The organism is Methanothermobacter sp. THM-1 (assembly GCF_009914355.1).
Classification (GTDB): Archaea; Methanobacteriota; Methanobacteria; order Methanobacteriales; family Methanothermobacteraceae; genus Methanothermobacter; species Methanothermobacter wolfei.
This window is the reverse complement of sequence record NZ_CP044013.1, coordinates 1,351,557-1,409,227: the sequence shown is the minus strand read 5'-3', so window position 1 is coordinate 1,409,227 and position 57,671 is coordinate 1,351,557. Positions and strand designations below refer to the sequence as shown.

The 57,671-nt window shown below is 45.9% G+C and carries 57 protein-coding genes and 1 pseudogene (2 of these 58 cut by a window edge); 37 read left to right on the top strand and 21 right to left on the bottom strand.

The window, feature by feature from the left end; all coding sequences use genetic code 11:
* The 3 genes in view from serS to FZP57_RS07290 are tightly spaced (at most 4 nt apart) and all read right to left on the bottom strand, a layout consistent with a single transcriptional unit that may run on beyond the window.
* A protein-coding gene (gene serS / locus FZP57_RS07300) for a serine--tRNA ligase (RefSeq protein WP_074359393.1) crosses the window boundary here: on the bottom strand, positions 1-69 show its 5' portion. The gene continues 1,500 nt to the left of window position 1, outside the view; 69 of the gene's 1,569 nt are visible here — the first part of the coding sequence; it begins with the start codon at positions 67-69; its stop codon lies beyond the left edge, outside the window.
* A gap of 4 nt (positions 70-73) precedes the next feature.
* Positions 74-292: a KEOPS complex subunit Pcc1 gene (locus FZP57_RS07295; protein ID WP_074359392.1), complete on the bottom strand. Its 219-nt coding sequence runs from the start codon at positions 290-292 to the stop codon at positions 74-76.
* A 1-nt stretch (position 293) separates the two neighbouring features.
* Positions 294-1,088 (bottom strand): AAA family ATPase, encoded by a 795-nt coding sequence (locus tag FZP57_RS07290; RefSeq protein ID WP_074359391.1) that lies wholly within the window; start codon positions 1,086-1,088, stop codon positions 294-296.
* Positions 1,089-1,285: 197 nt separating this feature from the next.
* Between FZP57_RS07290 and rplJ the strand changes: the two genes are divergently transcribed.
* The 4 genes from rplJ to FZP57_RS07270 are packed head-to-tail and all read left to right on the top strand — an operon-like array spanning position 1,286 to position 5,792.
* The gene (rplJ, locus tag FZP57_RS07285) at positions 1,286-1,768 is read left to right on the top strand and encodes a 50S ribosomal protein L16 (protein WP_074359390.1); all 483 of its coding nucleotides are present in this window, start codon (positions 1,286-1,288) and stop codon (positions 1,766-1,768) included.
* A gap of 52 nt (positions 1,769-1,820) precedes the next feature.
* Entirely contained in the window at positions 1,821-4,103 is a 2,283-nt protein-coding gene (gene ppsA / locus FZP57_RS07280; RefSeq protein ID WP_191216153.1) for a phosphoenolpyruvate synthase, read from the top strand.
* A gap of 21 nt (positions 4,104-4,124) precedes the next feature.
* Positions 4,125-5,270, top strand: coding sequence for a tyrosine decarboxylase MfnA (mfnA, locus tag FZP57_RS07275; protein ID WP_191216608.1), 1,146 nt, complete (start codon positions 4,125-4,127; stop codon positions 5,268-5,270).
* An 18-nt stretch (positions 5,271-5,288) separates the two neighbouring features.
* The gene (locus FZP57_RS07270) at positions 5,289-5,792 is read left to right on the top strand and encodes a fumarate hydratase C-terminal domain-containing protein (RefSeq protein WP_191216152.1); all 504 of its coding nucleotides are present in this window, start codon (positions 5,289-5,291) and stop codon (positions 5,790-5,792) included.
* Positions 5,793-5,946: 154 nt separating this feature from the next.
* Here FZP57_RS07270 and upp read toward each other — a convergent pair whose 3' ends face one another.
* From upp to cobZ, 4 genes are all read right to left on the bottom strand, one after another.
* Positions 5,947-6,591: a uracil phosphoribosyltransferase gene (gene upp / locus FZP57_RS07265; RefSeq protein ID WP_238337891.1), complete on the bottom strand. Its 645-nt coding sequence runs from the start codon at positions 6,589-6,591 to the stop codon at positions 5,947-5,949.
* Positions 6,569-7,123: a tRNA (cytidine(56)-2'-O)-methyltransferase gene (locus FZP57_RS07260; protein ID WP_191216606.1), complete on the bottom strand. Its 555-nt coding sequence runs from the start codon at positions 7,121-7,123 to the stop codon at positions 6,569-6,571. Before FZP57_RS07260 ends, upp begins: the two co-directional genes overlap by 23 nt.
* Positions 7,124-7,331: 208 nt before the next feature.
* Entirely contained in the window at positions 7,332-8,075 is a 744-nt protein-coding gene (cobS, locus tag FZP57_RS07255; protein WP_191216151.1) for an adenosylcobinamide-GDP ribazoletransferase, read from the bottom strand.
* Between the two features lie 15 nt (positions 8,076-8,090).
* On the bottom strand, positions 8,091-8,939 hold the full coding sequence (gene cobZ, locus FZP57_RS07250) for an alpha-ribazole phosphatase CobZ (protein ID WP_238337890.1): 849 nt from the start codon (positions 8,937-8,939) through the stop codon (positions 8,091-8,093).
* 180 nt (positions 8,940-9,119) lie between these two features.
* On the opposite strand from cobZ, the gene FZP57_RS07245 reads away from it, so the two are divergent.
* The 3 genes from FZP57_RS07245 to queC are packed head-to-tail and all read left to right on the top strand — an operon-like array spanning position 9,120 to position 11,391.
* Positions 9,120-9,452, top strand: a complete 333-nt coding sequence (locus tag FZP57_RS07245) for an MJ1244 family protein (RefSeq protein ID WP_074359385.1) — start codon at positions 9,120-9,122, stop codon at positions 9,450-9,452.
* A 56-nt stretch (positions 9,453-9,508) separates the two neighbouring features.
* A complete protein-coding gene (gene larC / locus FZP57_RS07240) occupies positions 9,509-10,720 on the top strand; it encodes a nickel pincer cofactor biosynthesis protein LarC (RefSeq protein ID WP_191216150.1) in 1,212 nt (403 codons plus the stop codon).
* Complete coding sequence (gene queC / locus FZP57_RS07235; RefSeq protein WP_238337889.1) at positions 10,717-11,391, top strand: 7-cyano-7-deazaguanine synthase QueC; 675 nt, start codon at positions 10,717-10,719, stop codon at positions 11,389-11,391. Before larC ends, queC begins: the two co-directional genes overlap by 4 nt.
* A gap of 415 nt (positions 11,392-11,806) precedes the next feature.
* On the opposite strand, the gene oadA is transcribed toward queC, so the two are convergent.
* Positions 11,807-13,513: a sodium-extruding oxaloacetate decarboxylase subunit alpha gene (gene oadA / locus FZP57_RS07230; protein ID WP_191216149.1), complete on the bottom strand. Its 1,707-nt coding sequence runs from the start codon at positions 13,511-13,513 to the stop codon at positions 11,807-11,809.
* A gap of 178 nt (positions 13,514-13,691) precedes the next feature.
* Between oadA and FZP57_RS07225 the strand changes: the two genes are divergently transcribed.
* Complete coding sequence (locus FZP57_RS07225; protein ID WP_074359381.1) at positions 13,692-13,877, top strand: ATP-binding protein; 186 nt, start codon at positions 13,692-13,694, stop codon at positions 13,875-13,877.
* Positions 13,878-13,988: 111 nt separating this feature from the next.
* Here the strand turns inward: FZP57_RS07225 and FZP57_RS07220 are convergent, their stop codons facing one another.
* From FZP57_RS07220 to FZP57_RS07200, 6 genes and pseudogenes are all read right to left on the bottom strand, one after another.
* Positions 13,989-15,083: an inositol-3-phosphate synthase gene (locus FZP57_RS07220; protein WP_191216148.1), complete on the bottom strand. Its 1,095-nt coding sequence runs from the start codon at positions 15,081-15,083 to the stop codon at positions 13,989-13,991.
* A 292-nt stretch (positions 15,084-15,375) separates the two neighbouring features.
* The gene (locus tag FZP57_RS07215) at positions 15,376-16,245 is read right to left on the bottom strand and encodes a hypothetical protein (protein WP_191216147.1); all 870 of its coding nucleotides are present in this window, start codon (positions 16,243-16,245) and stop codon (positions 15,376-15,378) included.
* A gap of 248 nt (positions 16,246-16,493) precedes the next feature.
* On the bottom strand, positions 16,494-17,054 hold the full coding sequence (locus FZP57_RS07210; RefSeq protein WP_238337888.1) for an MBL fold metallo-hydrolase: 561 nt from the start codon (positions 17,052-17,054) through the stop codon (positions 16,494-16,496).
* Positions 16,964-17,278 (bottom strand): hypothetical protein, encoded by a 315-nt coding sequence (locus FZP57_RS09540; RefSeq protein ID WP_238337887.1) that lies wholly within the window; start codon positions 17,276-17,278, stop codon positions 16,964-16,966. The genes FZP57_RS07210 and FZP57_RS09540 overlap by 91 nt, the downstream gene beginning before the upstream one ends.
* A 54-nt stretch (positions 17,279-17,332) precedes the next feature.
* Positions 17,333-17,979, bottom strand: a pseudogene (locus tag FZP57_RS09655) (thymidylate kinase).
* Positions 17,976-18,656, bottom strand: a complete 681-nt coding sequence (locus FZP57_RS07200) for a diacylglycerol/polyprenol kinase family protein (RefSeq protein ID WP_238337886.1) — start codon at positions 18,654-18,656, stop codon at positions 17,976-17,978. Before FZP57_RS07200 ends, FZP57_RS09655 begins: the two are co-directional and overlap by 4 nt.
* 70 nt (positions 18,657-18,726) lie before the next feature.
* Here FZP57_RS07200 and FZP57_RS07195 point away from each other — a divergent pair, with 70 nt between their 5' ends.
* Positions 18,727-19,575: a UbiA family prenyltransferase gene (locus FZP57_RS07195; protein ID WP_074359376.1), complete on the top strand. Its 849-nt coding sequence runs from the start codon at positions 18,727-18,729 to the stop codon at positions 19,573-19,575.
* 393 nt (positions 19,576-19,968) lie between these two features.
* Here FZP57_RS07195 and FZP57_RS07190 read toward each other — a convergent pair whose 3' ends face one another.
* The 4 genes from FZP57_RS07190 to FZP57_RS07180 form a co-directional block, all read right to left on the bottom strand.
* On the bottom strand, positions 19,969-20,442 hold the full coding sequence (locus FZP57_RS07190) for a pyridoxamine 5'-phosphate oxidase family protein (RefSeq protein WP_074359375.1): 474 nt from the start codon (positions 20,440-20,442) through the stop codon (positions 19,969-19,971).
* 64 nt (positions 20,443-20,506) lie between these two features.
* The gene (locus tag FZP57_RS09760) at positions 20,507-21,652 is read right to left on the bottom strand and encodes a rhodanese-like domain-containing protein (protein ID WP_370518318.1); all 1,146 of its coding nucleotides are present in this window, start codon (positions 21,650-21,652) and stop codon (positions 20,507-20,509) included.
* The gene (locus FZP57_RS09530) at positions 21,579-21,920 is read right to left on the bottom strand and encodes an MBL fold metallo-hydrolase (RefSeq protein ID WP_238337885.1); all 342 of its coding nucleotides are present in this window, start codon (positions 21,918-21,920) and stop codon (positions 21,579-21,581) included. Before FZP57_RS09530 ends, FZP57_RS09760 begins: the two co-directional genes overlap by 74 nt.
* A 96-nt stretch (positions 21,921-22,016) precedes the next feature.
* Positions 22,017-22,256, bottom strand: coding sequence for a hypothetical protein (locus tag FZP57_RS07180; protein ID WP_145924544.1), 240 nt, complete (start codon positions 22,254-22,256; stop codon positions 22,017-22,019).
* Positions 22,257-22,387: 131 nt separating this feature from the next.
* Between FZP57_RS07180 and FZP57_RS07175 the strand changes: the two genes are divergently transcribed.
* From FZP57_RS07175 to crn3, 25 genes are all read left to right on the top strand, one after another.
* Positions 22,388-23,326, top strand: coding sequence for an ATP-binding cassette domain-containing protein (locus FZP57_RS07175; protein WP_074359373.1), 939 nt, complete (start codon positions 22,388-22,390; stop codon positions 23,324-23,326).
* Between the two features lie 5 nt (positions 23,327-23,331).
* The gene (locus FZP57_RS07170) at positions 23,332-24,096 is read left to right on the top strand and encodes an ABC transporter permease (RefSeq protein ID WP_191216146.1); all 765 of its coding nucleotides are present in this window, start codon (positions 23,332-23,334) and stop codon (positions 24,094-24,096) included.
* Between the two features lie 601 nt (positions 24,097-24,697).
* Positions 24,698-26,542: a type I-B CRISPR-associated protein Cas8b/Csh1 gene (cas8b, locus tag FZP57_RS07165; RefSeq protein ID WP_191216145.1), complete on the top strand. Its 1,845-nt coding sequence runs from the start codon at positions 24,698-24,700 to the stop codon at positions 26,540-26,542.
* Positions 26,535-27,512 (top strand): type I-B CRISPR-associated protein Cas7/Csh2, encoded by a 978-nt coding sequence (cas7b, locus tag FZP57_RS07160; RefSeq protein ID WP_074359812.1) that lies wholly within the window; start codon positions 26,535-26,537, stop codon positions 27,510-27,512. The genes cas8b and cas7b overlap by 8 nt, the downstream gene beginning before the upstream one ends.
* A 10-nt stretch (positions 27,513-27,522) precedes the next feature.
* A complete protein-coding gene (gene cas5b, locus FZP57_RS07155; protein ID WP_074359811.1) occupies positions 27,523-28,236 on the top strand; it encodes a type I-B CRISPR-associated protein Cas5b in 714 nt (237 codons plus the stop codon).
* Positions 28,166-30,667: a CRISPR-associated endonuclease Cas3'' gene (locus FZP57_RS07150; protein ID WP_238338023.1), complete on the top strand. Its 2,502-nt coding sequence runs from the start codon at positions 28,166-28,168 to the stop codon at positions 30,665-30,667. The genes cas5b and FZP57_RS07150 overlap by 71 nt, the downstream gene beginning before the upstream one ends.
* Before the next feature lie 347 nt (positions 30,668-31,014).
* Positions 31,015-31,716, top strand: a complete 702-nt coding sequence (cas6, locus tag FZP57_RS07145; protein WP_074359370.1) for a CRISPR-associated endoribonuclease Cas6 — start codon at positions 31,015-31,017, stop codon at positions 31,714-31,716.
* Entirely contained in the window at positions 31,713-33,536 is a 1,824-nt protein-coding gene (locus tag FZP57_RS07140; protein WP_074359369.1) for a hypothetical protein, read from the top strand. Before cas6 ends, FZP57_RS07140 begins: the two co-directional genes overlap by 4 nt.
* Positions 33,536-33,853 (top strand): hypothetical protein, encoded by a 318-nt coding sequence (locus FZP57_RS07135; protein ID WP_074359368.1) that lies wholly within the window; start codon positions 33,536-33,538, stop codon positions 33,851-33,853. The genes FZP57_RS07140 and FZP57_RS07135 overlap by 1 nt, the downstream gene beginning before the upstream one ends.
* A gap of 1 nt (position 33,854) precedes the next feature.
* On the top strand, positions 33,855-35,018 hold the full coding sequence (gene cas7i / locus FZP57_RS07130; RefSeq protein WP_074359367.1) for a type I-B CRISPR-associated protein Cas7/Cst2/DevR: 1,164 nt from the start codon (positions 33,855-33,857) through the stop codon (positions 35,016-35,018).
* Positions 35,019-35,027: 9 nt separating this feature from the next.
* Positions 35,028-35,843: a CRISPR-associated protein Cas5 gene (gene cas5 / locus FZP57_RS07125; protein WP_074359366.1), complete on the top strand. Its 816-nt coding sequence runs from the start codon at positions 35,028-35,030 to the stop codon at positions 35,841-35,843.
* Entirely contained in the window at positions 35,843-38,332 is a 2,490-nt protein-coding gene (gene cas3, locus FZP57_RS07120) for a CRISPR-associated helicase Cas3' (RefSeq protein ID WP_191216143.1), read from the top strand. The genes cas5 and cas3 overlap by 1 nt, the downstream gene beginning before the upstream one ends.
* Before the next feature lie 10 nt (positions 38,333-38,342).
* Positions 38,343-38,861: a CRISPR-associated protein Cas4 gene (cas4, locus tag FZP57_RS07115; protein ID WP_074359810.1), complete on the top strand. Its 519-nt coding sequence runs from the start codon at positions 38,343-38,345 to the stop codon at positions 38,859-38,861.
* Between the two features lie 139 nt (positions 38,862-39,000).
* Positions 39,001-39,969 (top strand): type I-B CRISPR-associated endonuclease Cas1b, encoded by a 969-nt coding sequence (cas1b, locus tag FZP57_RS07110; RefSeq protein WP_074359809.1) that lies wholly within the window; start codon positions 39,001-39,003, stop codon positions 39,967-39,969.
* A gap of 1 nt (position 39,970) precedes the next feature.
* Positions 39,971-40,234: a CRISPR-associated endonuclease Cas2 gene (gene cas2 / locus FZP57_RS07105; RefSeq protein ID WP_074359364.1), complete on the top strand. Its 264-nt coding sequence runs from the start codon at positions 39,971-39,973 to the stop codon at positions 40,232-40,234.
* Between the two features lie 592 nt (positions 40,235-40,826).
* The gene (gene cas10 / locus FZP57_RS07100; RefSeq protein WP_191216142.1) at positions 40,827-43,250 is read left to right on the top strand and encodes a type III-A CRISPR-associated protein Cas10/Csm1; all 2,424 of its coding nucleotides are present in this window, start codon (positions 40,827-40,829) and stop codon (positions 43,248-43,250) included.
* Positions 43,243-43,647: a type III-A CRISPR-associated protein Csm2 gene (csm2, locus tag FZP57_RS07095; RefSeq protein WP_238337884.1), complete on the top strand. Its 405-nt coding sequence runs from the start codon at positions 43,243-43,245 to the stop codon at positions 43,645-43,647. The genes cas10 and csm2 overlap by 8 nt, the downstream gene beginning before the upstream one ends.
* 73 nt (positions 43,648-43,720) lie before the next feature.
* A complete protein-coding gene (gene csm3 / locus FZP57_RS07090) occupies positions 43,721-44,425 on the top strand; it encodes a type III-A CRISPR-associated RAMP protein Csm3 (protein WP_191216140.1) in 705 nt (234 codons plus the stop codon).
* A 5-nt stretch (positions 44,426-44,430) separates the two neighbouring features.
* A complete protein-coding gene (csm4, locus tag FZP57_RS07085) occupies positions 44,431-45,336 on the top strand; it encodes a type III-A CRISPR-associated RAMP protein Csm4 (RefSeq protein ID WP_191216139.1) in 906 nt (301 codons plus the stop codon).
* On the top strand, positions 45,337-46,476 hold the full coding sequence (gene csm5, locus FZP57_RS07080; protein ID WP_191216138.1) for a type III-A CRISPR-associated RAMP protein Csm5: 1,140 nt from the start codon (positions 45,337-45,339) through the stop codon (positions 46,474-46,476).
* Positions 46,466-47,671 (top strand): TIGR02710 family CRISPR-associated CARF protein, encoded by a 1,206-nt coding sequence (locus FZP57_RS07075; protein WP_074359357.1) that lies wholly within the window; start codon positions 46,466-46,468, stop codon positions 47,669-47,671. The genes csm5 and FZP57_RS07075 overlap by 11 nt, the downstream gene beginning before the upstream one ends.
* Before the next feature lie 41 nt (positions 47,672-47,712).
* Positions 47,713-47,871: a hypothetical protein gene (locus FZP57_RS07070; protein ID WP_191216137.1), complete on the top strand. Its 159-nt coding sequence runs from the start codon at positions 47,713-47,715 to the stop codon at positions 47,869-47,871.
* A gap of 1,023 nt (positions 47,872-48,894) precedes the next feature.
* Positions 48,895-50,019 (top strand): CRISPR-associated CARF protein Csx1, encoded by a 1,125-nt coding sequence (gene csx1, locus FZP57_RS07065; RefSeq protein WP_074359355.1) that lies wholly within the window; start codon positions 48,895-48,897, stop codon positions 50,017-50,019.
* The gene (locus FZP57_RS09770) at positions 49,911-50,186 is read left to right on the top strand and encodes a TM1812 family CRISPR-associated protein (RefSeq protein ID WP_394350638.1); all 276 of its coding nucleotides are present in this window, start codon (positions 49,911-49,913) and stop codon (positions 50,184-50,186) included. The genes csx1 and FZP57_RS09770 overlap by 109 nt, the downstream gene beginning before the upstream one ends.
* Before the next feature lie 20 nt (positions 50,187-50,206).
* Complete coding sequence (crn3, locus tag FZP57_RS07060; RefSeq protein ID WP_074359354.1) at positions 50,207-50,509, top strand: CRISPR-associated ring nuclease Crn3/Csx3; 303 nt, start codon at positions 50,207-50,209, stop codon at positions 50,507-50,509.
* Between the two features lie 74 nt (positions 50,510-50,583).
* On the opposite strand, the gene FZP57_RS07055 is transcribed toward crn3, so the two are convergent.
* Positions 50,584-50,919, bottom strand: coding sequence for a hypothetical protein (locus FZP57_RS07055; RefSeq protein ID WP_074359353.1), 336 nt, complete (start codon positions 50,917-50,919; stop codon positions 50,584-50,586).
* Positions 50,891-51,049 (bottom strand): hypothetical protein, encoded by a 159-nt coding sequence (locus FZP57_RS07050; protein WP_191216136.1) that lies wholly within the window; start codon positions 51,047-51,049, stop codon positions 50,891-50,893. The genes FZP57_RS07055 and FZP57_RS07050 overlap by 29 nt, the downstream gene beginning before the upstream one ends.
* A gap of 207 nt (positions 51,050-51,256) precedes the next feature.
* Between FZP57_RS07050 and FZP57_RS09525 the strand changes: the two genes are divergently transcribed.
* Positions 51,257-51,700, top strand: coding sequence for a carboxypeptidase-like regulatory domain-containing protein (locus FZP57_RS09525; protein ID WP_238337883.1), 444 nt, complete (start codon positions 51,257-51,259; stop codon positions 51,698-51,700).
* Positions 51,697-55,686 carry a DUF11 domain-containing protein gene (locus FZP57_RS07045; RefSeq protein WP_238337882.1) on the top strand — a complete coding sequence of 1,330 codons (3,990 nt, stop codon included), beginning with the start codon at positions 51,697-51,699 and terminating at the stop codon, positions 55,684-55,686. Before FZP57_RS09525 ends, FZP57_RS07045 begins: the two co-directional genes overlap by 4 nt.
* Before the next feature lie 181 nt (positions 55,687-55,867).
* On the opposite strand, the gene FZP57_RS07040 is transcribed toward FZP57_RS07045, so the two are convergent.
* Positions 55,868-56,806 carry a calcium/sodium antiporter gene (locus FZP57_RS07040; RefSeq protein WP_074359352.1) on the bottom strand — a complete coding sequence of 313 codons (939 nt, stop codon included), beginning with the start codon at positions 56,804-56,806 and terminating at the stop codon, positions 55,868-55,870.
* 157 nt (positions 56,807-56,963) lie between these two features.
* Here FZP57_RS07040 and hypD point away from each other — a divergent pair, with 157 nt between their 5' ends.
* Positions 56,964-57,671, top strand: the 5' portion of a protein-coding gene (gene hypD / locus FZP57_RS07035) for a hydrogenase formation protein HypD (RefSeq protein WP_191216135.1). 339 nt of this gene lie beyond the right edge of the window; 708 of the gene's 1,047 nt are visible here — the first part of the coding sequence; it begins with the start codon at positions 56,964-56,966; the stop codon falls past the right edge of the window.

The window sequence follows — 57,671 nt, the reverse complement described above, 5'->3', positions numbered from 1 at the left end:
TTCAAGGTCTTCCTCTGCTTCAGGAACCTCTCTGCTTAGCTTTATCATGCCTTTAAGTCTGAATTTCATACGATCACCTTATCATACTTTCAACTATCATCTCAGAGAATATCAGATCATCTGCAGTGTTGAGGGCTGTTGAAATGGAATCCGACTCCATATGGAACCTTACCATTGATCCCTGAATTTCAGAGTACACGTAGGATTCGTTTTCCGGTTCGAGGGCTTTCATGACGATTTCTGCTTCCTCATGGTTATCATACTCTGCGGTTACGGTTATCCTCACATTCATTTTAACATTCCTTCTGGTTCTTCATGGATATTATGGTTTCTGAGATCTTTCTTATGGCCCTGTATGCAGCTGATTCAGGGTACCTGCTGAGGGGTTCGCCGTTCATATCAGCCATTATAACGGTTTTATCTGCAGGCACGGTTCCAAGGACGGGTATCCCCATAGATTCAAGCTTCTCCCTTACAAATTCCTCCTCATCCTCACCGGTGACCTTGTTTATGACGGCCATGATCCTTTCTATCCCGATGTCCCCTGCAAGGCCCTTTATCCTTGAAGCTGTTTCAATGGACCTGAGGCCGGGTTCAGCGACCACAAGCATCAGGTCAACGGATTCGGCTGTTTTACGGCCAAGATGCTCTATACCAGCCTCCATGTCAAGGATGACCATCTCATCCTTCCGTACTATGAGGTGCCTCAGGAGGGCCTTAAGGAGTACGGAGGCCGGGCAGACGCAGCCATCACCCCCGTGCTCCACGGTACCCATCACCATAACCCTCAGGTTGGGGCGCCGGGGGTGGGTGACCGAGAGGGACTCAGGAAGGTCGCTTATCCTGGGGTTGAGCCTGAAAACCTCACCGAAGGAGGAACCAGGCTCTGCACCAGTCCTCTCCTTTATAATCCCCCTCATCTCTGCAATGGGGGTTATGTCCTCCATTATCCCTATACTCGATGCGAGGTTCATATCAGGGTCAGCGTCTATTGCAAAAACCCTGAATTCTTCTGAGAATATGCATGCAAGCGTACCTGCAATGGTCGTCTTCCCGACTCCTCCCTTACCAGTTACAGCTATCTTCATGATGACACCATAAACCTTTAAGAGGTATTCCATCCAGATATGTATTTTATATTATTAGAGACCATAACTTATAACCTATTGCTGGAGTCCAAGACAATATTTATTAATGGTTACTGAGATACTCATTTCATAGTTATTCCTCGCGGTCCATCGCGAGCTTGCAGTATTCTCATAGACTTAATTTAGGAGGATTATTTATGGTTCGTGCATACACGAGAAGAGATTATATCAAGAAGATCCCCGGATCAAAGATCGTTCAGTATGATATAGGTAATCTAGCAGCGGAATTCCCCATTTCAATGAGCGTGGCGGTCAAGGCACCCACCCAGATAACCCACAACGCCCTCGAGGCAGCTAGGATAGCATCCAACCGTTACATGCAGAGGCGAGCGGGGAAGATGGGCTACCACCTTAAGATAAGGGTGTACCCTCACCACATTGTCCGTGAAAACCCAATGGCGACAGGTGCCGGGGCTGACCGTGTCCAGGATGGTATGAGGAAGGCATTCGGGAAACCAGTAAGTAGAGTTGCTCTTGTAAAGAAGAACCAGAGGATAATTACAATCGAGACAAACAAGAGGAACTTCAAGGACGCCAAGGAAGCCCTGAGAAGGGCTGCCATGAAATTCCCTGTACCATGCAGGATCGTCGTTGACAGGGGAGAAGAACTCATAAAATAAACACTCATTTTTTTAATTATTCCAGACCTTAAAAGAAAGACCAGGGGATAGAATGGCTAAGTATGTGGCGTTTTTTGAGGAACTCGGTAAGGATGATGTGGGAATTGCCGGTGGAAAGGGGGCTAACCTTGGTGAACTGACACAGGCAGGCATACCAGTCCCTCCGGGCTTTGTTGTAACAGCAGCAACCTATGAAAAGTTCATGGCAGATACGGGCCTCCAGTCCGTGGTCATGGACATGCTGGAGAACCTTGATGTGAACGACACAAAGGAACTCCAGAGGGTATCGGCGGAGATAAAGGATATAATCACATCAACAGAGATCCCGGAGGACATACAGACACTCATAATAGAATCATACAACGCCCTCTGCCAGAGGATAGGGAAGGACGACGTATACGTGGCGATACGTTCCTCGGCCACAGCAGAGGACCTCCCGGAGGCATCATTCGCGGGTCAGCAGGACACCTTCCTCAACATAAAGGGCGCCGAAGATGTCATGGAGTACGTTAGAAAGTGCTGGGCATCCCTCTTTGAGGCAAGGGCAATATTCTACAGGGAAGAGAACAACTTTGACCACTCCAGGGTCTACATAGCCGTCGTGGTCCAGGAGATGGTTGATGCCGAGAAGGCCGGAGTAATGTTCACGGTCCACCCGTCAACAGGCGAGGACAAGATCCTCATTGAAGGGTCATGGGGACTTGGAGAGGCGGTTGTTTCAGGCTCAGTGACCCCCGACACCTACTGGGTTGATAAGAAAACAGGGAAACTCCTTGAATTCACGGTGGGTGAAAAGAACGTCATGTTCACAAGGGAGGATGGAAAAACCGTTAAAAAGGAGGTCCCTGAGGAACTCAGGAACAGAAGGGTCCTCTCCGATGAAGAGATCGCAGCCCTCAACGAGATGGGTAAAAGGATACATGAACACTACGGCTACCCCCAGGACACCGAGTGGGCCATAATGGACGGTAAGGTCTACATGCTCCAGTCAAGACCCATAACAACCCTTGCAGAAGCCACCGGGGAAACCGTGGAGGCGGCGGAGGCAGAATCAGGGGAGGTCCTGGTGAAGGGCCTCGGGGCAAGCCCGGGCATTGCATCAGGTAAGGTCAAGATAATCAGGGAGATCCATGAACTCGACAAGATACAGGTCGGCGATATCCTCGTGACGGTCATGACAACACCGGATATGGTACCCGCAATGAAACGCGCCAGTGGTATAATAACCGATGAGGGAGGAGTCACATGCCACGCAGCCATAGTCTCCAGGGAACTTGGAATCCCGTGCGTTGTGGGTACAGGGAACGCAACCCAGGTCCTCAGGGAGGAACAGGTGGTCAGCATCGACGGTAACAGGGGACTCGTATATGAGGGGCGCGTCCTTGGCGAGGAGAAGGCTGAAGCCGCACCCGAAACCGTCACGGTGGAATCACCACTACTCACGGTAACAGAGGTCAAGGTCAACGTGAGCATGCCTGAAGCCGCCAGGAAGGCTGCTGCAACAGGCGCGGATGGTGTGGGTCTCCTGAGGACCGAGCACATGATGCTCACAACAGGGCTTCACCCAAGGAAATTCATTGAAGAGGGACGTGAGGATGAACTGGTCAGGACCCTGGCCGAGAACATACTCAAGGTTGCGGATGAGTTCTACCCACGCCCGGTATGGTACAGGACCCTTGACGCGCCAACAGATGAATTCAAGACCCTTGAGGGCGGAGAGAACGAGCCCTACGAACACAACCCCATGCTTGGCTGGAGGGGTATACGCAGGGAACTCGACGAACCCGAGATACTGAGGGCAGAGTTCAAGGCAATAAAGAAACTGCATGACCAGGGATACACCAATATAGGCATAATGATACCCCTGGTCCAGCACCCGGATGAACTCCGCAAAGCCAAGGAGATCGCAGAGGAGGCAGGCCTGAAACCCCACAGGGACGTTGAATTCGGTATAATGGTCGAGACACCCGCAGCAGCCCTCATAATAGAGGACTTCATAGAGGTGGGCGTTGACTTCGTCAGCTTCGGAACAAACGATCTTACACAGTACACCCTTGCAATTGACAGGAACAATGAGCACGTAGCGGACCTCTACACAGAGGGCCACCCCGCCGTACTGAAACTCATCGAGAGGGTTATAAGGAAGTGCAACGAGGCAGGTGTTAAGACAAGCATCTGCGGACAGGCAGGAAGCATTCCAAGGATAGTTGAAAAACTGGTTGAACTTGGAATAAGCAGTGTATCAGCCAATACAGATGCGGTTGCAGAGGTAAGGAAAACCGTTGCACGGGCCGAGCAGAGACTCCTCCTGAAGGCAGCGAGGAAACTACTCTAAACTATTTTTTCGTGGTAGATGATGGATGAAAAGGGCCTTTCAAGGGAAGAGGTGCTCCGGCTCCTGGAGGAATACCGGAAGCAGGATATGAGCTACAGCTCCGGAAGGATACTGGGCTCCATGTGCACCTGCTCCCACCCCCTTGCAAGGGAGGTCTACTGCAGCTTCCTTGAATCGAACCTGGGAGACCCCGGACTCTTCAGAGGCACCAGGGACCTTGAATCAAGGGTAATAGGGATGCTCGGCGCCCTGATGGGGAATGCTGATGCCAGGGGGCACATCGTAACAGGGGGCACCGAGGCCAACCTCATGGCCATGAGGGCCGCCAGGAACATGTCAGAAACCAAGAAACCCGAAATAATAGTACCCAGGTCAGCCCACTTCTCCTTCAGGAAGGCCGCGGATATACTCCGCCTTGAGCTCAGGGAGGCTGAACTGGATGATAACTACAGGGTGGACACGTCATCGGTTTCGGACCTCATATCGGATGACACCGTGGCGGTTGTGGGGGTTGCAGGGACAACGGAGCTGGGTATGATAGACCCCATCCCTGAACTCTCAGAGATCTGCCTTGAGGAGGGCATCCACCTCCACGTAGACGCCGCCTTCGGGGGATTCATAATACCCTTCCTCAGGGAGGCCGGTTATGAGCTCCCTGAATTCGATTTCAGACTCCCAGGGGTGTCATCCATAACCGTCGACCCCCATAAGATGGGCCTGGCACCCATACCCAGCGGATGTATCCTCTTCAGGGACGAATCCAGCCTTGATGCCATGAGCATCGACACACCCTACCTTACAGAGAAGCAGCAGTCAACCATAGTGGGCACAAGGACAGGTGCATCGGCTGCAGCCACATGGGCCGTTATGAAGCATATGGGCCGTGAAGGTTACCGTAAACTGGCCCTGAAGGTTATGGGGGTAACATTTAAGCTCCTGGAGGGCCTCAGGGGCCTCGGCTACATACCGGTCACCGAGCCAGAGCTCAACATAGTGGCATTCAACCACCCATCAATCCCACCAGGGGAACTTGCAGGGCTCCTTGAGTCAAGGGGATGGGCGGTTTCAGTTGCATCCTGCCCCCCCGCCATAAGGGTGGTCCTGATGCCCCATATCAGGGAGGAGCACATTGAAATTTTCCTCGAGGACCTTGAAGGCCTCATCTGATAAGCCTGGAGTGATAGGATGATTGAGATAACACTACCCGCAGACCCTGCAGAGATAGGGAAACTTGAGGTGGGTGACAGGGTCCTCCTCAGGGGCACCATCTTCACAGGAAGGGACGCGGCACTCCCGAAACTCGTAGGGGCACTTAAAAATGGTGAAAGTCCCATAGATGTCAAGGGGGCTGCCATAATGCACACCGCCGTAAGCCCTGCAGGGATAGCCCCCACAAGCAGTAACAAGGAGGATATAGAGGAAAGCATACCCTACCTTGCATCTGCAGGGGTCCTGGTACATATAGGGAAGGGTAAGCTTGGCGATGACACAATCAGGGCCCTTGGAGAGGCAGGGGCTGTTTTTATTGTAACACCACCAGTAGCGGCACTCCTCACAAGCAGGGTGAAATCCAGGAGGGTGGCGGCCTTCGAGGAGGAGGGCATGGAGGCCATATTCGAGTTAAGGGTTGAGGGGATCCCGGGGATAGTTGCAGCGGCCTCCGGGAGATCCATATACAGTAATGAATGATAGGATGCCCTCAGCAGGGACCTTTTTTCATGGATCCACGGATAATCTGTGTTGGTTTTGCGGTTATTTTTATTGTGGCTTGTGATGACGACTCCACATCCAATCCATGGATAATCTGTATGGCTTCATGACCCATATCCAGGCAGGAGCCCCTTTATTTTCTGCATTCTGATGGCCTGCCGAAGGCCAGGTCACCTGCATCACCGAGGCCCGGGACGATGTACCCCCTATCATCGAGTTTGTCATCAACACCGCAGGTGTAGACCTCAAGGTCCCGCCTGAGCACCCTTTCAAGGCCCTCCCTTGAGGAGAGCACATTGAATATCACGGTCCTATCAGGGGACCCGAAACCCCCCAGCTCCTCAAGTATGCCCAGCATGGTGTTACCGGTTGCAAGCATGGGGTCAGCCACCACAAGGATCCGGCCATCCAGCCGGGGCATCCTTATGTAGTCTATGGATACATTGAATGGGGGTTCATCTGACCGCCGGGCGCCTATGATCCCGTGATGGGCCTCAGGGAAAACCTTCATCACACCCTCACTGAAGGGCAGCGAGGCCCTGAGTATGCTCACAACAACCATCCTTTCCCGGTCGCTTATCTCAACACCACCTGCAACGCCCAGGGGTGTTTCAACCTCCACATCCCTGTAGTTGAGGGTGTCTGCAAATTCATAGGCCATGTAACGCCCCAGCTCAGAGAGTCCCCGCCTGAAATCCGCAGCTCTAACCCCCTTACGCCTTATGGAGGTCAGGGTCTCCCTTACGATAAGGTTATCAATCAATTTCAGCATCCTCATCACCATCCCCTGTCCTAATCCTTTTACCATGGGCCTGGGGGACCACCTCCACCATGGCATCACTGAATTTAAGGTCGAATTCAGCACCATCAAACAGCATGTGGAGGAACACGGCAAGGGATGATACCTCGGAGTGGGGCTGGTTTGTCACACCAACGTTGTAGTCGGCCAGCCTGTAGACCTTCCCGGGGACCCTTGCACCCCCGACAACCACCAGTTTATCCCTCCCCGTCTCCCTCATGGAGGGTATAACGTCCCTTGCAGGGAGCCCGTACATTGTAAGGTGCACGACCTCTCCACCGCTCCTCTTCCAGTCATCAATGACTCCCTGCCAGTTACGCCTGTAGCTAACCCTGAAGGGACCGCCCCAGCGTTCAACAACATCCTCAACGCTCTCCATAAGATTACGATCCTCCTCACCGCTCAGTATAACCTCCGAGGCCCCGAAGGCCCTTGCGGTTAAACATACATGTGTGGTTATCCTAGCATCCCTTGATCTCCGATGACCCAGTCTCAGAACCTTAACATCCATATCATACTCCTCCAGCTGATTTCTTTTCTTCATTAATCAATCCACGATCAGACAATTTTATCGGTGTTGCGTGTTTAATCAGGGGTTTATCCTTACATTTGATATGCTGGAATTTTATCGTGATGCGTAATCGGCACCATCATATCTGACACCCGCGGGAATCCAGGGTACATGTTGAGCATCAACCCCCCGGCCCGGTCTTCATTAATCATATTAACCTGACACCTGCAAGAAGCCCCAGGAGGGACATCATCCTTGCAAACTCATTGGATGCGCCGAGCACGTCACCAGTACTCCAGTAGAAGTTCCTCCTTGCAACAAGTCCCATGAAGACCCCTGCCAGGATTCCGGAGACAACCGAGACCGCCCCCGGCAGCCCGAGGATGAGGTACCCTGCAACCATCCAGATGAGCCAGACAGGGAGAGCACCACCCCTCCTGGCAGCCAGTATAAAGTAGCGTCCGGTCCCGGTGTCAAGGGGCCTTGATACAAGGGCACATCCAGTTATACCCAGCTTGGCCCCAACCTCGGAGATGAGAAGCCCCTGAAGGATAAGGCCCGTGGGGAGGGAGTAGATTGATGCAATGGTGGTGGAGGATACGATTAGAAGAAGCCCCAGGCCGCCGGTACCTATCCTGGGGTCCCTCATTATCTCAACCTTCCTCTCAAAGGTCCCGTGGGACATGAGGGCATCACCCATATCTATCAGCCCATCAAGGTGATGGAAACCGGTGAACCAGACGGCCACAGCATAGGCCAGGCATGCAGCAACAGGACCCGGCAGGACCCTTGAACAGATAAGTCCGCTTAAACCCACAACACCCCCAATGAACAGCCCAACAAGGGGCCAGTGGAGGGTCAGGGATGCTATATCCTCAACACTCGCATCTGAACGGATCGGAACGATGGTTGAGAAGGATAGGAGACCTGCGAATTTCCTGATGAAGTCCATCTCCAGCCACCTTAATCATTCAAAGATGCGGGACATGCACCCTGCTATGAGCCCTGCAACAGCATCATCGACCATGGGGCCCAGCCCACCTATAACCCCGGGCTTCTCCTCATCATAGCGTTTGAAGTTAAATATGGCCTTTGTACCGGCTATCTGGTTTGCGATGGCCATCCCTATAACCTCATCACTGTAAAGGAACGCCGGGTCATCCCTGAGGTCAAGGCCAAGGAGCCTCCGGTTTTCTATGTCATCCTCAAGGTGGAGTGCCGCTGCAAGAAGGGCCCTCACGTTAAGGTCACCCAGGGCCCGGGTTATCTCGGCCTCAAGCCTTTCCCGGAGCTCAGCGGTGACCTCAACACCGACACAGAGCTCCATTCCAGCATCAACCATCTCTTCCATCCCGGCACCGTGCATCCTCAGGCATTCCTCAACACCGGGACCCGGCAGGAGGACCTTGCCGAGAACATCCCCCACAGCACCCCTGAGGCAGGAATCATCATATTCTGAGCTTCCAGGGAGGGATACAAGGGTTATCCTGGACCTCAGGAGCTTCATGAGTATCCCTGCCCTGAGGGAGGCCTCCTCAACCGCGGCCCTGAAGCACTCCAGGACACGGTCACCGCAGGGCTCCCCAAGGACCACAAGGAGATCCAGGACACCATCATGATATGATGATGCGCAGGTAACATTCTCCAGGGAGCTAACCTCAATATCCCCTGACACCATCTCATATTCAAGTTCACCGGTAAACAGTATGGAGTCTCCAGCCACCACCAGTCCAGAATCCCCAGAGACCACCACCTTATCGCCTTCAAATGATACTCCAATCCCGTTAACATTCACTTCTTCCTTCAAAGGGTTCACCTTCAGTTATTTATCGGTTCATCCAGGCATATCCACATTCATGAGGTTCACCCACATGCGGATGGAGGATACCCATATCCTTATCGGCCCATGGCATCCATCTTATGGACCCTGCCTGTAAGGATCTCCCATCATCAGATTTATTATCTGCACAACACATATCTATATCTGGTGATGTTAATGAAGGTGCATCTGCGTATATTCATTGAGGTTGAGAACCTCGGCCGTGTCATGAACATACTGGCTGATGAGGGCGTCACAGGCTTCTACATTGTGGAGTACAGGGGTGTTTCCCCGGCAGAATGGAAGGGATTCACTGTTAAGGAGGACCCTGAATCAGCCATCTCACTGATACATGACTATGCAAGGGACGCCGTCCTCGTATGCTCCGTTGTGGATGAGGAAATGGTTGAACCCATCATAAAAAGGTTCAGGGATGATATGGGTGAGGAGAAGTACACCATAATGGAGATCCCCATAAAGAGGATAATAGTAAACTCCCCGGGTACCTAGATCCAGGTTTTAGCCATATTCACTGAATGCTTCATGACAGGAATACAGGTGCTCCCATGGTTACGGTAATAGACCCCCAGGTTGCAGGTGTTTCAGGGAACATGATGGTCGGGGCCCTCATGGACCTCGGAGCCCACCCTGAAAGGACAGTTGAGGTAATGGAGGAGTCAGCATCCCACTTCGGCGGTGCTGAGGTCAGGGTCTCTGAGGTTAAAAGGGCGGGTATCAGGGCAACCTACGTTGAAGTGAAAACCGATGAATCACAGGCCATAGGATACAGGGAGTTCCTCAGGCGCCTTGACGGCATCAAAAACCCCCTCCTTGATGATGATATGATGTCAATGGCCAGGGCAGTGTTCCATACAATCGCCCAGGCAGAGTCATCGGTACACGGCAGGGGACTCGATGAGATACACTTCCATGAGGTCGGAGCTGCAGATGCGGTTGCAGATGTTATCGGGGCGGTCTTCGCCTACTTCGACCTTAACATGCACATGGATAAGGTCTACACGCTACCTGTTTCGGTTGGGGGAGGCAGGGTCATGGGGGCCCACGGTATAACACCGGTACCCGCACCTGCAACAGCAGAAATCCTGAGGGGCTTCCCGGTGGAGGGGGGGCCGGCCGAGGTGGAACTTACAACACCAACAGGGGCGGCGCTCCTGGTTAACATGGCAGAGGGCCACAGGAGGTTCTACCCTCCAATGGAGATACAGGCCACAGGCTACGGCGCAGGCAGGATGGACCCGGACTTCCCCAACGTCCTCAGGATCCTCAGGGGAAGGGAACCCCTACCCTCCGACAGGATAGTCCTCCTTGAGACAAATGTTGATCACCTGAGCGGGGAGGTCCTGGGGAGCCTCTTCAAGCGACTCATGGATGAGGGGGCCCTTGACGTGACACTAACCCCTGTTATAATGAAGAAGAACAGGCCGGGTCAGCTTATCAGGGTAATATGCAGGGAGGCGGAGCATGAAAGGATCCTTGAGGCCCTGTTCAGGGAGACCGGGACGCTTGGGGTCAGGGTTTTCCCGCAAGTCCACAGGAGCATACTTGAAAGGAAGATAATAGAGGGGGAGGTTGAAATCAGGGGGAGGCGCAGGGCAAGGTTCAAGGTAGGATTCCTTGGATCCAGGCCACTGAACGCAAGGATAGAGTACGATGACGCCCGGAGGATATCCCTTGAGACCGGCATACCCCTCAGGGATGTTATTGAGATGGCGGAGGAACAGTTCAGGGCGTCTCTACAGAGATCAGGAGGTCAATGATGAGGAAGGCCATCAGCATATTATCAGCAGGTATGGATTCGGGTGTCTCAACGGCACTCCTAAGCAGAGAATACGATATAAGTGCCATCACATTTGATTATGGGCAGAGGAGCGCCCAGATGGAGGTCAGGTACGCCAGGAAACTCTCAGAGTACCTGGGAATTGAACACAGGGTCATAGAGCTCCCATGGCTCGGCGAACTCGGAGGTTCCGTGTTGACGGATGATGGGGAGCTGCCCTCACCAGGGGACCTTGATGATGTTGAGGAGTGCCTTGAGACAGCCAGGAAGGTCTGGGTCCCCGGCAGGAACATAGTCTTCACCTCGGTGGGGGTGTCCTTTGCAGAGGCCCTTGACGCGGACGCGGTTATAGTTGGCTGGGACAGGGAGGAGGCAGCCACATTCCCGGATAATTCAAGGGAATTCCTCGAGGCCTTCAACAGCCTCCTGGGTATAGGGACCCTCAGGGGTGTCAGGGTCCTCGCCCCCGTCATTGACATGACCAAGAAGGAGATAGTTGAGGCCGGTATGGAGATGGACTTCCCCTTTGAACTCACATATTCATGTTACACCGGAGAGGATGTCCACTGTGGAGTCTGCGAGTCATGCCTCCGGAGGAGGAGGGCCTTTGAACTTGCAGGGGCTGAGGACCCCACAGAGTACCGTGAATGATGAATAGAAGGTCATTCACGGCCTTTAATCAGAAGGCATCCCCATCCCCTTGAGGGCATAGGCATTCACTCTTTCTTCGCGGGAACCAATCCGCAGAAGCCTCATGAAATGACTGTTAGATGGGAAAGGTGGCGGTCAGTGATTATTATTTAATTTTTACCCGGAAGGTAGCCTAAAACCTGAATTTAGAAACCCTCCTGAGTCTCCTGATTATTACGCTGGCCGCACCCGCAGTAATAGCCAGAGAGCCCTGACAATTTATGGTATGCGTCGGATTTTCAGAAAAGAGTGCTGCCTCGGAAGTTTTTCCAGTATCATCAGCTAAAAGGCGCCGACTTTGAAGTTTTTCATTTCAGCTAAAATAGAAAAAAAATAAATTGGGAGGTTCAGGATGTGGGGAAAGGGATCAGTCTAACTATTTTATGACCATGAGGACGGCTCCGGTCTCCACACGTTCACCCTCCTCAACATATATCTTCTCAACAACACCACCATGGGGTGTCTGGATGTCGTTCTCCATCTTCATGGCCTCAACAACCGCAACAACATCCCCTGCATTCACAGTGTCACCCTCATTGACCTTGATCTTCACAATCATACCCTGCATCGTTGACTTAACCGCACCCTCAACATCCAGGGGTTCGGGTTCAGCCTCCTCTATGGTCATGTAGCCTGCAGGAACCACCCTCACCTGGAACTCGTCACCATCAACCTCAACATGGAAGAGGGTCGGCACGTCACCGGGTGCAGGTGACTCCTCTCTGGGTGGCTCCAGGGGTTCGGCTTCAACTTCACCCCTCAGGAACCTGGGTGCTATGGCAGGGTAGAGGGCCAGGGTGAGGATATCCTCCTCCTTCCCTATTATACCCATCTCCTCACCGCGCCTCCTGCACTCCTCAAACTGCGGTTTAAGGGTGTCTGCGGGCCTGCAGTCTATTGGCTTCTCATCCCCTATAACCTTCCTGGCGACCTCCTGATTCACAGGGGCGGGGGGCCTCCCGTAGAGTCCCCTGAAGTAGTCCTTAACCTCATTGGTGACCATACTGTACCTTTCACCGCTTAGGACATTCATAACGGCCTGTATACCGACTATCTGGCTGGTGGGCGTTACAAGTGGAGGGTAACCCATATCCTTCCTCACCCTGGGCATCTCCTCCAGCACCTCCTCATAGCGGTCAAGGGCGTTCTGTTCCTTGAGCTGGGATACAAGGTTTGACAGCATACCCCCAGGGATCTGATAGATCAGCACATCCGTGTCGATCTGCTCGGCTATAGGGTCCAGGATGCTGCTGTACTTCTTCCTTATCCCCTCGAAGTACTTCTTTATGTTCTTGAGTATCCGGAGGTCAAGTCCGGTGTCGTATGGCGTGTCCCGGAGTGCAGCCACAACACTCTCGGTCGGCGGCTGCGACGCCCCCCATGAGAGGGGTGATATTGCAGTATCAAGAATGTCAACACCAGCCTCACAGGCAGCATAGTAACTCATGGGGGTCATGCCGCTTGTGCAGTGGCAGTGGAGGTTCACCATAAGGTCCGTCTCCTCCTTCAGGGTCCTTACCAGTTCATAGGCGTCATGGGGTGATATGAGCCCTGCCATGTCCTTTATAGCCACCGAGTCACATTCAAGGGCCTCAAGCTCCCTTGCAAATTCAACGTAACTCTCAAGGGTGTGGTAGGGGCTTATGGTGTAACAGATGACCCCCTGGACATGGGCATCCTGCTCCCCGGCAACCTTTATGGCGTACTCCATGTTCCTGAGGTCATTGAGGGCGTCGAATATCCTGAAAACATCAACGCCGTTTTCATATGCCTTCTCGATGAACTTCCTCACAATATCATCGGGGTAGTGTTTGTAACCGACAAGGTTCTGTCCCCTGAGGAGCATCTGGATGGGTGTCTTCTTCACGTTATCCTTAAGAGCTCTGAGTCTTTCCCATGGATCCTCATTGAGGTAGCGTATACATGTATCGAAGGTTGCGCCGCCCCAGGCTTCCAGTGAAAAGAAACCCACCCTGTCCATTTCCTCTGCAATGGGTATCATGTCCTCGGTACGAAGGCGGGTTGCAAGGAGTGACTGGTGCGCATCCCTGAATGCTGTTTCAATGACCTTTATCCCTTTCATGGTGACCCTCTCATGAAATCAATCAAATTCTTTATATAGATAGTAGGAACTTCCTTAAATACTTGGAAGCGGTATTAATATGGAGGCCTTTCATCCCACACCCGTAAAGGGTTATAAGGGATGATGACCAAATCCTAACCATTAAATTCACTCATAAAACTGTAAGGGAGAATAGGAAATGGCAAAGATAATAATAGATTACGATGAATGTGATGCATGCGGAGAATGCGTTGATGTATGCCCGATGGAGGTACTCATAATAGTCGACGGGAAACTCAAGGTCCAGCACCCTGAGGAATGCAATGAGTGCGAGGTGTGCATGGACGTCTGTCCAAACGAGTGCATAGAGGTCCAGGAGGACTGAGGTCCTCCGGAGACAACCCATCAAGGGATGTATTTCTCTTTCCCCTTCAAAATCAGGGGGTTTTTAAAATACTTATTTTTCCCCCTCAGATTCATTTATAAAAATAGATGTTTATCTTTCTCTTTTCCCTTCAATGAATTCATCCACCATCCTCGCAGCCTCATCATCGGTGTACTGTTCAGGCGGATGCTTCATGGTGTAGGCTGATATGGATGTCAGGGGACCCGCAACACCCCTCTCGATTCCCAGTTTACAGCACCTTATGGCGTCAATGACACACCCCGCTGAGTTAGGAGAGTCCTCAACGCTCAGTCTGAGCTCAAGGTTCATTGGAACATCACCGAAGAGCCTCCCCTCCATCCTCAGGAAGCAGATCTTGTTATCCTTCTGCCAGGGTATGTAGTCACTTGGACCTATATGGATGTTTTCGGGTTCAAGGCGATCATCACCCAGTATTGACTGGACAGCCTCTGTCTTTGACTCCTTCTTTGAGTCAAGACGGTCACGGTTCAGCATGTTAAGGAAGTCGGTGTTTCCACCCGTGTTTATCTGGTATGTCCTGTCAAGCTTCACACCCCTCCTTTTGAAGAGGTTTGCAAGGGTCCTGTGGGTTATCGTAGCCCCGAGCTGGGCCTTTATATCATCACCCACAATGGGGATCCCCCTCTCCTCAAACTTCCCGGCCCATTCAGGGTCACTTGCAATGAATACAGGCATGTTGTTAATGTAGGCAACACCGGCATCAAGGGCACACCTGGCATAGAACCTGGCAGCCTCCTCTGACCCCACCGGGAGGTAGTTGAGGAGTATCTCAGCACCACTCTCCCTTAGGACCTCAACAACGTCCACGGGCTCCTCATCCGCAACCACGAAGGTCTGATCCTCAGGGTAATCCTTCATGTGCGGGGCCACCCCGTCTAGGACGTGGCCCATTGAAACCTTAATACCGGTCTCAGGGACATCACAGAACACGGTTGTACAGTTCGGGGGTGCGAATATGGCTTCACTTAAATCCTTACCCACTTTTCTCCTGTCTATATCGAATGCTGCAACCACCTCAATGTCCCCGGGACCGTATCCGCCGATTTCCCTGTGCATGAGGCCTATTGCATCATCAGCACCCTTTTTCTGATAATAATATATCCCCTGGATAAGGGAGCTGGCACAGTTCCCCACACCTACTATAGCGATCTTTATCTTATCCAATTGAAACACCTTTCAGAGATTTATGGTAATCATAAAATCAAGGCTATGAATTGATTAACTTACTTTTTAAGATTTGCATATTAAACTATTAAATCTTTCGCCGGGACACACCTCTGAATGGAGGTCTCTAAAATGGGGGATGGTGAACCACCATGATGCAGCACACCATCAATGTGGAGTTCTCTGGGGTCCTCCATGAGGCCAGGCCATGAAAGGACAAAACCACCCTTCCCTGCTGTACTTTATCAGTTGATGTTCTGGAGTGGGAGTATCATCCGGAGTATAGGGTGTTTCAGTAGTTTATCAGTGAGGCTCTGATGAAGAGGAGTATCATCCAGAGTATAAAGAGGAAGAGCCCTGAAAACCGCCGGTAACCTGGAAGCCCCCTGTTGAACCTCCAGTTAAGGACAACTATAAGGAGCAGGACAATGTTTTCAACGTTCCCCATTATGTTAAGGGGGTTTGTGATGTAGGTGAGGGCCCATCCCAGGGCAAGAAGGAGGATACCGCCCCATCCAAGCCGCTTAAGGGGCCCGTATATTTCAGAGGACCCCCTCCCGCTCCTTGAGAAGATCAGGATGGCGAGGAATGCCCCCATACCCGCAACCATACCAAGGAACTGCATGAAAAGGGGGAGGACAGGCACGCCGAAGACATCGGACTTAAGCAGAGGGAGGAGCAGGAGGGCGTTGAGGGCCTCTGCCGGTGGGAAGGATTCAATATCCCCCACTGCAAGGACATAGGGGTCCCTGTTTGTCTGGCTCCGGACCCTTATACGGTAGGTTCCAGGTTCCACCGTACGGTTGAACTCGGGCCCCTTGAAGTAGGAGTCGCCGCCGAATTCTTCAAAGTACGGCTCCCATTCTGTGAGGTTACCCTGGAGGGTCGTGATGAGGGTGCCGTCATCCCTGAGGATATCAACAGCCACAGGCCTGGAATCCACAGAGTAGGGGACCAGTATGTTAACGTATAACCTGAAGGGTTTATCAGAACTCACCGTGAAATAGACGGGTTTTCCCGTGAGCTTTCCGTAGAATGCCTGGGATACTTCAGGGTTTTTAATTGTAACATCCGTACCAGTGACAAGTCTGGGCTGATGTGCGCATGCAGTGCCTGCAAGGGCAGCTGCAAGTAGAAAAATTAACAGGAGACGCCATCTCATGTTACCATTTATGTTAAATTAAACTAATAAGTTTTACTACCGGTGAACTAAAATCTTATTACAGTTCAGTGGGCTGTTATGGGTTTTTGTCAGGGAATATGATCTTATTACAGTTTAGTGGGGCTGTTATGGGTTTTTGTCATGGAATCTGATCTTACTACAGTCCACTGCACATGTTACGGCTTAGAGTTTTATCACGGTACTGCAGGTCCCTGAACCCTTATTCCACACCATAAGCCTGTTACGGCCTAGAGTTCTATCACGGTCCCGGGTCGCAGGGGCCTGACATTACCCAGGATGTCATCAAGTTCATGGAGGGCCTCCTCTGATGTGCAGTGGCCGGTGTAGATCTCACGGACCTTGAATTCCGCAAGTCCCCGGGCAACCCCGCTGACGTCACCTGAAAGGTGGAACCCCCCTGCAAGGACACCGATGCTCCTATCAGGGAAGAGTTGAGAGGCGGCTTCAACAATATTCAGGATCCCGCTGTGGGAGCAGCCGGTTATAATGTGAACCTCACGCCCGGATTCGATGACAAGGACGATTTCATCCTGAAAGCTGTCAGGTACCAGTCCCGACCCGGCTTCCATGAAGAGTGTCCGGTTACCCGCGGGCCTCCCGAACCTTCCCCCAAAGTCCTTCAGGATGGTGTAGCCATCCCCCAGGGGTAATGTTTCACCCACAAAGTTTATACGCTCACTTTTAACTTCAGGGATACCTATGAACCGTTTAACAGAATCTTCAACCGCGTAACGCCTCCTGAAAGCCCCCTCCCCCATGAACACCTCTGCACTGTCGTTGATACCCATGAAGTGTCTGAGGCCGCCTCCATGGTCATAGTGTCCATGGGATATGATGGCAGCATCTGCACCCCCAGTTCAAGGCCGAGGATGGACGCGTTTTCTGCAAAGAGGCTGCTTTGACCGGTGTCAAAGAGGATGTCCCTTTCACCCTCAATGTAGAGGGAAAGTCCGTGCTCCCCCATGAGTGTGTGTGATGGCTTATCCTCAACAAGGCATGTTATCCTATTCATTCAGGTCCTCCGGTACTTAGCATGGGATTGGGTTCTGGTGTGGGGATAGTACTCCTATTCATTCAGGTCCTCCGGTACTTCAGCCGGGGCACCCTTCACTGTCCCGGCCCCATGATCCTCCGAGTTTCTCATATCCAGCCTGTCAAGGATCCTGTCGATCCTCCTCTGAACATCCTCGATGGGGTCCTCGGTGTTTATAATGTACCATCCATCCGCAAGTTTAAGGGCCTTCTCACGGGTCTTCCTGAGGTCCTCAAGGTTTTCAAACATCTCATGCTCATCCCTCTCCATGAGCCGCCTCAGGGACTCCTCGGGTGAGACGTCAAGGAAGAACATGTACTCGGTTGTCGGCAGGACCCTGTAGAGGACCCTGTAGAGCAGTACAGCCAGGAACTCAGGGAGATAGGCCACACCCATAAGGTACCTTGAGAATATCAGCGTATCAGCCCCTGGATTCGATCGCCACCGGTACTTCCAGAGGGACTTATAACGTCAAGGGCGTAGAATATGGATGCACGGATATGGTTTATCCTCCCACCCTCAAGGAGGGCCCTCCTGGCCCTCCTACCGTAGGGGTTGTCATCCTCGGGGTGTGACCTGAAGACCACCCGTTCACCCATTGAGAGGTACCTCCTCTTTATAAGCTCGGCATGGGTGTCCTTACCGGCACCATCAAGTCCATCAATAACTATGAACCTCATAGACCCACCCCTGTGGTCAGAAGGTAGGCTGCAACAGCCCCGAAGCATGCCGTCAGGTTATCAAGCCCCTTAGGTGTCAGCCCCTCAAGGAGGGTTGCTGTAAGGGCAACCAGGAGGATGATGATGGGGTTGGGCCTCTGGGAGTAGTATATGAGTACCAGGGGGATGGTGACCAGGAGGACCAGGAACATCCCCAGGGACCCCTCAAGGCTCTTCCTGTCACCGAGCACACTGTAGGTGGTTTTACCGAAGCGCTGGCCTGTGAGGCTCGCGAATCCATCACCATAGGACATTGCAGCTATACCTATCCCGGTGATCCACGGTCTGTCAAAGAAGATATACGCCATTAGGGTCCAGGATATGGAGTAGTATACAAGGCCAAGGCCATGGCCGTAGGATGAGGCGCGATGCTTTATCTTAAGGGGAGAGTAGGGACTTATAAGGAAGGTGAGGACTATGAAGGGGGCTGCTGCAAGGAATGTGATTACAAATCGGCTCTGAAAGAGGGGAAGTATAAAAAGGATGTTACCCACCATTATATGTATGAATTTACGGCTTAGATTTGGTTTATCCTCAGGTAACCTCTCAGACACAAGTAATAAAACTGCAACATACACATATACCATTAGAAGTCCAAGAACATCACTGCCGTTCATAGAGACTATGAAGTATTTCACTCTATAAGTGACTTTTGATTTAAAGTGGAGCATAGAATCATTTATCACACCCATATGGAGGTGCATCACCTTGAACCCGTACCTTGAGATACTCAGACCAGTAAACGCCCTTATGGCGGTTATAACCATAATACTCATGGCACTCATCGCAGGCAGCTCTGACCCATCAGTCATTGTTGCATCGGCCGTTGTGTTCATCGCAACAGGGGCAGGTAATGCCGTTAACGACTACTTTGACCATGAAATAGACGCTGTGAACAGGCCATCCCGCCCAATACCATCAGGGAGGATTAGCCGGAGGGCTGCAGGGATCTACTCCGCCGCCCTATTTTTTACAGCCTCCCTCCTGGGCCTTTACCTGGGCACCATCCCGGGCCTCATAGTGGTTTCAAGTTCACTCCTCATGGTCTACTATGCATGGAGCCTCAAGAAGAAGTGCCTTGTGGGTAATGTCACAATATCATTCCTGACCGGCCTCAGCTTTGTCTTTGGTGGCGTGGTTGTGGGTGAGGTTGCCACATCCATTTACCTCGGTTTCTACGCCTTCCTCATGACCATGGCAAGGGAGATAGTTAAGGACATGGAGGATGTCCGGGGCGACAGGCTTAACGGGGCATCAACCCTCCCCATAAAATATGGGATGAGGGTTTCAGGCATCCTTGCAGCTGTATTCATGTTCTCAGCCAGCCTAACAAGTCCGGTACTCTATTTCATGGGCATATTCTCTGCACTCTACCTTCCGGTCCTCATGGCTGCAATAGCAGTGTTCCTCAGGGCTGCCCTGATGATCCTGAGGGAACAGGATGTTGAAACGGCCTCCAGGGTGTCCCGGCTGATAAAGACCGGCATGGCGGTGACCTTCATGGCATTCGCAGCCGGAAGCAGGACCCTGACAGGGATTCTGATGGGACTGATATGATGGTCGAAACCATGATCCCTCCAGGTTAAGGGACCCATATAATGGCATGAAGGTGAAATTCACATCCCCAACCCGCCTAGGTGAAGATGTTCACATAAAAACTTTAGTGTATGTGAAGGGCAGTTAACATTAGGGTAGGTGAAGGAGGTAGATGTTCATCCCCCCAACCTTGACACAAACTCCTTCAAAAACCACCCTAACCTTTTCATCCCCCTAACCATGTTCCAGGTGGAACCACCTGGAACCCTACTTCTTTTTCTCCTCTAAAAACTGCACCTATAGAGACGGCTGGCCCTGAAACTGTTTTTAAAAAGAATTAAGTGATCCATCCCACCAAGGGTCCGAGGGTTAAAAAAATTATTTATAAGTCAGGGGACCTGAATTTACCCTTCACTAACCGCTCTTTATCCCCGTTATATCAACCACATCAACGAGTTTCCAGACATGGCTCCTGTTCATCTTCACGAGACAGGCAAGGGGGTCCTCGGGTGAATGACCCAGGGCCCTAAGGATGTTCCTTGACAGGTTCCTGGTCTCTATGAGGTCAGCGAACATCTTCTTAACACGTTCAACCTCCCCGGGTTCCGTCTCCTCAACTATCTGGCCCTGCAGTGTGACGAAGCGGTACTCTGAAAGGTCAGGTTTATAGTTCTCTATCTCAACAGCCACACAGGGGTTGTTCCGCAGGAGTTCTATCTTCCTACCGTACCTTGTTGAGAGGAAGTAGATGTGCTCACCATCAAAGACGTAGAGGAACGGGGCTATGTAGGGGTATTCCCCGTTGAATGCTATCCTGCTCATGAAGTTCTCTGATATGAATTCATCATACTCCTCCCTGCTCATGAGGGGTATCTTAACTATTCCCATGATCTGTCACCTCCAGTGTTTTACGGGTCCTTAAGGATGGTGCCATGACCGTGCAGTGGACAGGCTAACCCTCCACCACAGGGTAACCCGCCCTCACCCAGGCGGTTATACCCCCCAGGAGCGTGGCCGCATCCACCCCGTGTCCCTGCAGTAGGCTTGCAGCGATGGTTGACTTGTAGCCAGAGTCACAGTAGATGAGAAGGTTCCCCTCAGGCACACTGTCAATGTTCCCGGGGAGATCCCCGACCCAGATGTGCTCCGAGCCCTCAATATGGAACCTTTCACGGTCAGTTATCTTCCTGACATCCAGTAAACTGAATTCATCAAGCCTCTCAGCGAGCTCATGGACCCCAAGGGCATCCAGCTTACTGACCTCGTTACCAGCCATGTACCATGACTGGAATCCACCTGCAAGGTAGCCGGCCATGTTATCATACCCGATCCTTATCATGGACCTCCTCACAGGGTCCAGGCCATGGCCCTCACCCACGATGACCAGGGGGTCCTCATAGTTGAGGAAGTAACCGGCGAAGGCAGCGAACCCATCCTGCCAGATGTTAATGCTCCCGGGCACGTGTCCGCCTGCAAATCCAGCGGGGTTGCGGACATCAACCACCTGGGCACCATCATCCATAAGTTCCCTGAATTCAGGGACGCTGAGGGCCTCAAGGTACGGGTTATCAACCGGGGCCCCCTTCAGGTTGTTCTCCTCCATCCTCCTGAAGTATGGGGGAGTGTAGAGCCTCTCTGATCTCTTGTGTTCAATGAACTCCCCACGGCTCATTGAGAGGTAGGGGTTTGTGAGCTTCTCATAGCCGATGGTTGTAACGTCCTGGTCCCTTATCTCGGCACCGCACACAGATCCCGCCCCGTGGGCAGGCAGGAGAAGGACATGGTCACCCAGGGTGAGAATCTTTTCATGTATACTGTCATAGAGGAGCCCCGCAGTTTCCTCTATCCTTTCAGGGCCAAAGAAGTCAACACGCCCGGTTTCACCGGCGAAGAGCACATCCCCCGTAAACACCATTATGGCATCATCGCTGACATCAGGGTACCTTACAGCCACTGAGATGCTCTCATATGTATGGCCTGGAGTTTCAAGGACCTCCAGTTCCAGGGACCCGACTTTAAAGGTGTCACCATCCACCACAGCCGTACCGTACCTGAAGCTTGTGAAGGATCTGTTCATTTTCTTCGGTTTCAGGTCCATCCACCACAGCCGTACCGTACCTGAAGTCCAGTGCAGAGCCATGGAGTATCTCCGCATCCACGTAGCGTGCAAGCTCCACGGACCCGATGGTGTAGTCCTCGTTCCGGTGGGTCTCGAAGATGTACCTTATGTTCATGCCGTGCCCCTCTGCAAGGTCAAGGTAGACGTCAACATCCCTCCTGGGGTCTATGACCGCAGCTTCACCACCGGAACCAAGGAAGTAGGAGTTATGTGAAATTCCCCCGGACTTTACGGTTTCAAGTATCATACCATCACCATATAACAATATGGATGGTACATTCAGTTATAATTTTTTATAAAAATTTAACAGCAAAAATTATTTAATCATGAAAACCGTTAAGATCTATGATTCGTCCAGTGGCACATCAGTTTCTGAATTATCCAGGGGGAATCTGACCCCTATGCGGACACCATCCGAGCCATCTATTTCAAGCCGGCCTCCAAGCTGCCCTGCAAGGTTTATCATGAGCTCCATCCCCAGCTTACCGTCCCTTTCGGGGTCAAAATCCGGAGGAAGTCCCACGCCGTCATCAGCCACTACAAGGTTCGCAGTGTCCCCATCCTGCATAATGGGACTGCTCATGGATCCAGAACACCCAGAATAAAGTTTAAATGATCCTAAGGCCCCCCTGATGGCCTGGGGAGAACAACAAACCCACCACATATTAATAGTATTACCCATAGATTAATCCATGAAACAAGAGGGGGTCCAGTGTGAACATTATAGAGACAGAGGCCATAAGCAAAAGGTATGATGACTTCCTTGCAGTTAACAGGGTTGACCTCCAGGTCCCGGAGGACTCAATATACGGTGTCCTGGGACCCAACGGGGCAGGTAAGACTACGCTCATATCAATGCTCTGCACCATCCTCCACCCGACATCAGGGAGGGGATGGGTGAATGGATACGATATTGTGAGGGAGTCAAAGAAGGTGAGGGAGTCCATAGGGATAGTATTCCAGTCAAGGGCCCTTGACGATATCCTCACAGGGAGGGAGCACCTTGAAATGCACGCAGCCCTCTACGGAGTCCCGGGGGATATAAGGAAACAGAGGATAGAGGAGGTCCTTGAACTCATAGCCCTCGGTGACAAGGCGGATGAATACGTGAAGACCTACTCTGGAGGTATGAAGAGGCGGCTCGAGATAGGCAGGGGCCTCATACACCACCCCAGGGTACTCTTCCTTGATGAACCAACACTCGGACTCGACCCCCAGACCAGGGAGAGCATATGGAAGTATATAAGGAAGCTCAACAGGGAGGAGGACGTCACGGTGCTCCTCACAACACACTACATGGAGGAGGCCGATAAACTCTGCGACGAGGTGGCAATAATGAGCCGGGGCAGGATAATAAAGGCCGACGCACCCCGGAACCTTAAAAGGGAGCTCGGGGCCGATAAGATAACCGTGAAGGTTGACAGGGCAGGGGAGTTCTATGAACTCATAGGTAAACAGGACTACGTCAGGGAGGCCTTCATCTCAGGGGATGAGATAAAGCTGCTGGTGGAGGCCGGCGAGAACCTAATACCCGAGATAGTGAACTTCGCAGCGGCCCGGGGATTCTACATCAGGTCGGTTGAACTGGAGCACCCGACCCTTGAGGATGTCTTCATAAAGTACACGGGTTCAGGTATAGGCGGGGAGGCCTGATACCGATGCCGGAACTTGAAGGTATATACACGATATGGCTCCGTGAGATGAAGAGGTTCTTCAGGTACAGGTCAAGGATAGTGACGTCGGTTGTGACACCTCTGCTGTGGCTCATAATATTCGGGACCGGCCTGGGGGCCGCTGTACGCTTCGGAGGAGTTTCAGGGGGGTACAGGGCCTTCATCTACCCGGGTATAATCGGCCAGACCATACTCTTCACCTCAATATTCTCGGGGGTCTCGGTGATAATAGACAGGCAGTACGGTTTCCTCAAGGAGATCCTCGTAGCCCCGGTATCAAGGCAGGCGATAGTTATAGGGAAGGCCCTGGGTATAAGCACAGCCTCCATGATTCAGGCAGCCATACTCCTCCTCCTCTCATTCATAGTGGGTGTTACCATGTCCCCGGCCTGCTTTGCCGTGAGCATGGTCATAGCCCTCATAATATCCATGGGACTCGGCGGGCTGGGCCTTGTTATCGCGGCCTTCACGGATAGTATGGAGGGGTTCAACCTTATAATGAGCTTCATAGTCCTTCCGATATTCCTCCTGAGCGGGGCCCTGTTCCCCATCACGGGCCTCCCGGCATGGCTGCAGGGCGCGGTCTACATCAACCCCCTCACCTATGCTGTTGACGCCCTCAGGTTCACCATACTCAGGGAGTCGGTCCTCCCCCTCGGCCTTAACCTTGCCGTTATAACATTCTTTGCAGTGGTTTCTGTCTCGGCAGCAGCATTCCTCTTCAGCAGGAAGGAGCAGAACCTGATGTGATCCATTACTGTCAGGTTTCATAGGAGGATGGGGAAATCTACCGTCACACTTCACCCAGAGGAATCAGTGTATCCTAACCATAAATCATAAATATTAAAAACTTATTAATAAGTAATTGCATAGAATATGCAGACCTGTTGGAGACAGCTTTAAAATAGGCGGTATCGTATGGAAATTCCGTTTCTGGCATGGCATGGTGAGTATATTGTTTTTTCTGATTTAAAATAGACAGAATATCCATGTAATTTCAATTTTCAAAGTTACTATTTTTTTAAGGGGATGGAGCAGAATCTCATCCCTAGCGGGGCCTCAGGACTGATGAATCATGATGCACATGAAAATAAACATATCCGTGAAGGATGAAACATCACATTAAAACTTTATTATTTTTATTGAATAGTCAAATTTATATATTTAAACATCAAATTAAAATATGAGTTATATGTAGGAGAGTTGAAGTGGAGTTAAAAAATTGAATTTTTAGCTTTGAACACACTTGAGAGAGTTTAGATATGTCAGAGAATCTGGAAAGGTCCTTTTTCATGAAAAATGTTCTATAGTTATATAATGTAATAATAACATTTTATTAAGGGGGGTTGGAATGTTAACATCTGTTCGAGATCTGGGGAAATATCTCAGGATTTATGAGAATATCAGTGCTGAAAGGGCATTCATAGAGGCTAATAAACTTTCTGGAATCAAACATGTCATATGCGCGGTTTTTATAAAGGAAAACCATAAGTTAAAGTATGAAGGAATTCATCTGGAACAATTCACCGCTCAAAAGGTTGATAAGTATCTGTATAGACAATTCAGGCATCGATTGTGGGACACTGTTCCGACTTCTAGGGTTCAAACTCCTGATAAATTAATAGATAGATTGAAGAAATGGTTCATAACATATGCGGGAAAAAAGAATAACTTCTGGGGCGATGAATTAATAAAAAAATTGAATGATGTGGTTATTGACAAAAACGGGGATTTATCAGAAGATATTAAACAAGACATCGTTTCCATCCTTGAGGAGATACCTAAAAGAGAAATAAATAATACTCTTTTTACAGTAAAAATAAGGGAGGGTGAGGCTGAGAAATACCCGGGGGACATAGAAATCTTCAAAAAAATTTTCCGGGAAGAATCTCTTAAGAAATTTTATGAGAGGAAATTTGATAAGGAAATTATTTCTAAAGGTGTAGGAACCTGTTATCTCTGCGGGGAGTCTAAGGAGGTCTATGGCTTCGCATCGCCTTTTTCTGTTTATACAGTTATGAAAAAGGGATTTGCTTCAAATTTTGTCCAGGAAAATTCCTGGAAACAATTACCCCTATGCGAAGATTGTGGTATAAACTTAGAAATTGGCAAGGAATTTATTAATAACTACCTTTCAAAGTCATTTTTTGAATATAACTTCTATGTTATACCTTACTACGTGGTTGGAGACATTAATGATGTTTTAATTGAGGAGATAAAAGATGATGAAAGGAGGCTGAAAAGTAGAAGCTTGCTTTCATTGGAAGATGATATACTGGATATACTGAAGGAAAATAAGGATTTCCTCGTTTTTATATTTGTTTTTTATAAAAGGGGGCAGGGAGATAATTTTGATATACATAAATACGTTGAGGATGTACCTCCTTCATGGATAAAAGCGCTTTTTGAGGCTTTTTATGGTGTAGAAAAATCCATTTTTGAAGAGGAACAATTAAAGATGATCTTGGGTGACAAATGGTCTGGAGATCTGATTGATGGTTCATGGGATGGTAAGAGTAGGGGGGATATGACTCTAGGGGGCTTAATTAAAACCTTCTTTAAAGATCATGATAACTTCTTCCTTGATACTGTGGGCAATATTTTAGCTCAGAGAAGTTTAAATAGAGGATTAATTGTCTCTTTTTTTATTAAGCAGATAAGAACTGAGCATGTGAACGATAGGGATTTTGGAGAGAAGTTGTTGTGCTTGAAATCACTGTATTTGCTGGAGTTTTTGAATAGACTTGATTTATTGGGGGTAAATAATATGGATAAATTAAGACATTCTTCAGGTGAAGTGGAGAATACAGTTGTTGGCAAGATTGACTCGTTTTTCAAGGAGTTTGAAAACGTGTTTGATACTCCTGAGAAAAGGGCGGTGTTTTTGCAGGGAGTACTTACGAAATTTCTATTGGATGTACAGTATGCGCAGCGAAAATCCACTCCCTTCAGGTCTAAATTGAAGGGTTTAAAGCTTGATAGGAGGGATATCAGAAGATTACTGCCAGAAGTAACAGAAAAATTAAGGGAATACCGGGTTGCTTACCCACTACTGGAGGAGGAAGTTTCAAAATATTTGATTGAAACTGAAAATAGCGGATGGAAACTATCAAAGGATGATATAAGCTACTATTTTGCTCTTGGAATTAATTTAGGAGGCGCTTTTAAAGAAAAAAAGGGTGTTTACCATGAATGATTTTATAAAAAATAGATCTGAAATCCTGTTTTTATATGATGTGAAGGATGCAAATCCAAACGGAGATCCTTTAGATGAAAACAAACCCAGAATAGATGCGGAGCGAAATATAAACATTGTGACTGACCTGAGACTAAAAAGGACTATCAGGGATTATCTGCACAACTTCAGGGGGGAGGATATATTTGTAATAAAGGATGTAAAGAATGATGGCACGCAAAAAACTAGAGAAGAAAGAATAGAAGAACTTCAGCAAGACCTGAAAAAACTTAAAGTAAAGGATGATAAACGATTTGAGGAAGAAAAAAGATTAATTCTTGAAAAATATATTGATATGAGATTATTCGGTGCAACCATAGCTCTTAAGGGATCTGGTAAAAAGGGGGGACGGTCCATAACCTTTACGGGTCCAGTTCAGTTTAAATTCGGAAGATCATTACACGAAGTTGAAGTTAGGAGCATAAAGGGCACCAGTGTCATGCCATCAAAGGCGGAGGCCCAGCAAGGAACCTTTATAGAGACCCAAATTTTACCATACTCACTGATAGCATTTTATGGAATCATCAATGAGAATGCAGCTCGCACGACTTTCCTAAAAGAGAGTGACATCTATCTGCTGCTTGATGGTCTCTGGAACGGGACCAAAAATCTTATTACAAGGTCAAAGATTGGTCAGATGCCACGAATGCTACTCAGAATCATTTATAAAGAAAATAATTACCATATAGGTGATTTGGATAGGAAGATAAAGTTAATAACAGAGGGCATTGATGAAAGGGAGATAAGGGATTTGTCAGAATTCAAATTAGATGTTTCAAAACTATTTAAAACGTTGAAGGATAATCAGAAAAAGATAGATAGAATAGAACTTAAGGTTGATGATGAGCTTGAATTTGTTGATGGAGCTGAAACAATAGATTTCACTCAAAAACTTGGAGAGATAGCTGAACTGAAAACACTGGATTTATAATGTGAGCACCATGGAAATAGATAAGGTACTTGTGTTTGATATATGGGGAGATTACGGTCATTTTAGAAAGATAGAGACCACAACTTCCCCATTAACATATTCAATCCCACCCAAGACATCTTTAAATGGATTGTTAGCTGCTATTTTGGGTTTTGAAAGAGACTCCTATTATGAAATCTTTTCAAACGATAACGTAAAGTACGCTATAAAAATTTTGGAACCCATAAAAAAGATCAATATAAACATTAATTTGATTAACACCTCTAATGGGTTCTTCCTTTGGGATAATAAATCGCATCCACACTCTCCAACTCCCTTTGAGTTTATTAAGGATCCGAATTATAGGATTTACGTATGGCTAAAAGATCTTGAAATCTACAGGAAACTCAGACTTCATCTTGAAGAACATAAAAGTGTATTCACACCCTATATGGGTATCAGTGAATGTATTCTGAACTTCAGGTTCCAAGGAGAGGTGGATGTTTATAAGGTGGATTCTAATGAATATGTCCATACCGTTATTAGAAATAAAGATTTCAAAGTAGATAAAGAAGATCTGAAGAGAGGAATGCGGTGGACGATAGAAAACATACCTCTAACTATGGGCCCTGATCGAAGGGTTTTAAAATATGAAAGGGTACTTTTTGAACAGAATGGCAAATCATTGGGGGCCTCCGGAGGAGAGATATACAGGGCTGGTGAGAATAACATTGTATTACTCTAAACTCTATTCTCATCCTGATAAGCAATTGGCGGACCATTTAAAAAATGTGGCAACGCTATCAAGAAACATCATTAATTCAAAGTTTATAAAGAATAAAAGGCTCATGGGTGATATATCCTATTTGATAGGAGCCGCTCATGACTTTGGAAAATCCACTACAGCATTCCAGAAAATGCTGATAACCAATAAGAGGACAAAAAAAGCAAGTCACAGTTTTCTATCATCATTATTTGGATACTTCATTGTAAAGGATTTTTTGATCAAGACTGATAGGATAGATGAGCTATGGTATATTCCATCTGTTTCATGGATCGTTATAAGCAGACATCATACAAATATTGGGAATATAAAGGAAGAGTCGCGTAAATTGAGAGATCAAAAGAAAATAAGGCTTATAAAGGAACAGATGGAGGATATCAAACATAAAAAAGAAGAAATAGAAAATATTTATAATGAAATACTGGTTGACTTTGAGGATTACGATTTAGATTTAAACACATTTTTTGAAGAATTTGACGTTTTAGTTGGCGAAATATATAAAAAAACGAGGAAACTTGCCAGGGAAGGGGGTCTTAGAGCTTATTTTGAAATATTATTTTTTTACTCAGTACTCCTCGATTCAGACAAAATGGATGCATCGGGTAGTAAAATTCCTTCAAGAATTGGAAACCTGAGCAAAGACCTCGTAGATGACTACAAGGCTAAAAGGTTCAGATCCATCCAGAGAGGATCAATGGATAAACTAAGAGAGAGGATTTATCAGGAGGTCAATGAGAGGCTTGGAGAGATTGATATAAAAAGGGATAGAATTCTCTCAATAAATGTACCTACCGGCACAGGTAAAACTCTTACAGGATTTTCATTTGCACTGGGTCTTCGGGAAAGATTAAATAATGTTTTTTGTTTTGAACCAAAAATAATTTATTCACTACCATTTTTAAGCATAATAGATCAGAATGCAAGTGTAATAGGGGAAATTTTGAGTTCTGATAGGTTTAAAAGAAATTCAAAGATTCCATCGAATTTATTGCTTAAACACCACCATCTTGCAGATATAGAATACAGGGAACTGAGGAACAATGAATTGAACCTGCTAGATATTAACAGTTCTCTTATTTTAACAGAGGGATGGCACTCAGAGGTAGTAATAACGACCTTTTTTCAGCTTTTCCATAGTATATTAACAAATAAAAACAGAGCAGCCAGAAAATTCCATAACATAGTAAATTCGGTTATATTGCTGGATGAGATTCAGTCAATACCTCATAAATATTGGCATCTTATAAATATGGTTCTTAAACATCTCGCATTTGAATTTAATTGCTATTTCATACTAATGACGGCCACAAAACCCTTGATTTTCGATGATTCTGAAATAAAAGAATTAGTTAAGGATAAGGAGCTTTATTTTGAATCCTTTGATAGGGTTGTATTTAATTTTAATTTGAATCCATTGGACTTTGATTCATTTAAAGAAATGATCCTTGAAAAAATAAAAAAGGATGATAAAGACATTATGGTGGTATTGAACACGGTCAAATCATCCCAGAAACTCTACTGTTATCTTAAAAAAGAATTGTGCAATGATATCAAATCAAGAAGCTGTGTTGATGGTGATGGTATATGCAATTTCCCTGGCCTTGAACTGATCAATATGTCTACATATATTCTGCCCAGGTACAGACTCAAAAGAATAAAAAGAATTAGAAAAGATAATAAAAGAAAGGTTATAATAACCACGCAGTTGGTTGAAGCAGGAGTTGATATAAGCGTTGATGTAGTTTATAGGGATTTAGCACCGTTAGATGCAATAATACAGACAGCAGGGAGGTGCAACAGAAACTATAGTGGATCAAAAGGTGAGGTGAATATTGTAATTGTTAAGGATGAGAAAGGGAACTTTTTATATCAACATGTCTATGATCCTTTTCTTATAGATTCCACAAAAATTATCTTAAAAGATATGAAGGGCGAGGTGTCAGAAAATGACTTTGTATTTAGATCAGCAAAAAAATATTACCTCTTATTAAAAGAAAGAGGGTCATTCGACGAATCTTTAAATTTAATAGAGAGCTTAAAGTGCCTTAATTTTCAGGAAACTTCTCAATTTGCCCTTATAGAAAAGACGAGAAGTATGTCCATATTTGTGGAATTAGACAAAAAAGCGAGATCTATAAGGGAAGAACTTGATAATATAATGCAAATGGATCGTTTTATTCGAAAAAGCGAACTAATGAGGCTCAAAATATATATAAATGATTTTTCGCTGTCTATAAATTATGGTGAGGATAAAGGCCTGAATTCTCTGCCAATGATAGGTGAACTTGAAGATTTCAGGTATATCCCTTTAGAGAATCTAGAGGATTTTTACCTGATGGATATTGGCTTAACAGTGAAATGGCAAACTAATAAGCTAGGTTGCACTAAATGATTTTAAGTAATCTTTTAAAAGAAATTTAGACAGCAAAAACTGGATGTTCTTGTCACCTTATATTAGTGAAATCTGAGCTTAACGTATGACTATCTTCTATGATATCCTTAAAAATCATGTCCAGCAGAGAAAAATAGATTTTCATCTCTCAGGGTTGGAGGGGTCTCAGGACTGATGAATCATGATGCACATGAAAATAAACATATCCGTGAAGGATGAAACATCACATTAAAACTTTATTATTTTTATTGAATAGTCAAATTTATATATTTCAGCTTCTAATTAAATCACAGTGATTATACTCTGGAGGGATTGAAGTAAGACTGAAAATTGAACTCAAATCACCTATGAGGCCATTCAAGATTCCATACAACTACAATCACGTTGTATCCTCCATAATCTACAGAAGGATAGCTGACCTTGACCTTGCAAGTGAACTCCACTCCAGAGCTGGTTTTAAATTCTTCACGTTCTCACAGCTCAGCATACTTCGGAGAAAAACCTACAAGAACTTCCTGGTATCAGAGGATGGTAGATTCCACCTTTTCATATCATCACCGAATCATGAACTCATCAAGAACCTTGTAGAGGGGTTTATCGATAAACCAGAAATTGATTTTCTGAGGAGAAAGGTCCAGGTGGAGTATGTGGAGTTCCTTGAGCCCCCTGAATTCAGAAGGAACATGAAGTTCAGGACACTATCTCCGATAATCATTAAGACGGTGAAGAAGGATAATGGTGAACTAAGACAGTGGGATGTCAACCCTAATGACCTTAAATTCTATGAGAACATGCAGAAGAACCTTGTAAGGAAATACAGGGAATTCTATGGGGACTATGATGGGGATGAATACCTCAAGGTTATCCCCTATCAGAGTTCCATTAAGAGGAAGAGAATCATGATCCCTAAGGAGGGTTCTGAGACATACCATCGCGCCTATCACATGAAGTTCCGGGTAGAGGGTGACCCACGACTTCTAGAGTTTGGATACGACTGTGGCTTCGGTGAGAAGAACAGCATGGGATTCGGGATGGTGGTGTCATCATGAAATATGAATTCAAAGGGAGCTCAGACCTTGAATTTACAGGTAACTGGTTTATAGATGCAGGTATAATGGGTTTTGTAAGGCTCATGGAGGATGTCTATGGCTTCAGCATAAGGGAACTCCAGGAATTGGTTGAAAAACATGAAAAAGCAGTCTACTATGGTCTTTTCCCCTTTGCATACATCTACACAGAATTGAAAAGAAAGTCATCATCTGATCCTGTTTCATCTGATTTTATAGACAAATTTAAGGATGAAATTTTAGGAAGGGACTTTGAATCAGAAAAAAAGATCTTCGATTTCACCTGGAATAACTATGTGACAAGGGCCACTGAAAACCTATGGGTAGAAGACAAAATTAAAAAAATCCTCCCAAAGAAAAAATCTGAAGTGGGAAAAGTTAAATTTGGAAAATTTAAATTACCTGAAAAACTCAGGGTAACTGCTGAAAAGATCAAGGAACTTGAATTAAATTTAACTGCCAATTACGAAGATGAATTAAAGGAGCTATTGGGACACAAGAATATAAAGTATACAGAGGATATTCATAAAATCTTAGAAATCAAATCTCAGGATCTTTCTGATTTTAATGAAGAATTCTCTGATTCTATTGCTTTATATAAAACCAGACTGACTGAATTCATAGCTCTACTCAGGGAGTTCTGGGAAAAGGACGTTATAGGTGGGGGTGAAACGCCTGATGAAATGGATTCGTTTTATAGAATACCTATAGACAACAAGTTTTATAAGAATTTTCTGTTCTTCAATCCTTCCTCAGGTTATAAAAAACAGAGGAAAGGACTTTACGATGTGATGACTTTCAATATAACTGATCAGAAGATACTTAAGATGGTAGACAAAACAGTGAATAAGTTCTTAAAGTCCTATAAAGAGGCGGGGAATACTTACTATGCACCCATAGCAAGCAAACACTTAAAAAACTTCACAGAACACCTTTTTATATACCTACTCTGTTCTGACAGGGCATTCGAATTCTTTAATGGTATAGGTTATATTCTTTTCTATTCTAATGACATTGAAATCACATACAAGGTAAATAAAGGGTTAAAGATTAAAAAATCAAGGATAGAAGATACGAGCTTGCTTTTGAGTGCCACCTGGCAAGAAGTCATAGATGCTGTGGTAGAATTAAAATCTGAGTGGACCCTTGAGAACATGTACTTCATAAAGTACGCTAACATTGACAGTCAGACCCAGAGAATAATTGATGTTGAATATATCGGAATTTCCAGGATTCATTCAACAATCATTCTTGATGATACCATACGCGAAAGCCTTAACAGAAGGCTTCAGATCAGACAAAACGAATATAAATGGCTTTTAGAGGAGTTAATTAAAAATAGGCGACTTAAACCATTTATAATGGATCACATAATCCTCAGAGCGAATAAAAATACCCGCCAGCGGAATATTAAATCACTTCTCTATGCTCTTGCAGTGGATTCACAATTATTTTCACAACAGGGGCGACTGGTTTTTGAGGATCCCCTTAAAATTTCCCCCAGAATGGAAGAAACTATTTCAAAGATAAAGGATTCCTATAATGAGATGAACAGGGCGCGCAGGAACATCTCAGAACTCATAAAACAGAGCGAGAGGGAAAACATTTTACACCCCTTGGTATCGATAATAAGGAGGGGTAACAAGTATCTATTTGTAAACACCCTCCTGAAGGTCCTGACTCCCAAGAAAGATGCTCTAAAGTACTTGAATAGTTATTTATTTGAAAGAATCCTTCAGAATGACGACACATGGGATTTATATGCTACCGCCCTTATCACAGGACTTTTAGGAGGAATATAATGTCGAAGAAAATGAAACCAATCTCAGGGAGAGATTATAAGGAGATAAAGAGATACTCAATGCGCGCCTTTAAAAATATAGGCTCGGAGAGCTACCGTCAAAGGCTCGTATACAAGCTGTTGAACACTGCAAGGACAAATAATCAGACAGAGTTTTTTTCATTTCTTCTGAGGACACTCAATTCAAGAAAAGGTGACGAAAACATTAAAATGTTGTGCAATAAGTTGGGGTGGATCTATCCGCTGAACCAGGAAAATTTTGAGAAGGTTGCATACTCTATAATTTTAGGTATAATGGCTGCGAATAAAGGTGATTGAAATGTCAAGGTACATCGTTATGGATATTGTCTTTTATGGCAACTCTCTGAACTATGACCAGGGAAGTGGAAACTATCAGGAATTGAAGAAGATAACGAAATGGGACGGTAGGCAGTACACAATGGTAAGTAGATATGCATTGAGGTACAGCCTCCTTGATACAGCAGAGAAGATGAACATATTCAAAGTCGCGGATGCCGGGAATCTCATAAAGTCAGGCACTGGTGATAAAACTGTGATACAACCAGCCACAGAGTTTTTGCTTTCAGGCGAAATACTTAATTTTCCTGAATTCGACCTTTTCGGTTATCTGATAACTGAGACAACACCACAGAACTTCAGGACAGCCCCGGTTAAACTTAGCCATGCGGTTTCCATGACACCATTCATGTACGATGCTCATTTCAATGCAAACATAGGTCTGGCAAACCGTATGCGCAAACGTTACGGTGAAATGAAACCAAACCCCTTCACTGCGGAGGAGCATGAAACATTCTACCAGTATTCAATAGTTGTGGACGTCGACAGTATCGGAGAACTTGAGATCTACATCTCTGAGGATAGTAAGATAACAGTAAATGATGAAACATTCAAACCTGAAAAGATTGAGAATGATAAAGATGGTAATGGATTAACCATCCACCTGAAGAACAGAAAAAACAAAAAGAAGATACGCCAGTCAAAATCAGTTGAATTATGCGAATTTGATAAAATTGATAAGACTTACGTGATAAGATATCGCCTTAAGGACGAAGAAAAAATCAAAGAACGAGTTAAATCATTTATAACTGCAGTTATGAATCTTAAAAGAAGCATAAAGGCTCGAAATGAGGATTTATCCCCCAAATTACTTGTAATAGGGCTTTACAGGGACTCCCCCTATGAGACCTTCAGGGACAGGATCTCCCTGCTGGATGAATATAGGGAGGAGGAATACGATGAAATAGAAGAACGGGAGACAGACAGTGGTCGTATACTCAGGGTGAAGCATTTAACAAGTAAGACGAGGAGACCAATTTTTGAAATAAAGGGCTTAAAAGGGGAAGCTTCAGATGTTAAGGGAGCCGGCGATTTTGTAGAAAAAATCTTTGAAGGGAATGACGAACTTTCAGAGGTGGTAGTATTCACTGATCCAAGCATAGAAATTAAAACAGATGATAATTAGGGGATATAAATGGATAAAACCATTATAATCGAAGTATTCCAGCCATTCGCCCAGTACAGAAACCCATTCACCTTTGACTACGCACAGACATACCCTCTGAGCCCCAAATCAACCATCGTAGGGATGCTACAGAACGCAACAGGTAACTACTATGATGAAAGAATCAGCGAAGTTCAGGTTAGCATCCACGGACTCTTCGAAAGTTTCTTCTGGAATTACCAGAGCTTTATTCTGGGAGATATAAAGATGGTAACCCATAGGGGGAGACTGAAATTATGGAATAAAGGCTATCCCCTTTATAACGAGAACAAGAAATCACAGCGAAGCCCATCATACCAGCAGGAACTTTTCAATGGACATTATTACATATTCTTGAGGGGAGATAGAGACATAATTGGGGAAATTGAGGAATGCCTTAAAAGACCCGCCAAACCCCTTTATCTTGGCCGGGCAGAGGACGTAATATTCATAAGACGTATTCACAACACATTCGATGTGGAGGAACGGGAGGTGAAGAGCAACCTCTGGCTAACATACCCAACATACATAAAACTTGAACATGAAGATACTTTCTTTCCGATAAGGGATAAGAGGTTCCCTGTTTACTCCATACCTAAAAAGGTCCTCTTCAAAAATAAGGGCAGTAGCATCATATCAAATAAGGCCGAGCTGAATCCCTCAACAGAAAGGGTCCCCGAATTCGAGAATGTAATGTACACCGGAATGAACCAGGTAATATTCCTAGAGGACCGGGTGATGGTTGAGAAATTTAGACTTAATGATGGATTCATATTCAAGATACCTCTTAACTTTGGGTGGCTATGATGAATTTGAGTGATACTTTAAGGGCTAAGTCCAGCGACCAACCAAATTACCTTCTGAAAGAACACTTAAAGGAGACTGTTGAAAGAATAAATGATTTCTATGATTTCTTTAATAAAAATAAGGATAGATTTACATATGATATTGATGATAGAACATTCTCTGGTCTTGCAATGGCAGCAATTATCCATGACCTTGGAAAGGTGGATTATAACTTCCAGAGAAAACTCATGACTCAGGAGGAACTTGAAGGAGAATCCTGGAGACTCATCGATGAAGTTCTGGCACCACTTAAGTCCATTAAGAGATCTCCCCGTCATGAAATTCTATCAGTTATATGGAGCATCTTTCTCATGGGCAATGATGATGTTGATGCAAAGATGAGGACAGCCATACTTCTCCACCACTACAATGAATACTTCATAAATGAAAAGGATCTGATGGAACTCGTTTTCACCTACAAGGATACTTTTGAAACATACCTCTCATTTATACTTGAAAAAGGCGAAGTTCTCGAAGGATTTTTGCTTGAAGTCCTTGATTATATAGGATCAACCATAAAATCAGAACTTATAGATTCAGCCATTCATTTATTGAAATCCAGCATGGACTTTAGAAGGGCAGAAGAACTTCTTAGAAGGATAAGAGAATATGATGATGACATCTCTGAGATGGCGGCATTTTACGAGCCCGAAAAGGATTCAATTGATTTCCTCGTTATTTCAGGGATTCTCAGGAGGGCAGATTACTCAGCAAGCGCGGATACCAGAATAGAATCCTTTGATCCACAAGTGTATCTGGATGTTAATGAGAGGATCATATCCCGGTTCGGGAAGGATGTCTGGCAGTCAAACTTACTGCAAGAGGTGGGAAGAAGTGATAAAATGATCCTCATTGCACCAACAGGATCTGGGAAAACGGAATTTTCACTTTTATGGGCGGCTGAAAATGGCAGGAAACTATTATACACCCTCCCATTAAGGGTGGCACTTAACGATATCTTCATGAGGCTAAGGGGAAATGAAGGATATTTTGAACCCTTAGGGGTAGATATTCTCCACTCAACCGCGTTCATTGAGTACCTTAAGGAAGAAAAGGGTGGAAGAGAAATTGATGTTGATGCCATGTTAACATCTGCGAGGATGCTGTCCTCACCCGTACTCCTCACAACACCTGACCAGACACTTTTAACATCCCTTAATTACTTTGGCTCAGATAAAGTTATTTCCACTTACCCATTCTCTTCGGTTGTGATAGATGAAATACAGACCTATGACGAGGAAATGGCTGCAATTATAATAAAAACACTGGGAATAATAAATAACCTTAAAGGGAATGTACTCGTGATGACAGCAACCCTTCCACCATACTTCACTAGCTTCTTCGAAGCAATGAATTTCAGGGTCGTCGATGTTGCCACAGCAACCAACAATAACATAAAGAATCTTGACATGAAAAGACACAGATTCAAACTTATAGATAAACCCATGTTTGATGATGAACTTGAAGCTTCAGACGAGATTCAAAATTTCATCCAGGATAACAGCGGTAAAAACATCCTTATTGTTGTGAACAATGTTAGAAAAGCAATCGAACTTTACAGGAATCACTCAGAAGATGAAAACGCCTATCTTCTCCACTCAAGAATCCTTGAAAATGAGAAATCAGAGAGAATAAGAGATATAAAGGAAAAGAAGGAAAAAGGAGAACGTTTAATTGTTATATCAACCCAGATGATTGAGGCATCAGTGGACATTGACTTTGATATTATGATAACAGAGATTTCAACCATTGATAGCCAGATACAGAGATGGGGAAGAGTCTATAGAAATAGGCATGGGCATTATTCATCCCAGGACCCTAACATCATAATATTCACAGGTGCCGATAAAAGAACAAAAAGAATCTACGACGCTAAGGTTTTAAAGGCAACTATTCATGTTCTGAGGGACTATGAAGGCCAGCTACTTGATTACCGCCAAGAAAAAAGGATGGTGGATGAGACATTTGATTACAGAATAAATGGATTTAGCCTTAGGGAAATTTATGAGAAGAGGATCCATGATATTTTAGAGGATCTTGACTACTTTGAAGTTGAAAAGAAAAGCCAGGCCCAGAAGATATTCAGGAAAATGGCAGGTTATAAGGTATTCATACCGGATCTTGTCATGCAGTATTCTGACTCTGAGACAGAAAAACTATTCGCAGAGTTGATAAAAAAGGACTTTAAAACATGGAAGGATATTCTTGAAGAGATTAAATCTTTGACAGATAATGAATTATCGATTTGGGATCTCAAAAGAACATTATATGACTATTCAATTAACATACCTATCTTTTATGAGGAAAAAAGTGACTTCTGGGCAAGGACAGTTGGTGAATTCAGGGGATTCTATATATGGGGGAACATCTCATCAGAGAAACTGGAAGACCTCAAGGAGTTAGGCGCTGACAGCATTTTTGAAGAGACAGAATCTCCATTCATATCTTAAAGGCGATCACTTGATCTCAGAGTTTGAAAAGAACATCAAGATAAGGGGATTGCAGATTAACTACTATTTTGTATGTAAGCGGAAGCTTTGGTTCTTCTCACACCATATTCAGATGGAGAGAGAATCTGAACTCGTAATCCTTGGAGGACTACTTCATGAGGAATCATACAACAATGAAAAAAAGGAATTAATAATTGATAATCTCATATGTGCGGATTTTATAAAAAAAGGAAAAACACTGGAGGTTCATGAAGTTAAGAAGAGCAACAAGATGGAGACCGCCCACAGGTTTCAGCTACTCTATTACATGCATTATCTTAAAAATAAAAAAGGAATACAAGATATTAAGGGTGTTATTGATTATCCTAAGATAAAAAAAAGAACGGAGATAATTCTCAGAGAGGAGGATGAGAAAGAGCTGAAGAGGGTAATGAGTGAAATTAACTCTATAATTTTTGGAAAAGTTCCAAAACCAGTCAGAAAGTCCATATGTAGCAAATGCGCTTACTTTGAGTTATGCTGGATCTAGTTCTACTATAAAGTGAGAGGAAAAGATTATATGGGGTCATGAAGTTCACCTGATAACCCACTGCCAGGTTTGATAATGACAAGGAAAAATATTATTGACTACGTATTATGCTCTGAAGATGAATCAGAGCTGTTTGATAATGACAAGGAAGAATTATTATATAACAACGGATGGTGTCTTGAAAAGAAGAGAGAACACTATATATTTTATAAATAAGGATTCAAAACGTCCACTTCCCATCAACAAGATATACACAATATATAGTTATGGGGCTCTTAGTATTTCCTCCCAGGTTCTGAATCTTCTTTCAAGGGAGAGCATACCAGTCCATTTTTTTAACAGATATGGTTACTACACGGGCTCCTTTTATCCACGCGAGTCCTTAATTTCAGGGGATCTTATAATTAAACAATCTGAACATTTCCTGGATCATGAAAAGAGAATTGAACTTGCAAAGTACTTTGTCAGAGGAGCTGCCCATAATATGCAACGGGTGCTGGATTATTATAAAATAGAAAATGGTGTTGGAGAGATACTTAGGAGTCTTGATAATTCCAAATCAATTACTGATGTTATGAATGTTGAAGCAAGGATACGCGCAGATTACTACACAATGCTTGATATGATCCTTCCTGACGACTTCAAAATTGTTAAAAGGACTCGAAGGCCACCCACTAATATGATGAATTCACTTATTAGTTTTGGGAATTCTCTTCTATATTCAACCATCATTAGCGAGCTCTACAATACACAACTCAATCCAACGATATCTTATCTTCATGAACCCTTTGAGAGAAGATACTCCCTTGCACTGGATCTCAGCGAAATCTTTAAACCAATACTTGTAGACAGGCTCATTCTTTACATGATTAAAAAGAAGATTATTAAAATAGGGGATTTTGAAAGGGACATGAATTACTGTCTTCTCAATGACTCTGGAAGAAAAAAATTCATAATTGAATATGATAAAAGGCTCAGCAAGACCATCAAGCATAAGGATCTGGGAAGGAAGGTGTCCTACAGGCGCCTTATAAGACTTGATGCCTATAAGCTCATAAAGCATCTCATTGGGGAGAAAAGGTACGAACCATTTAGGATCTGGTGGTAGAATGTATATCATCATAGTATATGATATAGGGGTTGAAAGGGTTAATAAGGTCAAATCTTATCTTAGAACAGAGCTTTACTGGATACAGAATTCTGTTTTCGAGGGTGAAGTTACACAGAGCCAGTTTAAACGAATAAAAACCAATTTAAAGAATATAATTGACAAAGAAAAGGACTCTGTAATAATATATTCATTTAGATCTGAGGATGCTATGGAAAGGAAGGTTATAGGTAAAGAAAAAGCCCCGATGGATTTTGTAATATGATTAAATTAATTACTTTTTTGTTTCAGGACTTTAAGAGTAATATATGATGGAAACAAGAATTATGAATCCTTCGTCCATGACATGATTCTGAGAATATAATTTATATTAATTATTACTTTAATCTTTATTTTATGTTTTTAGTTTTTATATGAATCATTTTAAATATTACCATGCTTAAATCTTTCATAATTGAGTATAAATAAATTTTAGATCACCATATTCTCATTCAGAGCATTTCATGGGATATATGAAGCGTTTTATTGGGGATCGACGAATTTATAACTCTAAAAGAAAAAAATTTTGAAAACGAAACAGGTAAAATACGGGAAAAATCGCCCGGGTTAAAATCAGACCAATTTGGGATTGAAATTATTTTTTTATCTTATAAGGTTCTAATCATCCATTCCAGATTTCTTTTACTTTCACAGAAATAATCTTTCTTTTAAGGAGACTGTTCAATCATACCCTGAGACTAGCGCGGTCGGTTAGTATTCACATTTACCATATAACCTTTTTCATTTAGTCTCAATCATAAATTATATATTACTCATCATATAGTTTTATAATCAAAACGTTAATTCTGGTGTTACAAATGAAACTTGAAGATATACAGCTGGCTGCCCTTCTTCATGATATAGGTAAATTTTATCAGAGAACATCTTTACAACTCAGTAAATACAAGGGACGCACTGACCTGGACCTTGGGCGTTCAGGAGCCCATGGTAAGTGGTCAGCGGAATTTGTAACCGAAAATAATCTTGGGGAGGACATAGAGGACCTTGTACTCTACCACCACAATCCTTCAAACTCCAGAAACCCTGAGTACGCCAGAATAATAAGGGATGCGGATCATCATTCAGCCTCTGAAAGGAAAAGTGCTGAATCAAAACAGAAGGTTAAGGAAAACCCACTCATATCGGTATTCTCCCGGGTTAACATAACTGACGAGAAACCTGAAGGCGAGTACTACCTGCCGCTCAGGGAACTTGATCCCAGGAGTCTTGACAGCATAAAACCTGAGAGGATGAAGAAGGCGGTGATGTCCGGCTACAACCTTACAGGGGAATACAGGAGGCTTTGGAAGCTCTTCTCAGATGAAATGAAAGGACTTAGAAGACCGGATCTCAACACAGTATATCATCTCCTGAGGAAGTACACATCACTCATACCGTCAGCCGTTTACATGAGCGTACCGGACATATCACTCTTTGACCACCTCCGCACTACGGCCGCCCTGGCCGGCTGCCTGTACCTCCAGAGGGAGGATGGGGGGGATGGTAAGCCATACCTGATAGTATCCGGTGACGTTTCGGGGATTCAAAACTTCATAACAAGTGTGGCGTCGCCTGATGAGGCTCAGAAGGGGATGAGTAAACGTTTAAGGGGAAGATCCCTCTACATAAGCCTCCTTACGGATGCTGTTGCAAACAGGATAATCTCTGAGATGGGCCTTTCCCAGTCAAACATCCTCTTCTGTGGAGGAGGCCACTTCACCCTTATACTCCCCAACACGGAGGGTGCGCGGGGCGTCCTCGAGGGGGTCTCAGATGAGGTTAACAGGAGGTTCATCGAGGCCTTCAACGCTGAACTTTACCTTGCAGTTGCAGCTAGGGAGGCGGATGGAGATGAGCTTAAGGACTTCGGGGCCATCATGGATGACCTTGCAAGGGAGAACCTTAAAAACAAGAGGTCAAAGTTCAGGGGCCTCCTAGATGACTTCTTCAGGCTGGAGGATGAACAGCCAGCAGGTACATGTGCCGTCTGCGGTCTGCCCTCAGCATCATCCATCTGCAGCTCATGCAGGTCCCATGAGGAACTGGGCGCCAGGGTGGCAAATGCAGATTACATGATAAGGGTTCAGGGTTCCATGGGATCTGATTTCAGTGAAGCAGGGGTATCGTACTTCTTTGAGACCGCGGATTCTATAATTTCAAGGCTCGAGGGACTTGCAGGTCATGATGGGCGGATAGATGTGCTTAGGCTTAACAGCACGGACTTCCTTGAAATCCAGGAGACTATTCAGGCTGAAAACGTTTCCTTTGGCTTTTCCCTTATGGGGAACACCGTGCCTGCGGCTGATGGACGCGCCCTTGACTTTACGGAGATATCATCCCTGAGCATTGGGGCGAGTAAACTGGCCGCCCTGAAGATGGACGTTGACAACCTGGGTCAGATATTCAGCCAGGGGCTTGATTACAGGTCGATATCGAGGATTTCAACCATGAGCTCCTTCATGGACCTTTTCTTCCTCGGATACATCAACCAGGTGGCATCGGAGTTCTTCTTCCTCAGGGACCCGTGCAAGGAATGCAAGGGGAAACTCCTGGAGACTGAGAGTGAAATTGGAACTGTATACAAGGCAGGAGGGGCTGAGATCTGCGAGGGGTGCAGGGAGCGTTCAACCCCCACCATATACATAACCTACTCTGGAGGGGATGATGTCCTGGTATTCGGCCCATACGATGATGTTGTTGCATTCGCCGGAAGACTCAGGGATGAGTTCAGGGAGTGGACGTGCAGCAACCCGTCCCTGGAGATATCAGGGGGTGTGTTCATGGGGGGACATAAGTTCCCGGCCGGTAAGGCGGCTGAGATCGCGGATGAACAGCTCGAGAAATCCAAGAAGCTGGGTAAGGGTAAAATATCGGTCTTCGGGGAGACGGTCCAGTGGGATACGGACCGGTTCATCGGGTTCACCGAGCTCCTGGAATTCGGCAGGAAACTGGAGGATAACCAGAGGGCGGGTAAACTGTCAAAGAACTTCATATATTCACTTCTGAAGCTCTGGGAGTCATCATTCGATGAGGATGTAAGGGATTCTGATGAATGGATTGATTCACAGGAGACGAGACTCAGAAAAAAGGATTACGTCCCCTACTATGTGTATAAACTTCGAAACATATCAGATAAACAGTTAAAAAAGGATCTGTTTAATGACATCAGGTTCATCCCGTGGATCAGGATACCGGTCTCATGGGTCAGTTTAAGAACAAGAAATGGTGATAGCCATGAGTGATCTGTCTGTTAAGGATATTAAGAATGAGATAAGTAGACTTGATAAGCTCAGCGACCTGGAGGTGAAGAAATACGCTGACACCGGAGGATATGCTGATGTGATAGCCAGGGCGAACAAGAAACTTAAAACAACACAGTTAAGGAAGTTCTTCGGGGCCATAAGGAGCATGGAAAAGAAAGCAGATTCATGGGAAAAGATAGAGGCCGATTTCTACCTCCTCAAACCACAGCTTGCAAATGCGCTTGGAAGAGACCTTATACCCCGGGAATTCTATGAGATAATGATGGCGATAATGGACAGGGTCGACAGGGGAGATGATGCTGAGAAACTTGAAAATTTCAGGGTCTTTGTAAGTTTTCTTGAATCAATAGTAGCCTATCATAAGTTCTATGAGTGAAATAGTCGGAGGAGATGAAGTAACTCTCGGATAAAAGCCCATTAAGCTATATCATGAGGATGAAGGTGTTAAAATGAAGTTCCAGAAAAATTATATTATATCCGGTGAAATCCTGTGCAGAACAGGACTCCATATAGGGGGGTCCAAGGACTCCATTGAGATAGGCGGCTCAGACAATGTTATAATAAGGGACCCCATAACGAGGCTTCCCTACATCCCGGGGTCATCCATCAAGGGTAAGATGAGATCCCTCCTTGAACTTGCACGCGAACGCTTAACCAAGGGTGGTCCATGCAAATGCGGGGAATGTGAAATATGCAGGGTGTTTGGCAGCGCAGCGGATAACACCAGCAACCTTGGACCGACAAGGATAATAGTAAGGGACGCCTTCCCCACAGATGAAACCATTGAAACCTGGGATGAGAGCACTGATGTTGTTGAAGGCGCTGAACTGAAGTATGAGAACACCCTGGACAGGATAACCTCAAGGGCAAACCCCAGGAACCAGGAGAGGGTCCCCAAGGGTTCAAGGTTCGGGTTTGAGATGGTGGTGAGTGAATACGAGGGCGACGACAACAACCTGAAACTGGTAATTGAGGGCCTCAAACTCCTTCAGGACAGTTACCTTGGAGGTAGCGGGACCAGGGGTTACGGTAAGATCGAGTTCAGGGATATAAAGATCATGGAGAGACCCGCCGAATATTACCGTGGGAAGTCCGCTGAGAAATCCCTGGGGGACTTCGAATCCATTTCAACCATCAAGTTACCTGAAGAGTGAGTTAAATGCTCGTCTACCTTAAACCAGAGTCCTCCCTCCCGCGGCTGTCCTCGGACACCATATTCGGGGCATTGATCTACGGTTTCAGCCAGCTCTACCCTGATGAGGTGGATGACATAGTTGATCTCTTTACCGAGGAACCGCCCTTCCTTATATCATCAAGCTTCCCCTACATTGAGGGGGATGAGAGGCTGCGCTTCTACCCGAGGCTTATAACGGAGCCGGGAAGCTATGACCCCATCAGCTTCAAGGAGTACAAGGGAGCCTCATATATACCTGAGGAAGTCTTCATCGAATGGACCTCCGGGGAAATATGTGAGGAGGACATAGTGAATTCTATGGATGATTACAGGGTTTACGGGGGCCTCCTGATTGATAGAACAGATTTAAAGTTCGGGGAGAAGGAATTTGAGGAGCCCCATAACGTTGTGAACAGGATTGAAAGAATGACCGAGGGAGTGTTCCATCTGAGGCGGGTCTTCTATGAGAACATGGGGAGATTCTTCCTTGTGAGGCTGAGGGATGCATCCTTCAGACCATACATTGAGGCGGCCCTGAGGTTCCTCTCTGACAGGGGCTTCGGCCCTGATGTGTCAACAGGGAAGGGAGCGTTCAGCTTCGAGGTTGACAGCAATCCCCTTGAGGATAATGCTGGTGAAAGGTTTGTAACGCTTTCCAGGCTTATCCCGGCACGGTCTGAACTTGAAGACATAACAAGGGGCGCCTGGTTTGAACTGGGATCAAAGAGGGGGAGAGGCCCTGATGGTGAGATAAGGAAGCAGGTCAGGTTCTTCAGGGAGGGTTCAACCTTCAGGGACACCGGCAGGGAGTACTACGGGACCATGGTCAGGTCGGGGAGATCCGCAGTGGAGTACGGTCTGGCATATAAATTTACACTTGGTGGTGGTTAATTGAAATGCACCCTTCAGGTTATAACACCGGTTCATGTTGGGAACGGGTTGAAGTACGGGCCCCAGGAGTTTTACACTGGAAGGACAAAGGATGGGAAAAAAATTTTTGGGAGGGTTGACGTCTCCCGGTTTTACTCAAACCTTGATGATGACTTGAGGGATAAGTTCATCCATAATCTATCAACACCCGACTTCAGACTGGACAGTATCAAGGAATTTAAAAGAACTGCAAGAAAGTCAGTGAGATACAGGGGGCTTCTTAAAACCGATGCCTCAGAGGTAAAAGAGGTTAGTGAACATATTAAAACCCTGGATGAACTCTATATCCCTGGTTCATCCATCAAGGGCTCCATAAGGACAGCCCTTCTCTATGAACACCTCAGCGGTGATGAACTCAAGGGTATCTCAGAGGCAGTTTCACAAGCACTTGAAAGTAAAAGAAAGAGGAACTGGAAGACTTTGAGGAAAAAACAAGAAGAAATAAAGGATATAATAGACAGTTTTTTTGCATCTGACAGAAGAGAAACCGCAAAGAAGGATGGGAGAGAAACCGCAAAGAAGAGCATAATGAGGTTCCTTGAGGTCACAGATACCACCACATTTAAATCACCCGCAATCTATCCCGTCAAGGTTCTGAAAGTGTCGGATAACAGTTATAAGAGATTCCGTTATGAGAACTTCCTAATTTACATGGAGTTCCTACCGAAGACAAAGAGAAAACTGGAATTTGAGATGAACTTCACCTATAATGGAAGGTATGATCGTATCGGGCTGGGGAATAAGCGCCGCCTGGTCACCCCTGAAACCATAAAAGAGTCACTGTACACCTTCAGCAGGGATTACATAGAACATGAAAGGAAGTTCGCATCAAGGTATGGTGTGGATTTCCTTGAGAAGATATACAGAAAGCTTGGGAAGCAGAACTCTCCTGATGCCCCCCTCATGAGGATAGGTCACGGAAGCGGGTTCCTTGCAACCACGATAGGCCTCAGATTCAAGGAGGATGATCCCATGACCTATGAATCCATAAGGAAATTTAAGAGGGGAAGAAGCTATCAAGATGAGTTTCCAAAGACAAGAAAGCTTATAGATGGGGAGATACCTCCTGGCTGGGTTAAGGTGATCTTCAATGAAGAGTAGGGTACTTTTCATGACCGTCGGGACAGGGACAGGTGACAGTAATGAAAGGGTGAGGAGCCTTGCCCATGGACTTCTCCAGTCAATATACCATAGAAGACCTGATAGAATAGTGTTCTTCGGGTCTGATAAAAGCAGGGAGACCCTGGATTACCTTCTGGAGGAGGCTAAGAGGGAGGAGAAGGATATACCTGAATACGAGTTCATTGAGGTACGTGAAGTTGACAGGGTCAACGAGTGGCTCGAGGTTTTTGAGGAGCAGATGAAGAAGTACAGGGATTACGATGTGGTGGTGGATTACACATCAGGGACCAAGACCATGACCTCGGCGGCCTTTGTCATGGCAATCCTTTACAGGAAAGAGGTTTCGGTGGTTTCAGGGTTCAGGGATAAAAACGGAACAGTTCAGAGGGGAACGGAGCAGGTTATAACCCAGAACATGTACCAGGTATACGATAAACTGAGCATAAGGCGCTTCAAGGATCTTTTCAACCTTGGCAGGTTTGAAACAGCCATAGATGTACTTGAGAATGATGTGGTTAATCATAATAGAAGGGACGCCTACCTGAACCTCACAAGGGCGTACCTCCACTGGGACCTATTTGAACATGAGAAGGCGTTAGATTACCTTAACAGTGAAGAGGTCAGGTCCCTGGATGAACTCGAGGATGTTATAAAGAGGAACAAGAGGATACTGGGGGAGATTGTCAGTTCAAGGACCGGGAAACGGAAATTCAAGTACAGGCCTTTCCTGCCTGACCTCCTTGCAAATTCCAGGAGAAGGGCTTCTGAGGGCAGGTATGATGATGCAGCGGCCCGGCTTTACCGTGCGCTTGAACTGATAGCACAGGTGATCATCGAGGAGAAATACGGTGATGAGACAGACAGCCTCTCACCTGATAAGTACAGTATGGGGACAAGGTCAACGCTCAAGCTCAATGCTAAGAGGCGTGTAGCCCTCAGGGATGCGTATAAGCTCCTTGCATGTGAGGATTATGACATTGGAAAGGCTTTCATTGAGGATAATAGGGTGATGGATCTTCTTACCGTTAGGAACTATTCCATACTGGCCCACGGCCTTGAACCTGTTAACAGGGATGATTATAAGAAGTTCTATGATAGGGTTCTTTACTATGCAAGGATCCTGGATAAAGATATAGATTCGAAGATAGAGGATGCCACATTCCCCCAGCTTTAATAATTTTTTAATTATCCAGGTGAATTATGACAGGTGACCATATGGAGGACTATATGGGGCTCTGCGGCGCCCTCAGGAGCACCATCCTCAAGTATAGGATGGGTGGGGATGATAAGCTCCTGGTCCTTGAGGCGCTCCTCACACTTGACGGTGAGGATGGTGAACTCCTCCTGGAGGGGTTTCAGGAGGATCTGGAGTAATCGGGGGAGGTCCGGGATCGTGACATGGGGGGCGGGGTCTTTAACGGGTTAAATTGGAGGATCTGCGGAGGATCAGTTCCTGGAAGGTCCTGTGAGGATGAAATGATTTGAGGGGGGTTTTTGTTCTTCATCATCAGGGTTTGGTCTGCATCACTGTGATGGTGCTGGCCCCTACACCATCCATGGGGATCTAAAGGGGAGGGATAATATGAAGGAATTGAGCGAGGCTCCTTTCAAGTGCAATTATCATGGTTGTGGGTGAGAAGGGCGGGCTCCTGGTCAACCTACCCGCGACGGATCCTCAGATGGTGTCTGGGTATGTCAAGTTCCCTGTGGATGTGCGACCTGCTGAAACGCATCGGTGAGTTAAAATCAGATCATCATTTAAGCCTAATTGAAGTTAAAGGGGGACACCCTTATGGCTGGATGGGTCATGTGTAAGGAGAAGGGGGGGTGAGAATAATGGATGAGTTATCACTATTATTACTATCTTTGATCGTCGCAGCGATTCTGGTCCCAACGGTAGGGTTACCTGTTTTAATGCTCTTTTTAATGATAATACTCCTGAAGATGTATCCTTTCCTGACTTATATTCTGGTATTTATTGTTCTAATCTTAATTTTATGGTCTTATCTTGGGGGACGCCTATTATTTTTAATATTATTTATTCTATTTCTTTTATTCCTGGGCGCTTTTTGGGATGGCGGGTAGGAGATGTGGCAGAATCACAATGAGGGCGCGGCACTAATGCAGAGAAACTTTCGGCGCGAACAAATCTTTTTTTACTACCCATTTTTACCCACTTTCTTCAGAGCAAGCCCCATAAACATATAATATTTTAATTCATCTGCCACTTCTTACCTGTTCAGTTCTGAGTTTAGGATCAAGGGTTTAATATTTAACACTCGGTCATAAGCCCTTTTCCATGTACCTGAAACAGCAACTCATTTTATTTGTACTTATCAAGAATATAAACTGGGGGGCGAAGCCATTCCTGCAGATTGTTACGGTAAGGTGTAATAAATGAAAGTTTTAATAGCTCCGTGGGGAAATCCTACACGTTGGAAGGAAGTAACATACAGTCTGGAAGGGAATAACCTAAAATCTAAAACTTCATTAGCACTCCTTCAGGAGACTGTAAATCCAGATAAAGTTATTATAATTGGCTTAGATACTCTTGCAGAGGGAGGTTTAGATTATTTAAGCGTAAAGGAAAATGCGAAGGAACCTATTAAATCTTCAGTTAACTTTAACCAAGATCTCAGTGTCCTAGTGGCTCCCGGCATCGGGGTTTTTAAAAACGGTGCTTTTATTGGGGAAGCTCTTGATTATTATTACTACATTTTAACCGCCATTTCATTAGAACTATTGGAACTTTTTGATGATTCAATAGAGATCCATCTTGACTTAACACATGGGCTGAACTATTCTACGGTACTTACCTATAAGGCTGTCAAGGATATATCAGAAGTATTTTCAGTTTTTGGGGATGTGAAGTTTAAAGCTTATAACGCGGATCCCTTTGGATCAACAGACAACCTCAAAATAAATATTATTGAGGACGTAAAGGTAGTTCCAAGACCCTTTACTGGGGTAATTAAAGGGGGGTCTGGGCAAAGAGTCCTGGAACCACAAGTATTATCTCCAGAAGAGAGAAAAAACCTCTATAAAGAAGATTTGAAGTTTTTAAGAGAAATAGGTAAATCTGAGATTTCTGCTTTTCTTGGGGCCATGTATAATGGTTTACCTCTGGCTTTATTTAGGTTCTATCCGGACAGGGATAAACTGAAAACCTTGATTGATAATGTCATTGAAAACTTTGAGAAATATACATGTATAGAAAATGGCGATGGAAAACTTAATGTAAAGAGGAAGTTAAGATTTGGAAAGGATTTCGAAGCGTATCTGTTCAGCTATCTGACCTCAGTTTTGCTGAAAAAAAGGGAACTGATTTCTTCGCGGAAGAGTGAAGTAGAAATTAAGGAAATAAAGAAATTAGCCAATGATTTGTTCAATTCGATGGAAGGTTTAAGAATAGAATTAGTAATGACATTTCTAGGATTGAAAGAGATACGGGGGAGGAAGATAATTTCGATTGGAAAACTTATAATGAATTTTATGGTGAATACGGTAAGCAAGCTGATCTAAGAAAACACGGTAAACAGCAACCTGATCTAAGAAATTTCCTAGCACATTCTGGATTTGAAAGGAACATGGTTCAACTTAAGAAATTTGAGGGCAAAGTGTACCTTAAATACGAGGACAGTATGATTAACACTATAAAGCGTTTCTGTGCGTTCAGTGATCAAAATTAAAGGTTTCATGGAGTCTGAGGATGTCTGTTGATTTCAAAATTATAGAAAAGAAGAATTATACAGTAGTTCATTTTGAACTGAAGGATAAAGTAACTCCTAATATCCTAAAAAACATGAATCCTCCAGGTTTAAGGTGCTCAAAGGGTGTGGTAATAAGTGGGCGTGGCCCAATATGGCTTCACTGCTATCTTGTCCATTATTATCATCCCACATCATTCATCGCTACCTATGACCCTCGTGTTGAGGGGGCAATAATTGTAGAGTCTCATAAAAAAGGTTATGAGACGGGGGATGTTATAAAGGTAGATTGTGATAATTTATAGAGTAAAATAATCTCTTAAGCACGTTCAATGATGATCCCCTGAAATTATTTCGTTATATGTGACTATAACGAACATCACTTTATTATCATGACCTCACCGCACCCGGTCTCACTGCGGTAGGATGCCCTCTGAATCTCTGTGTTACACAGTCTGAATTCATCAAGAACCCCACTCAGATACCTTGACCTCCTCCTTTTATGGACATTATTCACCGGGAATATTCTGACCTCCCCTCCAACCCTCAACATCTCCCTGATGGATTCAACGTGGAACATGTAGCTCAAACGATCTTCATAGAGGAAAAGGAGGTTTGATGAGAGCACAAGGTCGAATTCCCCGTCATCGAAGAGTAGGGCGGGCAGTTCACCGGCAACGTAACCATCAGGGTCTTCTGAAAAACAAAGAAACACCCTGAAATGCTACTGAAGGTTCACCGGCAACGTAACCATCAGGGTCTTTACGGTAGTCCCTGATGAACATCTCATGGACAATTTTCCTGTACTCTGAAAGACCCCTACCTATGAAAACAATGGGCTTCATACATCTAACATGTATTTTATTATATAAATTAATTCCTCTAAATGGCAGGATTTACATCAATCAATGTATATATGACCATTAAGATTGAGAGATTTTTCTAATTTTTTTGAAAACACTTCCAGAATTCCCGTTCTGATGGAATATTATAAATAAATGAATTCACATAATATACAGATGTGTAAAAAAAATGTAAAGGGGGGGTGAAAAATGAAAAGATTTACACTGGCACTTTCGGTTTTACTGCTGCTACTTACAGTGGGAAGCGTCAGTGCTGCAGATTATGACGATCAAAATGACTCAGATTCTCTTATAACAGGTACGGTGACGTACTGTAACGATTCAGAGCCATTCGAAGGAGTCGTTATTGATGTTACCTCCACGGCAGGTGATAGAGTTGCATCAACTATAACAGGACCTGACGGCACCTACAGCGTATCCTTCAGCTCACCTGAGAGGACATTTATCGTCTCAGCAGTCGCACCGGGCCACGTTATACCCTCAAGGACAGTCACACTGGATGACTCCGGGAGGGCCACAGCTGATTTTAAACTGGGAACACTCAATCTAACAAAGGGTTCATGGGACATAGTAGGACTTGACCGCAACGATGTGAATACCGGTCGAACCAGTATCTCATACAGATCCGTGTGAGGAACGATGCCCTGACCACCGCAAACAATGTAACTGCAAACCTCACATTCACAACAGCCAACCCATACATTAACCTTGCACAGAATGAAACAGCAATCAAGTACCTTGGTGACATACCACCCGGGGTAACTGTGGACGTATTCTACCTTGTGGAGATAACAAGAACACCATTAGCCCATCTCACATCAAGGAATTATACCGTGACCGTAGGCGGAACCAACACAGGATCAGCAGACACCATAGATGGAATCCTCTACGTTGAAAGACTCAACTCACAGAACCGTAATGACGTGGTTTCAATAAGTGTAAGCAACCCAACACCGGCCATAGGGGATGTGATTGCAGTTACCGTTGTATCAACAACTGCATCAGCAACCTATGACATCGTTAACCTTCCGCTCACAAATTACAACCCCTTAATACTCCAACCCATCAATGTCACAGTAACCTACGGGCCGAACACAAGCAACAATATACGTATTGATTCACCGGGACAGACCAACTTCGTCTCTGTATGGCTCTTCAATGTAACAGGGGCTGGTGTCACAAGGCTCTTTGGACTCATAACCGACAGAAGCGGTTCAAGCTACCATTACAAGTCAGACTATGGGGAGAACATTACAATAGTCGCTGTGGTTAAGTCTGACCTTGCAATAGCAAAATCCGTTAACAACACAGCACCGAACCTCGGCGATGAGGTTAAGTTCACCATAACAGCGGTTAACTACGGACCAAACAATGCCACAGGAGTATACGTGACAGATATTCTACCACCGGAACTCATATTCCAGTCAGCCACAGCATCAAAGGGCACCTACAACAGCACAACGGGAATCTGGTACATCGGCGACCTTGACTACTTTGAAACAGCAACCCTTAACATAACAGCCATCGTTAACTCAACAGGACTCATAGTTAACAATGCAAACATCACGGGTAACGTCTCAGACCCCAACATGGAGAATAACTATGCATCAGCAACCATCAATTCTCCACCGGCATCAGACCTCACCATTGACAAGACTGTGAACAATCCTATGCCCTACGTGGGTGAAACAATCCAGTACACAATCACGATAAGTAACAGGGGACCTGATAACGCAGCCAATGTCGTGGTGGAGGATGTTCTACCGGCAGGCCTTATACCAGTAAGTGCAACGCCATCAAAGGGCACATACCTGCTCGGTGTCTGGAACGTGGGTGAACTGAACTACCTTGAAATCGCAACCCTGACAATAATTGCAAGGGTTAACGCGACGGGTGTACTTGAGAACTTCGCCAACATCACATCACCGAACTTCGACCCCAACCCGGATAACAACAACGCAACATGTGAAGTTGAGGGTGTACCCTCAGCAGACCTCAGGATAGTCAAACACGTGGATAACAGAAGTCCCAATTATGGATCAAACGTGACCTTTACGGTCACCGTAACCAACCTTGGACCAAGCACGGCCACTGGCGTCACGGTCATAGATGTACTCTCAGAGGGCCTTGAATACATCAGCCACAGCCTCACCAGGGGTACCTATAACAGCACAACTGGAGTATGGACTATAGGAACACTGAACTACCTTGAAGCAGCAATACTTAACCTCACGGTCCTTGTTAACACTACAGAGGATGCCAATAACACGGTTTCAGTGACGGGTAATGAATATGACCCTGACAGGACAAACAACAACGCTGCATCAACCCTGAACGCTGTATCTGCAGATCTGAACATCCAGAAAACCGTTGACAGGCCCGTTATAAATAACGGTGAGACCGCCACGTTCACCATCATAGTCCGAAATGCAGGTCCTGATACACCATCAAATGTCACTGTAACGGATCTCTTACCTGCAGGCCTATCACTGTTATCCTACACGGTCACACAGGGTTCATTTAACGACACAACTGGAGTGTGGACTGTTGGAGAACTACCCGCACTCTTCCAGGCAACCATGACGCTCCTTGTGAGGGCCACGCAGGCAGGCTTCCAGACCAACATCGTCAATGTTTCATCTGAACTACCTGACCCATTCCCTCAGGACAATGTGGATGCTGTAACTGTTACCGTGATGCCTTCAGCTGACGTTATGGTTACAAAGACAGCGAATAACACTTCACCATACTACCTTGAGGAGGTCACATTCTACATCATGGTGACAAACCTTGGACCGGATAATGCGACTGTTGTGAGGGTGGTTGACACTCTACCTTCAGGTCTGGTCTATCTGGCTCATCAGGCATCAGCAGGGGTCTATTTCCCTGAATTCAATGTATGGACAGTTCCTGTACTTTCACCGGGAGCATCAGAGACACTTAACCTGACGGTACTTGTAAATGCGACAGGTACCTTAGTAAACACAGTCTCAGTAACAAGTGCTGAATACGACCCTGACCTCACAAATAACTTCGCTTCAGAGGTTATGAATGGTGAGGAGATCGCTGATATCGCGGTGCAGAAGACGGTTCTCGTGACACCCATAAATAACGGGCAGACCACAAACTTCACGGTGACGGTAACAAACAACGGACCAAGCGGCGCAACTGGTGTGGTTGTAACCGACTTCTTACCAGCCGGACTCTTAATAGTGTCCTCCACGGTCACGCAGGGTTTATTTGATAGCTTAACCGGCGTCTGGGATGTTGGCAGCCTTGCAAATGGATCATCAGCTGTACTGACACTTGAGGTCCTTGCAAATGCCGTGGGTGTATTCATAAACTATGTGAATGCATCAGCATATCAGTATGACCCGATACTGTCAAACAACAATGCAACGGCTCTACTTACTGTGAACCCATCTGCGGACGTCGCGGTAACCAAGACGGTGAGCAACAGCACACCAAACTATGGTGACGTCATAGTATTCTACATCACGGTCACCAACAATGGACCTGACAATGCGACTGGCGTAACCTTAACAGAGTCTCCACCTGCTGGACTTGTGCACATCTCACATGTGGCATCACAGGGTGTATGCGACCCACTGGCATGCCTCTGGGTTGTAGGTTCACTGGCAAGCGGTTCATCCGCAACCCTGAACGTCACTTTACTTGTGAACGCTACAGGTGAATTTGTAAACAGGGTCCAGGTTGTGGCATCAGAGTTCGATCCGTACCCAGAGAACAACACAGCAAATGTAACGGCCAATGTTCCTCCGGCTGCTGATATTGTGGTTGAGAAGGTTGCTAATGTGACTTCAGCCAATTACAATGACACCGTCACTTTCACTGTGACTGTGAGGAACCTTGGACCTGACACTGCGATGAATGTTGTGGTGAGTGATGTCCTGCCGGTTGGTCTTGTCTATCAGGGTTACGTGGCTACTAAGGGTGTGTATGATTCTGTGACTGGTGTCTGGAACGTCGGTGACCTCTTGAATGGTGACGTGGCTGTGCTTAATATCACGGCTCTTGTGAATGCTTCCAACACTACACTGGTGAACAATGCGAGCGGCTCATCTGATGTGTATGATCCTGACCCTGAGAACAATAATTCAACGGCAACTGTTGATGTTGGTCCATGGGCTCAGCTTACCATCTCCAAGTCTGTTGACAGGCGTGCTGTGCGTGTTGGCCAGAACGTGAAGTTCACCATCACGGTGACCAACGAGGGACCCGACACTTCACTGAACACCACGGTAATTGAGAACCTATCAGGTTCATTCAGGTTCATCTCATCCAATGCAAGTAGGGGTTCATTCAACCCATCAACGAAGCTATGGACAATAGGAGACCTCACAGCAGGTTCAACAGCCGTCCTTGAGATCGTTGTACAGGTCCTTGAAAGGGGAAGGTTCGTCAACATAGCTACGGTGAGTTCTGGATCAGGAGCTGATGAGAACAGTACCGAGGTTATCGTTGATGTCACAGAACCAGAACCGGAACCTCAGCCAGAACCAGGCAAGATTCCTATGCAGCCAACAGGTGTCCCTGTACTCATCCTCATAGCGGGATTCCTGCTTGCTGCTGCAGGATCAGTCATCAGCAGAAAATAAAAAAACAACTTTCCTTTTTTATATTTTTTTCCCTTGAATTGTGCTAGTTTTCTTCATGAATACCTTATGAGAGCTTACCCAAGTTAAGGCTCTGATACTGTAGCATGGCCGATAGTTTTCATGCGAAGTATTCTCAGTGAGATGGAATAATTGGGGGGGACCATGCAGGTTTTCTCTGTTTTCATGTGAGGTATATTCTTACTGAGGCATACAGGATGTAAATTATGAGGAGGGAGGCCCCCTCGGTCCTTCTAAGTTCCATGTCCGTCCACATGAAGTACATCAGAATCAGTGTCACGGCTATGAGCACAGGGGCGTCAAGGATAACTGAAAGGGGCTCTACGGGGATTTTAACGAAGAGGGAGGGTATTCCAATACCTATGAGTATGTTGAATATGTTACTGCCGAGGACGGTGCCGAGGGAAAGGCTGCACATGTGTTTCCGTGCGGAGTTAACTGCAACAACCAGCTCGGCAAGACTTGTACCAATTGCAAGGGCGAAAAGACCGATTATCATTTCGGGGACGCTGGCTATTTCTGCAATTTCAACCGCACTGTAAACAAGAACCCTGCACAGGATAACAAGCCCTATAAATCCTGTAATGGCATAGAGGACGGTTTTTGGTTTAATCTCACCCTCCACTTGGGGGTGGTTCAAGTAGTATCTCCTCTGCTTCTTTATGAGTATCCGGAGGTAGATGGCGTAGAGCAGAAGCAGCACGGCACCGGCCAGGAATCCAACCATCCCCATAATCATGAAAATAAGGAGTAGGATTATGCTCAGGAGGCCGAAGAGGCCGTCCCTTTTGATCTCATCCTGGTTTGTTGTCACGGCACACGACAGGGTGGTGGATATCCCGATTATCCCTGCTATGTTCCATATGTTTGACCCTATAACCACACCAACACCGAGGTCAGGGTTTCCTGTTAGAACGGCTATCATTGCAGATCCGAATTCAGGCAGTGAGGTGCCTGCAGCAGCCACCGTAACACCCAGCATGATCTGGGGTATCCTCAGGGCTCCTCCAATATCAACTATGCTGTCCACGAAGATGTCCGCTGATTTTATGACACCGAGAAGAGATGCGATGAAGAGAAATATGAGGATGATGACTGACATGTATAATCTGTTTACTCACCATCAACGATATATTTTTTCTGCTGCCAGCTTCCTGAAACAGCTTTCTATACCTCTGTGGATGTCCTTGTTATGAAAACAATTCTATATATATGGATCATGAGAAATAGACCCTTAAGTGGAATTTGGTGGGTAACACATGAAGAATCTTGCAAGGGAGATAGTCTCAAGGATAAATGAAATAGCCAGACCAGTGAAGATAATGCATGTCTGCGGTTCACATGAACACACCATAATGCAGCACGGCGTCAGGTCCCTCCTGCCGGAGGAGGTTGAGGTGGTCGCGGGTCCGGGCTGCCCTGTCTGCTGTGTACCTTCAAGGGAAATCGATGAATGCCTTAAACTCGCAGAACAGGGGGTCACCATAACAACCTTTGGTGACATGCTCAGGGTCCCCGGCTCGAAGGGTTCACTTGCAGATGCAAGGGCCGATGGGGCGGATGTAAGGATAGTCTACGGTGTCAGCAACGCCGTTGAAATAGCAAGGAAACTCGATAATGAGGTGGTCTTCATGGCAGCCGGCTTTGAAACAACAGCACCCACAACGGCATCCGAGATACTCTCAGGGCCCCCTGAGAACTTCTCGGTCCTCTCATGCCACAGGCTGATACCACCAGCCCTCAGGTTCCTTATAGAGTCTGGTGAGGTGAACCTGAACGCCCTCATAGAACCGGGACACGTATCAACCATTATAGGCATGAAGCCATATGAGCCCTTCTCAAGGGACTACGGGATACCCCAGGTCATAGCAGGCTTCAACCCCTTGGATATCCTCATGGCGGTCTACATGATACTCCGCCAGATCAACAGGGGGGAAGCCAGGGTTGAGAATGAGTATAAGAGGGCT

Bases quoted from the DNA above. Each gene is read 5' to 3' on its own strand.
- FZP57_RS07295 (WP_074359392.1), bottom strand. From the start codon at position 292: ATGAATGTGAGGATAACCGTAACCGCAGAGTATGATAACCATGAGGAA.
- FZP57_RS07290 (WP_074359391.1), bottom strand. From the start codon at position 1,088: ATGAAGATAGCTGTAACTGGTAAGGGAGGAGTCGGGAAGACGACCATT.
- rplJ (WP_074359390.1), top strand. From the start codon at position 1,286: ATGGTTCGTGCATACACGAGAAGAGATTATATCAAGAAGATCCCCGGA.
- ppsA (WP_191216153.1), top strand. From the start codon at position 1,821: ATGGCTAAGTATGTGGCGTTTTTTGAGGAACTCGGTAAGGATGATGTG.
- mfnA (WP_191216608.1), top strand. From the start codon at position 4,125: ATGGATGAAAAGGGCCTTTCAAGGGAAGAGGTGCTCCGGCTCCTGGAG.
- FZP57_RS07270 (WP_191216152.1), top strand. From the start codon at position 5,289: ATGATTGAGATAACACTACCCGCAGACCCTGCAGAGATAGGGAAACTT.
- upp (WP_238337891.1), bottom strand. From the start codon at position 6,591: ATGAGGATGCTGAAATTGATTGATAACCTTATCGTAAGGGAGACCCTG.
- FZP57_RS07260 (WP_191216606.1), bottom strand. From the start codon at position 7,123: ATGGATGTTAAGGTTCTGAGACTGGGTCATCGGAGATCAAGGGATGCT.
- cobS (WP_191216151.1), bottom strand. From the start codon at position 8,075: ATGGACTTCATCAGGAAATTCGCAGGTCTCCTATCCTTCTCAACCATC.
- FZP57_RS07245 (WP_074359385.1), top strand. From the start codon at position 9,120: ATGAAGGTGCATCTGCGTATATTCATTGAGGTTGAGAACCTCGGCCGT.
- larC (WP_191216150.1), top strand. From the start codon at position 9,509: ATGGTTACGGTAATAGACCCCCAGGTTGCAGGTGTTTCAGGGAACATG.
- queC (WP_238337889.1), top strand. From the start codon at position 10,717: ATGATGAGGAAGGCCATCAGCATATTATCAGCAGGTATGGATTCGGGT.
- oadA (WP_191216149.1), bottom strand. From the start codon at position 13,513: ATGAAAGGGATAAAGGTCATTGAAACAGCATTCAGGGATGCGCACCAG.
- FZP57_RS07225 (WP_074359381.1), top strand. From the start codon at position 13,692: ATGGCAAAGATAATAATAGATTACGATGAATGTGATGCATGCGGAGAA.
- FZP57_RS07215 (WP_191216147.1), bottom strand. From the start codon at position 16,245: ATGAGATGGCGTCTCCTGTTAATTTTTCTACTTGCAGCTGCCCTTGCA.
- FZP57_RS07210 (WP_238337888.1), bottom strand. From the start codon at position 17,054: ATGGGTATCAACGACAGTGCAGAGGTGTTCATGGGGGAGGGGGCTTTC.
- FZP57_RS09540 (WP_238337887.1), bottom strand. From the start codon at position 17,278: ATGAATAGGATAACATGCCTTGTTGAGGATAAGCCATCACACACACTC.
- FZP57_RS07190 (WP_074359375.1), bottom strand. From the start codon at position 20,442: ATGGGAATAGTTAAGATACCCCTCATGAGCAGGGAGGAGTATGATGAA.
- FZP57_RS09760 (WP_370518318.1), bottom strand. From the start codon at position 21,652: ATGGACCTGAAACCGAAGAAAATGAACAGATCCTTCACAAGCTTCAGG.
- FZP57_RS09530 (WP_238337885.1), bottom strand. From the start codon at position 21,920: ATGATACTTGAAACCGTAAAGTCCGGGGGAATTTCACATAACTCCTAC.
- FZP57_RS07180 (WP_145924544.1), bottom strand. From the start codon at position 22,256: ATGAGCAGTCCCATTATGCAGGATGGGGACACTGCGAACCTTGTAGTG.
- FZP57_RS07170 (WP_191216146.1), top strand. From the start codon at position 23,332: ATGCCGGAACTTGAAGGTATATACACGATATGGCTCCGTGAGATGAAG.
- cas8b (WP_191216145.1), top strand. From the start codon at position 24,698: ATGTTAACATCTGTTCGAGATCTGGGGAAATATCTCAGGATTTATGAG.
- cas7b (WP_074359812.1), top strand. From the start codon at position 26,535: ATGAATGATTTTATAAAAAATAGATCTGAAATCCTGTTTTTATATGAT.
- cas5b (WP_074359811.1), top strand. From the start codon at position 27,523: ATGGAAATAGATAAGGTACTTGTGTTTGATATATGGGGAGATTACGGT.
- FZP57_RS07150 (WP_238338023.1), top strand. From the start codon at position 28,166: ATGGCAAATCATTGGGGGCCTCCGGAGGAGAGATATACAGGGCTGGTG.
- cas6 (WP_074359370.1), top strand. From the start codon at position 31,015: ATGAGGCCATTCAAGATTCCATACAACTACAATCACGTTGTATCCTCC.
- FZP57_RS07140 (WP_074359369.1), top strand. From the start codon at position 31,713: ATGAAATATGAATTCAAAGGGAGCTCAGACCTTGAATTTACAGGTAAC.
- FZP57_RS07135 (WP_074359368.1), top strand. From the start codon at position 33,536: ATGTCGAAGAAAATGAAACCAATCTCAGGGAGAGATTATAAGGAGATA.
- cas7i (WP_074359367.1), top strand. From the start codon at position 33,855: ATGTCAAGGTACATCGTTATGGATATTGTCTTTTATGGCAACTCTCTG.
- cas5 (WP_074359366.1), top strand. From the start codon at position 35,028: ATGGATAAAACCATTATAATCGAAGTATTCCAGCCATTCGCCCAGTAC.
- cas3 (WP_191216143.1), top strand. From the start codon at position 35,843: ATGAATTTGAGTGATACTTTAAGGGCTAAGTCCAGCGACCAACCAAAT.
- cas1b (WP_074359809.1), top strand. From the start codon at position 39,001: ATGACAAGGAAGAATTATTATATAACAACGGATGGTGTCTTGAAAAGA.
- cas2 (WP_074359364.1), top strand. From the start codon at position 39,971: ATGTATATCATCATAGTATATGATATAGGGGTTGAAAGGGTTAATAAG.
- cas10 (WP_191216142.1), top strand. From the start codon at position 40,827: ATGAAACTTGAAGATATACAGCTGGCTGCCCTTCTTCATGATATAGGT.
- csm2 (WP_238337884.1), top strand. From the start codon at position 43,243: ATGAGTGATCTGTCTGTTAAGGATATTAAGAATGAGATAAGTAGACTT.
- csm3 (WP_191216140.1), top strand. From the start codon at position 43,721: ATGAAGTTCCAGAAAAATTATATTATATCCGGTGAAATCCTGTGCAGA.
- csm4 (WP_191216139.1), top strand. From the start codon at position 44,431: ATGCTCGTCTACCTTAAACCAGAGTCCTCCCTCCCGCGGCTGTCCTCG.
- FZP57_RS07075 (WP_074359357.1), top strand. From the start codon at position 46,466: ATGAAGAGTAGGGTACTTTTCATGACCGTCGGGACAGGGACAGGTGAC.
- FZP57_RS07070 (WP_191216137.1), top strand. From the start codon at position 47,713: ATGGAGGACTATATGGGGCTCTGCGGCGCCCTCAGGAGCACCATCCTC.
- csx1 (WP_074359355.1), top strand. From the start codon at position 48,895: ATGAAAGTTTTAATAGCTCCGTGGGGAAATCCTACACGTTGGAAGGAA.
- crn3 (WP_074359354.1), top strand. From the start codon at position 50,207: ATGTCTGTTGATTTCAAAATTATAGAAAAGAAGAATTATACAGTAGTT.
- FZP57_RS07050 (WP_191216136.1), bottom strand. From the start codon at position 51,049: ATGAAGCCCATTGTTTTCATAGGTAGGGGTCTTTCAGAGTACAGGAAA.
- FZP57_RS09525 (WP_238337883.1), top strand. From the start codon at position 51,257: ATGAAAAGATTTACACTGGCACTTTCGGTTTTACTGCTGCTACTTACA.
- FZP57_RS07040 (WP_074359352.1), bottom strand. From the start codon at position 56,806: ATGTCAGTCATCATCCTCATATTTCTCTTCATCGCATCTCTTCTCGGT.